Consider the following 55,499-nt stretch of genomic DNA (forward strand, 5'->3'; position numbering starts at 1 on the left):
CCGTTCGTCGTCGGACCACCGCCGACAATCGCCGGGCGCGGGTGTCGACCCCGGTTGTACAGCCTCAGGCCGACGACCGGTCTGCGGACACGTGGTTACGATCGCGGCATGTCCGCTTCACCGCCCCTGCTCAAACGGATACCGCCGGGCCTATGGGCGGCGCTGGCGTGGTTCACGGCGGCGGTGGAGCCCATCGTCCAGTACGTCCTGATGCCGCCGCGGCACCGTTACTCGCTCGACTATCCCCGTGACGGCCTGGACTCCTTCACGGCCAAGGCACTGCTCGCCTGCGCCTTTGTGATGGTCCTGGCCGGCAGCGCACTGCTGCGCCGCAGGACGCTGCCGGCCTACGGCCTGCTGGTGGCCGGCACGGTCGTCTCAACGCTGGCCTGGCGCCAGGACGAGATCCCGCCCCTGCAGTTCCTGGGAGTGGATGTCGCCCTCTGCTACGTCGCGGCCACCCGGCCCCGGCGCGACTCGCTCGCCGCAGCCGCCGGGGCGCTCGGGGTGCTCGCCGGTTGTTTCGTCCTCAGAGAGGTCACGGGGTACGGCTCGGGCACCGCCCCGGAGCCGTACGTGTCCCTGACCGTGGTCATCGCCTGGCTCATCGGCAACTCGGTGGCCCAGGCCCGCGTCCACACCGAGGAACTGCACGCCCAGGCCGCCGCCCAGGCCGTCACCGCCGAGCGGCTGCGCATCGCCCGCGAGATGCACGACACGGTCGCCCACAGCATCGGCATCATCGCCCTACAGGCCGGCGCCGCCGCCCGGGTCATGGAAACCCAGCCGGCCCGGGCCCGCGAGGCCATGCTCACCGTGGAGAGAACGGGCCGTGAGACGCTGTCCGGGCTGCGGCGGATGCTCGGCGCGCTGCGCGAGGCCGACCAGGACGGGCGGCGAACGCCTCCGCACCCGACCACCGGCCTGGCGGACGTGGCACGGCTCGCCGCGACGACCACGGCCGCCGGTGTCCGCGTGGAGGTGCACTGGGAGGGCAGGCACCGTCCGCTGCCTCCGGACATCGACCTGGCGGCCTTCCGGATCGTCCAGGAGTCGGTGACCAATGTCGTACGGCACTCGGGTGCCGGCTCCTGCCGCGTGAGCATCGGCCACCGCGAGGACGCGCTCGTCATCGAGGTCCGCGACCACGGAAGGGGCGGCGGCACCGGCACGGACACCGGATACGGGCTGGCCGGTATGCGCGAGCGGGTCGCACTCCTGCACGGCGACTTCACCGCAGGCCCGCAGCCCCAGGGCGGCTTCCTGGTCACGGCCCGGCTCCCCCTGCCGGAAGCGGCGGCGCCTGAGCCGGAAGCGAAGGCCGGGGCCCGATGACCGTCCGCGTCGTACTCGCCGACGACCAGCCCCTCGTCCGCGCCGCCCTGCAGATGGTCATCACCGACGCCGCCGACGTGGAGGTCGTGGGCGAGGCCGGCAACGGCGCCGAAGCGGTCCGGCTGACCGAGGAACTCGCCCCCGACGTCGTGGTGATGGACCTCCGGATGCCCGGCATGGACGGTATCGAGGCCACCCGGCGGATCACCACGGGCACCGGCGCCACGCGCGTCGTCGTCCTGACGACCTTCGATGACGACGACCACGTCTACGGGGCGCTGCGCGCCGGGGCGTCCGGCTTCCTCGTCAAGGACATGGCCCTGGAGGACATCCTCGCCGCGGTGCGGATCGTCGCCGCCGGGGACGCCCTGCTCGCCCCCGGCGTCACCCGCCGGCTCATCAAGGACTTCGCCGGCCGCCCCGCACCGGCGCCGGCGCGACGGGCCCGGCTCGACGCCGTCACCGACCGGGAACGCGAGGTGCTGACCCTGGTCGGCAGGGGTCTGTCCAACGCCGAGATCGCCGGGGAGCTGTGCATCAGCGTCGCCACCGCCAAGACCTACCTGACCCGGCTGCTCGCCAAGCTCGATGCCCGCGACCGGGTACAACTGGTGATCATCGCCTACGAGACGGGCCTGGTGGCACCGCCCCAGTGAGCCGTCACCGCACCACGCGCCCGCCGGTGGCCACGTGCAGAAGACTTCGCCCGTCCCTGGTCGTGGCGGGCCGCCCCTGACGCCGTCGGCCACGCGCGGGCCGGCGGGTGGGACGGGTCAGGTTCCCGTTCGGCACCGGTCCGGCATGGGGAAGGGGTCGGCGGCCAGTTCCCAGGCTCGTTGCAGCGGGCGGGGGTCCGTCCAGCAGCCCAGGTCGACGTGGGCGTTGATGAAGCCGTGCAGTTCCAGGAAGGCGCTCTGGGCGGCGAGCACGGCCAGGTGCTCGCCGGTCAGGTCGGGGGCGAAGTCGGTGCGCGGCCGGTGGACGTAGGCGGGGTCGCCGGTCTCCGCGGCCATGACCTGGGCCACCTCGGCGCCTCCCGCCCGGGTCCAGCGCGCCGCGCGCAGCAGTGCCGCCAGGTGGCGGGCCACCAGTTCGGGCTGGTCGGCCAGCAGGGCGGCGTGCACCGTGAGGGCGCGCGGCGTCCCGTTGTTGACGCGGATGAACGGGTCCGGGTGGTCGCCGAGTGCGGCGACCTCGACCGCCCGCAGCGCGCGCCGCACCGCGAGTCCTGCGGTCCCCCTGACCCAGATCGCGTCGACCGTTCCGTCGGCGAGCGCGGCGGCGGCCGGTCCGTGGTCATCGACGCCGGGTTCGTCCTCCACGCCGAGCCCGTCGCCGGTACGGTCCGGGAGCGTCCGTACGCGCACGTCGTCCAGGCCGAGTCCGGCCAGGCGCAGTGCGCGGTCGAAGCCGCGCAGGGCCGTCACGCCCGCCAGGCCCGCCCGGCGTCCCGGTGAGCCGGGCACGCCGACGGTGCGGCCGGCGAGGTCGGCCGGGCCGCCGATGCCCGAGTCCGGGCGGGCCAGCACGGCCTGGTACTCGTCCGCCCAGGAGATCGCCACCAGCCGGGTGGGGGCGCCGTGCGCGCGGGCCCGCAGAGCTGGAACGTTCCCGCTCTCCTGGATCAGTCCCGCCGTCCCCGGTCCGGGGTGGCCGCCCGGACCCCACGGCACCGGATCCCGCGGCGTGGGGACCGGCGGTCCGTCCGGGCCGAACTCCGCCGCGAGGAAGCCCGCCCGTGCGGCGACGGCCGTCACGGTGGGCGCCGGACAGCAGGCGTACCGGCCCATCACGGCCGCTCCGGACCGAGATGATCGCGCTCCTCCATCACCCGTTCCCTTCGCTCGGGACCTGCGCGGCCAGCACGGCACATCAGAGAGGAAAACAGACCAGAAAAGTAGATTATTACCGGATTCATGCCATGTCGTCCACCGGCCGCGGGCATCACACGGCCCGCTGTGCGGAAGGCTACGCCCAGGACCGCCGACTCCGCAGCGGACTGGTGAGATCGCCTCATAATACCTATATTATAGGTAGGTTTTGCCTAAAAATGGAGGTGGGCATGGCGTTGCCCGACGTCCTGGTCATCGGCGCGCCCAAGGCGGGCACGACGGCGTTGCACAGCGGGCTGGCCCGGCATCCGCGGCTGTTCATGTCGCCGGTCAAGGAGCCCAAGTTCTTCCTGACGGACGGGCCGCCGCCCACCCGGGGCGGTCCCGGCGACGCGCAGACCTACCGGGAGCACGTCTGGCGGCGGGCCGACTACGAAGCCCTCTTCGACGGCGCTCCCCCGGGCGCGCTGTGCGGCGAGAGCACCCCCTTCTACCTGCATGACCTTGAGGCGCAGCTCAGGATCCGGCGGCTGATCCCCGACGTCCGGCTGATCGCGGTGCTGCGGGACCCGGTGGAGCGCGCCCACTCCAACTGGGCGCACCTGTGGTCGGCGGGGCTGGAGCCGATCGGCGACGTGGTCGAGGCGTGCGCCGCCGAGGAGCAGCGGGTGCGGGCCGGGTGGGCGGCCTTCTGGCGCTACACCGGCCTGGGCAGGTACGGGGAACAACTCCAGCACCTGTTCAAGCTGTTCCCCCGCGAGCAGGTGCTCCTGCTGCGCTACCGAGAGGTGCGCGACACCCCCCGCGCCACGCTCGACCGGATCTGCGCATTCCTCGGCGTGGAGACCGGACTGATCAGCACGATCCCGGCGGAGAACGTGACCCGGCACGTCTCCGACTCCCCCGCCAACCGGGCGTTGCAGGTGCTGCTGCGCGGCGGGGCCTCACTCGGCAGGTACATGCCGGAGGCCGTCCGGCAGACGGCGCGGCGCCCCTTCCTGTCCCTGCTCCAGCGGGATCCGCGCCTGCGCCGGCCGCCCGCCCCTGAGCAACGCGAACGGCTGCTGCCCTACTTCGAGGACGACATCGCGCTGTTTCAGGAGCTCACCGGCTGGGACTGCGCCGACTGGCTCAAGGTCGGGTGAAACTCGGTGCGCAGCTCGTGCGCCCCGTCGGCGCGGGTCACCTCGTAGTAGACCCGCCAGCCCTCCCCCGGCACCCGTACCGCGTCGAGGTAGCGCAGGCCGCCACCGGCATGGGGGGAGGCCCCCAAGGGCTCCTCCCCCTGCGGGACCAGCACCGAGTATCCCTGCCCCACGGCCACACCGGTGCGCTCCTCGTAGTTCTCGGCGGCGCTGGCCCGCCCGTCGTAGAAGGCGACGGTGCGCCCCTCGTGCGGGATCACGGTCGAGACCCGGACGCCCCGGGCGTCCCAGCGTCCCGGGCGTCCGGTCAGCACGGTGCCCTGCCAGACCCACTCCAGCCCGTTGGCGCTGGTGGCGTAGTCGGTGACCATCTGGTCGGCCTCGTCGGGGTCGGCCAGCGGGTGGCAGGAGGCCCACAGGTGCCACTTGTCCCCGTCGTGGCGGATCACCGGGTCCTTCACCCCCACGAGCCGGCTGCCGGGCAGCACGACGTTGCTGCGCACCGGGTCGAACGCCGCGGGGTCGGCGGCCTCCAGCACCTCCACCCGCCAGTGCTTGGTACCGGGCGTGGCGCAGCTGACGTACAGCCGGAAGGCCCCGTCCTCGGTCACCACCAGCGCGGGGCGCTCCAGCGACTCGGCCGACATCCGGTCCTTGTCGATGACCGCGAGGGTCTCGAACCGCTCGCCGTCCTGGGACCGGGCCACCACCACCGCGTACCCGCGGCCCGCCCCGATCGGCCGGCGCAGCCGGTAGGCCAGGTAGGTCGTCCCGTCCACCAGGCAGGCGCTCGGCGCGCCCGCCCAGTACCCCGGCGCGTCCTGCGGCGGCGCGACGACGAGCCGGGAGCGCTCCGGCCGCGGCGGAGGAAACGGCAGACCGGGATCTCTATCAACCATGCATGAATACTAAAGAATTTTGCCGACGGCCGCCGCCCCGGTCAGGGGGTCTGCGGGTGGAAGTCGCCGAAGCGGCCCCGGTGGTAGAGCAGGGGGTCGCCGGGATCGCGGACCTCGACACCGGTCACCCGGCCGACGACCAGCACGTGGTCGCCGATGTCGATGGTGGTGTGCGGGGTGCACAGCAGGTGCGCGCACACGCCCTCCAGCAGCGGGGTGCCGTCGGCGGCCGGGCGCCAGCGGGTGGGGGCGGCGAAGCGGTCGACGCCGCGCAGCGCGAAGCGGGTCGCGAGGTCAGCTTGGCCGGACGACAGGATGTTCACCGCGAACCGCTGTGCCGCGCGCAGCGACGGCCAGGTGGTGGAGGTGTGGGCCACGTAGAACGACACCAGCGGCGGGGCCAGGCTCACCGAGGAGAAGGAGGTCGCGGTGAGCCCGGCCGGGGCGCCGCCGGAGGTCGCGGTGACCACCACGACCCCGGCGGCGTGCAGCGCCAGCGCGCGGCGGAACCGGTCCTCGTCGATCACCTGGTCGGGCAGCAGTTCGGTCATCACCACACGTCCTTTCGCGGAACCGCCGGCAGTCGGAAACGGGACGCCGCGGGGCCGCCGCCGCGTCGGAGGCGGCCCCGCGGCGGGTCAGGAGTACCAGGTGGGTTCGGGCAGCTTGTCCTGCAGCAGGTAGACCCCGATCTCACGGCGCTTGTAGGCCACCGGGTCGTGCAGGGTGTGGGTGCGGACGTTGCGCCAGAAGCGGTCCAGTCCCTCGCGGGAGGTCGTGGACCGGGCGCCCGTGGCCTCGAAGATCCGGCCGGCCACCTCCAGGGCGACCTCGGTGGCCTGGACCTTGGCCGCCGCCACCCGCACCTCGTGCTCGCCGCGCAGCCGCTCGGTGACCTCGTCGGGGTGCTCGTGGAACCACAGCCCCTCCTCGGCGACCTGGTCGGCCAGCGCCTCGGCGGACCACAGCGCGGCGCTGAGGTCGCCGTAGATGTCGATGATGTACGGCTCGTCGACCGCGCGCTCGTGGCCGCCGTGCAGCCACGGCCGCGTGCGGCTGCGGGTGTAGGCGATGGCGGTCTCCAGCGCCCCCCGGGCGATGCCCAGGTAGAAGTTGACGAACACCAGCTGGATCGTCGGGACGTTGAGGGTGTTGTAGACGCGCGGCTGGAACTCCTTGTCGACGTACCCGGCGGCATCGCGCCACGGCACCCGCACGTCGGAGATGGTGACGCTGCCGCTCTCGGTGAGCCGCTGGCCGATGTTGTCCCAGTCGTCGTGGAAGGTCAGGCCCGGGTCGCCGGACGGGACGATGGCGAAAACGTGCTTGTCGGTGCCCTCCAGGACCCCTTCGAGCACGGTCACGTCCGAGACCTTGCTGCCGGTGGAGAACGACTTGCGGCCGTTGAAGACGAGCGTGTCGCCCTCGTCGCGGATCACCACGTCGTCGTCGCGGGGGTTGACGGCGCCGCCGAAGAACCACCTGTTGCGGGCGGCCTCGGCCTCGACGTGCTCCCACTGCTCGCGGGTGCCGACCAGGCGGGCCGCCCAGTTCCACAGGTAGTGGTAGCCGAGCAGCTGGCCGATGGAGCCGTCGGCCTTGGCGACCTCGCGGACCACCCGGTAGGCGGTCGGCCAGTTCTGCCCGCCGCCGCCGTGCTCGGCCGGGCCGAGCAGGGTGACCAGCCCGGAGTCCTTGAGCAGCCGGACCTCGGCGTACGGGGTGGCGGCGGCCCTGTCACGTTCCACGGCGTCCGAGGCCAGGATGGCGGCCACCTCGCCGGCGCGGGCGATCCACTCTTCGGGGGTGCGGGGCGTCTCGCGGGTGGACCAGTCCGGCCCGCTGATCTCTGCGGTGGTCATGGCTCTCCTCATGAGGGTCTGTGCGGGGTGCTCGCCGTGCCGGACGGGCACGGTGGGCGGGAGGCGTCCGGCCGTTCGTTTCGAGGCGGAACGCCGGAGGTCAGGCGGCGCCGGCGAGGACCTCGGCCTCCAGTTCGCGGACGATGGGCAGCACACGGGTGCCGAAGTACTCCACGTCCTCCAGGTAGTGCAGGAAGCCGAGCAGCAGCAGGTGCACGCCGCGCTTCTTGTACTCGACGATGCGCCGGGCGACCTGCTCGGGGGTGCCGACGAGCCCGGTGCGGAAGCCGTCGTTGTACTGGACGAGGTCGGTGAACTCCGAGTCCTGCCACATGCCCTTGCCGTCGGCGGTGGACTGCCCGGCCTGCTTGACGGCGGCGCCGAAGCCGTCGACGGCCTCCCGGTCGGCCTTGGCGACGATCTCGCGGAGCACCTCGCGGGCCTCGGCCTCGGTGTCGCGGGCGACCACGAAGCCGTTGAGCCCGAAGCGCACCCGGCGGCCGTGCGTGGCCGCGACGGAGGAGACCTCGGCGATCTGCTCGGTGACGCCGTCGAAGTCCTTGCCGTTCATGAAGTACCAGTCCGACACGCGACCGGCCATCTGGCGGGCGGCGGTGGAGTTGCCGCCCTGGAAGATCTCCGGGTGCGGGCTCTGCAGCGGCTTGGGCTTGAGGGTGAAGTCGCGGACCCGGTAGAAGTCGCCGGCGAGTTCGGCGTGGTCGGTGGTCCAGATGGCCTTGAGGGCACGGATGAACTCCTCGGATCGGCGGTAGCGCTCGTCGTGCTCCAGCCAGGGCTCGCCGAGGGCGGTGAACTCGCCCTTGAACCAGCCGCTGACCACGTTCACCGCGAACCGGCCGCCCGACAGGTGGTCGGCGGTGGCGCCGAGCTTGGCGAGCACGCCGGGGTGCCACAGGCCGGGGTGGACGGCGGCGATCACCTTGAGCCGCCGGGTGGCCAGCAGCAGCGCGAGGCTGAAGCTCGTGGACTCGTGCTGTTTGTCGGCCCCGTAGCTGGCCATGTACCGCACCTGGGTGAGGGCGTAGTCGAAGCCGTTGTCCTCGGCGAGCACGGCCAGCCGACGGTTGTAGTCGTAGCTCCAGTCGGTGCGCTGCTCGATCTCGCTGACCACCAGGCCGCCGCTGACGTTGGGCACCCAGTAGGCGAACTTCAGGGGTTCGGCCGCCGGGTCGGGCGTTTCGGACATGGGCGTGCACTCCACATCGTCGAAGAGGGCGTCGTCGGACAGGGCCGGACGCGTCCGCCCCATGCGGGGCGCGACGCGGGTCCGGGACGGTGCGGGCGCGGGGTCGCCGGGCGGTTCCCGGGTGGCGCGCCGTGAACGGAGGCGGGTCGTTCAGCGGGGACGGCGACAGCGGCTCGCCGCGACCCGGACGAGGTCGACGTGCCGGCGGCGGGTGAGCAGGGGCTGAACTCGCACATCACGATGCAAACACGCCCTCCGCACACTGTCAATATTTCCTATAGGATTACTAGAGAATTGTGCCCGTGACGCCATGCCGCGCCCGCCCCTCCCCGGTCAGATCACGCCGTGCCGGGGCGGCGGCGTGCCGTTGAGCGTGTAGCGGCCGATGTGCTGGACCTTCCAGCGGACCGGGTCGTGCAGGGTGTGGGTGCGCGCGTTGCGCCAGTGCCGGTGGAGGTTGAGGCCCTCCAGGCTGGAGCGGGTGCCCGACACCTCGAACAGCGCGCTGGAGATCTCCACACAGGCCCGGTCGGCGACCGCCTTGGCGGTGGCGACCGCGATCGACGCGGCGGCGGTGGCCTCCTCGGTGAGCGTGTGCCGGGCGACCTCCACCGCCCGGCCCGCCTCGGCCAGCAGCGCCCGCGCCGACCGCTCGGCGATCGCCAGCTCGCCGAACCGCTGGACGAGCAGCGGGTCCTCGGCCGCCGTCGAGACTCCGCTCTCGAACCAGGGACGGGACTTGGTCCGCACGAACTCGGCCGCCTCACGCAGCGCGCCGCCCGCGATGCCCACGTCGATGGCCGTGTGCAGCAGTTGCGCGTACGAGCCGTGGATCTGCGGGCCGGTGAAGGTCAGGTGGTGCGGCACGACCCGCTCGGCGGGGACCCAGACGTCCTGGAGCCGTACCGTGCCGCTGGCGGTGGTGCGCTGGCCCATGCCCGACCAGTCGTCGACGACCTTCAGCCCGGGGGCGCCCCTCGGCACGTAGGCGACGTGCAGCCGGTCGCCCTCGCCCGGCACGTCGAGCTGGGCGAGCACCGGCACCCAGTGCGCGAACAGCGCGCCGGTGCAGTAGTGCTTCTCGCCGGTCAGCCGGTAGCCGCCGCCGTTGCCGTCGGGAACGAGCCGGGTCCGGTAGTCCTGGACGTGCCTGGTGCCCGCCTCCGACTGCGCGTTGCCGAAGCGCCGGCCCGCCAGTGCCTCGCCGAAGAAGTACTCGCGCTGGCGCGCGTCCCCCTGCTGGGCCAGGACGCGCAGGTAGACGACATGGCTCTGCGGAATCTGTGCGATGTTGGGGTCGGCCTCGGCCAGCAGCCGGTAGACCTCCGCGAGGGTGTCGGCGCGCACGTCGGCCCCGCCGTACTCGCGGGGCACGGTGATCGCCAGCAGCCCGCTGTCGGACAGCCGGTCGAGCTGGGGACGGGGCAGCAGCCGCCGCGCGTCGCGTTCGGCGGCGCCGGGCGCGAACTCGGCGGCCAGCCGCGCGGCGGTCTCGACCGCCTCCTCGTCGGTACGGATCACATGCGCCCGGCCGGCGGCCGGGGGCGCCACGGCTTCGTCGAAGGTGGTCATCTCGCTCCCTGGGGGACGAAGCAATATTCAGATTAATCCTACTGTTTTAATAGGCTATTTGCCCAGACCGCGGTACCCGGCGCCCGGATGGTCCTCGCGCAGCCGCCGCACCCCGGTGCCCAGCAGGTTCTCGCGCAAGGTGCTTCCCGCGTACTCCTCCGGCACCCGCCCGCGCCGCCGCAGCTCCGGGACGACCAGGTCGACGAAGTCCACGAAGGTGCCCGGAGTCACGGCGTAGGCGAGGTTGAAGCCGTCGATCCCGGTCTCCTCGACCCAGGACTCCAACTCGTCGGCCACGGTGGCGGGCGAGCCGGCGACGACCGGGCCGATGCCGCCGACCGCCAGGTACTCGGCGATGTCGCGGGGCGTCCAGCGGCGGTCCGGATCGATCGTGGTGAAGATCTCCAGCGCGGAGTGGACGGCGTCCGTCCGCACGTACTCCAGCGGCTCGTCGGGGTCGTACTCCGACAGGTCCAGTCCGCTCCATCCGCCGTACAGGGCCATCGCGCCCTCGTAGGAGGAGTGCCGCAGGTAGTCGTCGTACTTGGCGCGGGCCTCGGCGTCGGTGGGGGCGGTGATCGCGGTGAACAGGATGAAGATCTTCACGCTGTCCGGGTCGCGGCCCTCCCGCGCGGCCCTGCCGCGGATGTCCGCGACGCGCCTGCGCAGCCCCTCCTTGGTAACGGCGTTGATGAACACGCCCTCGGCGTGCCGGGCCGCGAACGCGCGCCCGGGAGCCGACGCGCCCGCCTGGTAGATGACCGGGGTGCGCTGCGGTGAGGGCTCGCTGAGGAAGGCGCCCGGCACCTGGAAGTACCGGCCCTTGTGGCCGATGTCGTGGACCTTGGCCGGGTCGGTGTAGACGCCGCGCTGCACGTCGCGCACGACGGCGTCCTCCTCCCACGAGCCCTCCCACAGCTTGTAGCAGACCTCCAGGAACTCCTCCGCCACCGCGTAACGGTCGTCGTGGTCGAGCTGGCGTTCCAGGCCCAGGTTCCTCGCCGCGCTGTCCAGGTACGAGGTGACGACGTTCCAGGCGATCCGGCCCTTGGTCAGATGGTCGAGCGTGGTGAACTTGCGGGCCAGGGCGTACGGCTGCTCGTAGGTCAGCGAGACCGTGACACCGAAGCCCAGGTGCCGCGTGGCCGCCGCCATCGCCGACACGACCAGCAGCGGATCGGTCAGCGGGATCTGCGTCGACTGCCGCAGCGCCGGGTCGCGGGAGCCGGTGTAGACGTCGTAGGCGCCCAGCACGTCGGCCAGGAACAGCGAGTCGAAACGGCCGCGCTCCAGCAGCCGCGCCAGCTCGATCCAGTAGTCCAGGTCGGTGTACCGGTACGCCTGGTCGTCGGGATGCCGCCACAGTCCGGGCGCCTGGTGGCCGACGCAGCTCATGTCGAAGGCGTTGAGGAAGATCCGTTTGGGGGGCGTGCTCACGGGCGCTCCTTGCGATGGAAAGGGGTCATTTCACGGCGCCGGCGGACAGCCCGGCCACCAGCCGGCGCTGGGCCAGCAGGGCCAGCACGTAGACGGGGGCGACGCCGACGATCGAGGCCACCGCCTGCCGGCCGAACTGAATGTTGCGGTCGCCCTGGAACAGCGACAGCGCGACGGGAAGGGTCTGCACCGAGGTCTCCTGGGCGAAGCTCAGCGCGAACAGCAGCTCGTTGTAGCCCAGGAAGAAGCAGATCAGCCCGGACGCCACGATGCCGGGGGCGATCAGCGGAGCGATCACGTGCCGCAGCACGCCCCAGCCGCCCAGCCCGTCCAGCCAGGCCGCCTCCTCGATCTCCTGCGGCACCCGGCGCACGAAGCCGTCCAGCAGCCACACCGCGACCGGCACGTTCGCCAGCCCGGTGACCAGCACCAGCCCCGCCAGCGTGTTGTTCAGCCCCGTGGTGCGCAGCAGGTAGAACAGCGGCAGCACGGCCACCACCGGCGGGGCGCAGTAGGAGGCCAGCACCAGCGACAGCAGCCGCTCGCCGCTGCGCCGGGCACGGGCGGTGTAGTGCGCCGCCGGCACCGCGATCGCCAGGGTGAGCGCCACCGCCCCCGCCGCCACGACCCACGAGTTGGCCAGATGGCGGGGCAGGTCGATCGCGCCGAACGTGTCGGGCCAGTTGCGCCAGAACACCTCGCTGGGCAGCAGCCCCCCGTTCAGCACGTCATCGCGGGAACGCAGCGACAGCGACACGATGTAGACCAGCGGCACCGCCATGAGGACCGCGACCGGCGCCAGCAGCGCGGTGAGCAGGCGGCGGCTCACCGCTCGGCCCGCACGGCCCGGCGCCGCACCAGGGCGACGATCGTGGCGACCGCGCCCACCATCACCGAGAACACCAGGGTCTCGGCGGCGGCCGTGCCCACCTGGAAGCTCTCCAGCGCCGTCCGCTGGATCTCGTAGGTGGAGGTGTTGGTGGCGGCGCCCGGACCGCCGGCGGTCACCACGTACACGATGTCGAACACCTTGAACCCTCCGACCAGCCGCAGCAGGAACACCGCCAGCAGCGCGGGACGCAGGTAGGGCAGCACCACCGAGACCAGCAGCCGCCAGTGGCCCGCCCCGTCCAGTACCGCCGCCTCGCGCAGCTCCTCCGGCACGCCCAGCAGCGCCGCGTACACCAGCAGCACCACGAACGGCGTCCACTGCCAGGTGTCGATCACGACCAGCGTCCAGAACGCGCCCCGCTCGTCGCCCAGCGGGTTGACCGCCGGAAGGCCGACCAAGGCGAGCGTCCCGTTGACCGCGCCGCCGACCGGGGCCAGCAGCAGCTTCCACGCGACGCCCACCATGACCGGTGGGGTGACCAGCGGCAGCAACAGCAGCCCGCCGAGCAGGCCCAGCCGCCGGGCCCGCGCCGCCAGCGCCAGCGCCAGCCCCGTCCCGATCACCAGTTGCCCGGCCGCCGCCAGCACCGCGAACAGCGTGGAGCGCCACAGCGACCCGGTGAAGATCTCGTTGTCCAGGGCGTTGCGGAAGTTGTCCGACCCCACCCAGGACTGCAGCGGCCGCGCCAGCGTCGACTCGGTCAGCGCCAGCCCGACCAGGTACACCAGCGGATACCCGGAGAAGACCAGCAGGGCGGCGGTCACCGGGGCGGCCTGCCACCGCGAGACCCGCGGCAACCGGGCGCGCCGCACCGCCCGTCGCCGCGTCAGCCCCGCCGGCCGGGTGATCGCGCCCTCAGCCAAGCTCCTTCTCCCAGGCGCTGTGGACCTTCTCCAGCGTCTGCCGCGCCTGCTGCTTGCCCTGGAAGGCCAGTGCCAGCTCGTCCACCAGCACTTGCAGCAGCTCGGGAGCCTTGGGGCCGTTCGGCCACACCAGCGGCGAGCCCGACAGTCCCTCGGCCACCACATCGGCGGCCCGGCCGAAGGACTTCTTGAACACCGGCGCGCTGAGCGTGCTGGTGCGGATCGGGTCCGAGCCGCTGGTCGGATCGGCGATCTGCGCCTCGTTCTGCTTCTTGCTCGCGGCGAACTTCACGAACGCGGCGGCAGCCTCCTTCCGCTTGGACAGCGTGGAGACGCCGAGCGCGAACCCGGCGTCCAGCGAGGTCGCGGGCTTGGTGTTGGAGCCGCCCACCGGCAGCGTCACCACGTCCCACTTGTCGACGACCTGGGAGTGCTCGGGGTCCTGCGCCTTCACCGAGTGGTCGGTCCAGAACTCCAGTTGCGCCGCCTTGCCGGACAGGAACGCCGGAAGCGCCTGGTCGAAGCCGGTCTGCAGCGGGGTGGGCAGCGCGTGCGGGGCGGCGTCCAGCACCGACTGCAGCGCGGCGACCGCCTCGTCCGAGGCCAGCACGGGCTTGCCCGCCTCGTCCAGGAACCGCCCGCCGAAGCCGACCAGCCGGTTGGCGAAGGTGCAGCCCAGGATGATGGGCACCTGCTGGCCCTCGATGATCACGCCGTAGTGCTCGCCCCGGCTGTCCTTGGTGATCTTCTCGGCGGCGGCGTTGGAGTCCTCCCAGGTCCTGGGCGCCTCCAGTGTGTACCGCTCGAACAGCTCGGTGTTGTAGTAGAGGATGTGGGTGTCACCGTCGAACGGCAGTCCCCACCGCTTGCCCTCGTACAGGGTGTACGGGTCGTAGATCGACGGCAGCAGGTCGCCGGTGTCGATGTCGGGGTTGGCCTTGATGTAGGCGGTCAGGTCCTCCAGCACGCCGCCGGCCGCCAGGGTGCCCAGCCCGACGTACCAGTACATGATCACATCGAACTGGCCCGCCCCGGACTGCACGTCCAGCACCGACTTGGCCAGCAGCTTGTCGTAGGCGACCGGGGTGATCTGCAGGTCGGCTCCGGTCTCGGCCTTGAACGACTTGCGCAGGATCTCGAAGGCCCCGGCGTTGGGCTGGTTGACCAGGACCTTGAGGGTGACTCCGTCCAGGTCGGGCCGGCCCGTCGGGTCGAGGGCCTCACCGGCCTCGCCGCCGCAGGCCGCCAGCAGCGGGCCGGCGGCGGCGAGCGCGCCGAGGCCGAGGGCGCCGCGCAGCACCGTGCGGCGGGAGGTGCCGGGCCGGAACAGGGGTTGGGACATCACGCGTCCGTTCTTCTTGGGTCTCGGGCGGTCAGGTGTAGAGGGTGAAGGGCGGGAACTCGCCGGTCAGGAAGTGCGCGCCGACCTCGCGCTGCTTGTAGGCCACGGGATCGTGCAGGGTGTGGGTGCGGGCGTTGCGCCAGAACCGGTCCAGGGCCAGCGCCGCCCTCGTGGACCGCGCCCCGGTGACCTCGAAGATCCGCGAGGCGACGGTCAGCGACGCCTCGGTCGCGGCGACCTTGGCGGTGGCGACCAGCACGGCCAGTTCCCCACGCCGCTCCTCGGTGAGGTCCTCGCGGCCGGGTCCGTGCAGCGCGGGCTCGATCTCCTCGATCGCCTGGTCGGCCAGCGCCCGCGCGGCCCGCAGCCGGGCCACCAGCTCGCCGTAGGTGGCCAGCACGTACGGGTCGTCCACGGCGCGTTCGACACCGCTGAGCAGCCACGGGCGGGTGGTCGTGCGGGTGTAGTCGCGGGCGGAGGCCAGCGCCCCCTCCGCGATCCCCAGGTAGAACTGCACGAACACGAGCTGGATCGCCGGGGTCACCAGCGTCACCCACGGGGAGGGGTTCTCCAGCGACCCGATGACGTCTTCGGCCGCGACCGGCACGGCGGCGAAGGAGACGCTCCCGCTGGCCGACAGCCGTTGCCCGATGTTGTCCCAGTCGTCCGGCCGGGTCACCCCGGGGTGCAGGGGGTTGGCGATGACGACGAGCGGTTCGCCCGTGTCCGCCCTGGTGGCGCCGACCGCCAGCCGGTCGCCGACCCGGGCCCCGGTGGCGAACGTCTTCGTCCCGTTCAGCTCGAAGCCTCCCGTGGGGCGCGGCGTCAGCGTCAGGTCGGGGTCGCGGGGGTTGAACGCCCCGCCCCACAGCCAGCGCGCGGCGGCGGCCTGCCGCTCGACCCGCTCCTGCAACTGGGGCGAGCCGAAGAAGTGCAGGTTCCACGACAGCAGGTAGTGGTAGCCCAGCAGTTGCCCGATGCCGCCGTCGGCGGCGGCGATCTCCCTGGTCACCTGGTAGGCGGTGCGCCAGGTGGCGCCGCCGCCCCCGCGCTCGGCGGGGATCAGCAGGGTGAGCAGACCGGCCGTGCGCAGGTACTCGATCTCCTCGAACGGGGGCCGGCCGGCCCGGTCCCGCTCGGCGGCGTCCTCGGCCAGTTCGGCGGCGACCTCGCGGGCCAGCACGAGCCAGCCGTCGTGGTCGCGCGGCTGCGCCTTGGCCTCAGGGGCGGTGTCGGTGAATGCGGTGGTCAAGGGTCCTCTCCCGGTGAACGCGCTCAGACGATGCCGTTGGGGGGCGGCGCCACGCCGTTCAGCGCGTGGTCGCCGAGGTGTTGAAGCTTCCAGCGGCGGGGGTCGTGCAGGGTGTGGGTGCGGGCGTTCCGCCAGTGGCGGTCCAAGTTGTAACGTTCCAGTGACGCGCGGGCACCGACCACGCCGAGCACTTCGCTGGACACCGTCAGCGCGGCGATGTCCCCCTGGGCCCGCGCGGCGGCCACCGCCAGCGAGGCCTCCGCCACCGGGTCCTCCGCCGTCAGGCTCCCGAACCCTCCGGACCCTCCCGGCCCGCTCCTTGGGGCGGCGGCCGGGTCGCCGGCCCCCGCGGCGGGTTCCGGATCGCCGCTGGAACGTTCCGGTCCGGCGGGACTCGGGTGCCCCAGCGCGGCGTCGAGCGCCTGGCCCGCGCGGACGAGCAGCGCCTCGGCGGCGCGGACCAGCAGCGCCAACTCGCCGAACTTCTGGATCACCAGGGGTTCGCGGGCGAGCCGGTCGACCCCCGCCTCGGGCCACGGGCGGGCCGAGGCGCGGACGAACGAGGCGCCCTCGGCCAGGGCTCCCCCGGCGATGCCCACGTCGATGGCCGCGTGCATGTACTGGCCGAAGGCGCCGAAGACCTCCGGGCGCTCGAAGGTGCGGTAGTGCGGTACGACGCGGTCGGCGGGGACGCGCACGTCGTTCAGGTGAACGGTGCCGCTGCCGGTGGTGCGCTGGCCGAAGCCCGACCAGTCGTCCACCACCTCCAGCCCCGGCGCGTCCCGCGGGATGAACACCGCGTGGACGCGGCCCTCCTCGTCGGTCGCGTACACCGGGATCCAATGCGCGAAGGGGGAGCCGGTCGCGTACGACTTCGTCCCGCTGACGGTGTAGTCGCCGTCGGGCCGACGGGTCAGCCGCGTCCTGAACTCGAAGGCGTTGGCGGCGCCCGCCTCGGCCAGCGCGTTGCCGAAGCGCCGGCCCTTGAGCAGTTCGGCGTAGAAGAACGCGCGCTGCTCGCCGGTGCCGTTCTCGGCCAGCACTCGCACGAAGAAGAAGTGGTTCTGCGGGATCTGGCCGATGCTGGGGTCGGCGGCCGACAGCAGCCGGAAGACCTCCCCCAGCGTGACGGCGCCGACCCCGGCGCCGCCGTGCTCGCGCGGCACCGTGATGCCCAGCAGCCCGGACTCCGACAGCTCGGCCAGTTCGGTGACCGGCGGCGTGCGGTCGGCGTCCCGGCGGGCCGCGCCCACCGCCAGCCGCGCCGCCAGTTCCCGCGCGACCTCGACCGCCTCGGTGTCGTCACGGATCAGATGCGCCATGGACGGCCGAACCTCCAGAACGAGAGTTGTTGACAGCAGGAATCTGAAATGACCGGGAACGGCGGACCGGGCGGCCCCCACCCCAGGGCCCCGCGTCGTGCCGGTCCGCCGCTCCCGGTGTCACGGGCCGGCCAGGCCGAGCGCGGCCTTGCCGACGATCTCGTGGACGGCCGCACACTCGCCGAACCGGCTCAGCAGGTCGTCGGTGAGCAGGGATGACTCCTGGGCGACCGTCATGGCACGCATCTCCTCGGCGGCGTCGGCGCGCACGCCGACAAAGCGGGTGAGCGCGGAGGTCACCCGTTGTCGGCAGCGCGCCGGTCGGTGTGCAGGCCCCGAACCGGCTCGGCCGGGGTCCGGGGAGGGCTCGCAGTGGGGAACGAAGCGTCGGCGGGCGTCGGCGCGGGGGCGACCGCAAGGGCGCCGCGGCAGGCGGTCAGCGCGGACACAGGGCGCTGGCCACGCGGCAAAAGTCCACGTGGCCTCGGCAGGTCAGGCGCATGGTCGGCAGCACGGAATGAGCGTAGGCACGCGACCCGCAAGAAGTCAACCTTTTTAGTAGGAAAACCATGCAATATGGCGGATCCAGGCCAAGACACCCAGGGCATTGCACACAGGGAAACAGCGGTCTACTGTGCGAAACACTGTTTCCTTTCCACCGACTCTGCCGGTGGACCGGCCCCACGCTGCCCCGCACCACCGAGCCCAAGGAGACGACAGTGAAGGTCAACCTCAGACCACGGCCCCGCCAGGCCGTGGCCGCGGTCACCGCGGCGATCGGCATGCTCATCGCGGCCATGGCCGTGGCCGCCCCGGCGGCGCAGGCCGCCACGGCGTGCTCCGGCTACTCCTCTGCCACCACCGCCTGCGTCAAGGACTCCACGACCATCGGGGGGACCTCCTACACCACCACCTGGTACCTGCCCAACGGCACCGCGTCGGCGCTGATGCTGGTCCAGCACGGGTTCAGCCGCAACTGCTCGCACCTGCGCAACAGCAGCAGGGCGATCGCCGAGAAGGGCGTCATGGTGTTCTGCGTGGACGCCGACATGACCGGCGGCAACGCGGCGCTGGGCGGCCGGCTCGGCGACCAGCTCGCCGCCCGTGCGATCACCCCGCCCAACGGCAGGGCGCTGCCGGCGAACTACATCGTCGGCGGCCACTCGGCCGGCGGCCACTTCGCGAGCGTCGTCGGCGCCCGCCTGGCCGCCGCCGGCTACCCGAACCTCAAGGGCGCGATTCTGTTCGACGGGGTGGCCTCCGACGGCTTCACCGCCAACCTGCAGGCCGTCTCCGCCGGCGGCACCCGGCCGGTGCTGGAGATCGCGGCGCGGCCGAGCGTGATCAACCTGTTCAACAACTCCTTCGGCGCGCTGGCCTCGCTCGGGGCGGACTTCGTCGGCATCCAGTTGGTGTGGACCAAGTACACCCTGGGCGTCCCCTCCGGCGGCAGTTGCCACATCGACGTCGAGGGCGAGAACACCGACGCGATCGGCGTCCTCGGCTCCGGCTGCTCCCCCAGCTCCCAGCAGACCGCCTGGCTGCGCGACTTCACCTCGACCTGGGCCAAGGACATGGCGACCGGCTCCTACACCGCCTCCCACTACTGCGCGGACTCCGACGACCTGTCGACCTGCGGCAGCCGGGCCAACGTGGTGCTCGGCGGCGGCCTGCCGCTGGCGGCGGTCATCCCCAACTCCTGACCTGTTCTTCTGGGGGCGACCCCCAGACCCCCGACGGCGCCGCCGGACGACCCGGCGGCGCCGTTCGCGTCGGGCGGCCCGCCACATCGCCGGGGGCGTTGTCCGGGGCCGGGGCCGGTCAGTGCAGCCAGCGGGTACGGGCGGCGATCTCCTCCGGGGCGGCCCCCTCGAAGCGGGCGATCTCGCCGCGCCGGACGTCGACGACGGTGCCGGCCACCGGCTCGCCCAGCGCCTCGCGCAGCACCGGGTCGGATTCGAAGGCGGCCACCGCCTCCGCCAGCGACGACGGCAGCCGGGCCACGTGCCGGGCGGCGCGCTCGGCCTCGTCCAGCGAAGCCGGGTCAACGTTCACCGGGTCGGGCAGCCGGGCGCCGCCGGCCAGCCCGTCCCGGCCCGCCGCCAGCAGCACCGTCAGCAGCAGGTAGGGGTCGGCGGCGGCGTCGAAGCACTTGACCTCGAAGTTGGCCGCCCGCGAGCGTTGCCCGGCCGGCCCGGTCACGAAGCGCAGCGCCGCCTCCCGGTTCTCCAGCCCCCAGCAGGCGAACGGGCCGGACCACTGCGAGGGGACCAGCCGCAGGTAGCTGGCGACCGTGGGGCAGCCCACGGCCAGCAGGGCGGGCAGCCGCGCCAGGACGCCGGCGGCGAACGCCTCCGCCTCGGCGCGCATCCCGTAGGGCCCGGAGCCGCCGGCCATCAGGTCGGCTCCGTCCCGCCACAGGCTCAGATGTACGTGGAAGCCGTTGCCGACCCCGTCGGCGACCACCTTGGGCGAGAAGGACGCGCGCATCCCGTGCCGGATCGTCACGGCGCGGATCGTCTGGCGCACCAGCACCGAGGTGTCGGCCGCGCCGACCGGGTCCTCGGCCGCCACCGACACCTCGTACTGCCCGGCCGCGTACTCCGGGTGCAACTGCTCGACCTCGACGCCCGCCGCGGCCAGCGAGCCCAGCACGTCCAGCAGGTACTCCGGCAGTTCGACGATGCGCGTCATGCCGTACGCCGGGCCCCGGGCGGCCGGGACGAACTCCTCCCCCGGCCCCTGCGAGACCGCCCACTCGATCTCGAAGGCGGCCCGGGCGGCCAGCCCCTGGGCGGTCAGCCGGGCGGCCTGGCCCCGCAGCAGGGCGCGGGCGTCCTGCGGATGGGCGGCGCCGTCCTGGTCGTAGCGGTCGGCGGGCGCCCACGCCCAGCCCGCCGGGGCGCCTAGGATCGTCAGCCGGTCCAGGTCGGGGTGCAGCCGCAGATCGCCCACGGGGCTGCCGGCGTACCGGCCGGCGATGACGGTGTCGTCGGCCAGATAGGCGTCGAAGACCGGCGAGACGCCCACCCCCCAGGCGGCGGCGTGCTCCAGCCGGGTGACGGGCACCGTCTTGACGCGGGTGATGCCGGCGGTGTCCACCCAGGTCAGCGCCACCGCCACGATCTGGCGGGCGGCCAGTTCCCGGGCCGCCGCCCGCGCCCGGGCGGCGCTGTGGGCGCGTTCCTGTTCGTTCATCACGTTCCTCGCCGCAATGGTCACTGTGAGCAACATCGTAGGTCGCCCGGTGGACCCGCCCGCAGACCGGTCCCTTCCCCGTGATCCGGCGGGCCGGGCGGGTAGCGGCAGCACAGGACACGAGGAGGCGACCGTGGACGTGCAATCGCTGCCGTTGATCGACCATCACTGTCACGGGCTGGTGCGCGAGGACCTCGACCGGGCCGGTTTCGAGGGCCGGCTCACCGAGGGCGACGGGGGCGGGCCGCTGGGCGGGACGTTGTTCGACTCCCATATCGGGCTGGCCGTGCGCCGCTGGTGCGCGCCGGTACTCGGCCTGCCCGCCCACGCCCCACCCGACGACTACCTGGAGCGCCGCGCGGACCTGGGCGCCGACGAGGTGAACCGGCGGCTGCTGCGCGCCGCCGGGCTGGAGGCCCTGTGCGTCGACACCGGAGTCTCCGGGCCGCTGCTGTCACCGGCCGAGCTGGGCGAGGCGGCGAACGCGCGGGCGCACGAGGTGGTGCGGTTGGAGCAAGTCGCCGAGCAGGTCGCGGCGGCGGGCGGCACCGCCGTCGGGTTCGCCGACGCCTTCCGGGCCCGGCTGGACGAGCGCGCCCGCGACGCGGTCGGGTTCAAGTCGATCGCCGCCTACCGGACGGGGCTGGCGTTGCCGGGCGACCGCCCGGACGAGGCCGAGGTGACGGCGGCGGCCGGGCGCCTGCTGGGGTCGGCGGGGCCACCCCGGGTGGCCGACGAGACGCTGCACGCCTTCCTGGTGTGGTGTGCGGCCGAGTACGGGCGGCCGATCCAGTTCCACGTCGGGTACGGCGACAACGACCTGCGCCTGGACCGGGCGGACCCGCTGCTGCTCACCGACCTGCTGCGGGCGCTGGCCTCGACCGGCGCCCCGGTGATGCTGCTGCACAACTACCCGTTCCACCGGGAGGCCGGCTATCTCGCGCAGGTCTTTCCCAACGTGTTCGTCGACGTCAGCCTGGCGGTGCACAGCGTGGGCCGGCGGGCCGGGGCGGTGATCTGCGAGGCCCTGGAACTGGTCCCGTTCGGCAAGTTCCTGTACGCCTCCGACGCCTACCTGCTGCCCGAGCTGTACCACCTGTCCGCCGTCCTGTTCCGCTGCGCCCTGGGCGGGCTGCTGGACGACGGCGTGGCCGACGGGTCCTGGACGGCCGACGACGCCGCCCGCATCGCCCGCCTGATCACCACGGAGAACGCCCGCCGCGTCTACCGCCTGCCCGCCCCCGCGGACTCGTGACGAGTCCGTAGCCACCCCAGGACACGTGGGCGCCCTCCAGAGACGTCCCCGCCCCGGTCCGAGGTCCCGGGGGGCCGCGGTCTCCGCCGGGCCGTTGCAGGGGACATCGAGGGGCACCGTGCCGGCAGGCGACGGGCCGCCGCCGGGGTTCGGCGGCGGCCCGTGCGCGCGGGGCGTCGGCGGGGTCGGTCAGCCGGTCGCGTAGAGGGTCTGGTCGAAGACGCCGGAGCCGGCCGTCTTCTCGCCCCTGACGATGCCGGCGCCGTTGGCCGTGCCGGTGGCCGGGCAGATGGCGCCGCTGCCGGACAGCCTGTCGAGCGAGGCGTTGTTCATCTTGCCCTGGGCCTCGGCGACCGAGGGGTTGGGCCGGTTGGGGTTATCGGGGTTGTACAGGTCGAAGGTGAGCGAGGAGACCGTCGACCCGAAGCCGTAGTAGCAGGTGGCCGAGATGCCGAAGACGGTGAGGTTGGCGCGGATCCGCAGGTCGGGGTCGGTGAAGGTCAGGGTGCCGTCCCGGCCGCCGGGGATCGGGGCGTAGTCCACGGTCGCGTCGGTGTAGGGCAGGTTCTGGAAGGTGATGTTGGCCGAGCCGCCGACGTTGCTGCTGCAGCCGGTGACGGTGGCGCTGTTCAGGCTGCCGGTACTGCTGGAGGTCAGCGTCCCGTTGAGGACGGCGGTGCTGCACTGCGCGGTGACGTTGACGCCGAGGATCCTGGCGTTGACGCTCAGCGGGCCGAGGTTGTCGAACCTGATGGCGCCCGAGTAGGGGAGCTCGGCGGGGCCACCGCGCCGGATGGTGGCGGGGGCGGCGGAGGCGCTGGTGGCCACCAGGCCCAGCACGGTGGCCGCGGCGAGAACGGGGGTGGCGAATCTCGCGAGGACGTGCATCGACTGCTCCTGTCGATCGGCGGGGTGGGAGGCGCCGACGTGCGGACAGCGGAGTGATCACCGGCCGGCCCCAGGGTGTCGCCGTCGGCCCGGTCACCGCCGCCGGCCTGGCCGACCGCCAGCAGTAACCGCTTACTGATTACTAACCCGATCCCGATCGAAGGTCAATCGTCCATTTATGACCTGGTTTGGCCATGAATGAGCCATAGATGCCTATATGAGAAATATCGGATGATTGGGGGTTCGGGCGCGGGCCGTCGAGTCGAGGCCCGGTAAGGAGGAGCAGTGGACGGGCCGGGCCCGTTCAGTGCGTGAAGTCCACGGTCAACGTCGCTGTGAGCCCTCGCGGGCTTTGCACGGTGGCGGAGTGCATCTTGCCAGAAGGAGAGAAACACTGTTTCCTTAGGCGAAACACAGTGACGAGCTGGATCCGAAAGGTGGCGGTATGCCGGTGCATGCGGGCGGTGCCGCGCTCACGATGGCCGACGGGGTGCGCGTCTTCGCGACGGCCGCACCCGACACGGTGGCCGTGATCGACGGCGGGCGGCGGCTGACCTATCGCGGGCTGGACGATCGGGCCGACCGGCTCGCCAACGCGCTGCTGGCCGCCGGACTGCGGCCGGGCGAGCGGGTCGCGGTGCTGCTGGGCAACCGGATGGAGTATCCGGAGATCATCTGCGGGGTGGCACGGGCCGGGCTGGTGCTGGTGCCGCTGGGCACTCGCGCCACGCCCGCCGAGGCCGCGCACGTCCTCGGCCACTCCGACAGCCGGGCGGTGATCCTGGACGGACGGCTGTCGGGCGCGGTCGCCGACGCGGTGGCCGACCTGGGCGTCCGCACCGTACTGTCCATCGGGCCCGCCGAACTGGGACCGCCGTACGAGTCGGCGCTGGCCACCGCGCCGGCCGCCGCCCCGCGCGTGGACCTCGACGAGCGCGAGCCCTTCGCCGTCTACTACACCTCCGGGACGACCGGCAGGCCCAAGGGCGTGCTCAGCAGCCACCGGTCCCGCGCCCTGATGTGCTACCTGTCCGCGCTGGAGTGGGGGCTGGGCACCGGCCGCACCAGCATCGCCGTCGCCCCGATGTACCACGGCGCCGGCATGGTCTTCTCGGGTACGCCCCCATCCTCACCGGCGGCACGGTCAGCATGCTGCGCTCCTGGGACCCCGAGGAGATGGCGGCGACGGTCGCCCGCGACCGCGCCCAGTCGGCGTTCCTGGTCCCCACCCATGCCCACGCGCTGCGCGCGCTCGGCGAGGACGCCCTGCGCAGGCACGACCTGTCCAGCCTGGACACCCTCTACTTCAACGCGGCGCCGTTCCCGAGCCCGCTCAAGGAATGGGTGCTGGACGCCTTCCCCCGCGTCGGAGTGCACGAGCTGTACGGGTCGACCGAGGCCGGGATCATCACCAACTGCCGGCCTGCCGACGCCCGGCGCAAGGCCGGCTCGGTGGGCCCGCCCTGGCATCTGACCGAGATCCGGGTGGTCGGCGACGACGGCGAGCCGGTCGCCCCGGGCGAGCGCGGCGAGCTGTTCAGCCGCTCGCCGTTCCTGATGAACGGCTACCTGAACGACGACGAGGCCACCCGGGCCTGCACCACCCCCGATGGGTTCGTGACCTCCGGCGACATCGTGGTGCGCGACGAGGACGGCTTCGTCAGCATCGTCGACCGCAAGAAGGACATGATCATCTCCGGCGGAGTGAACGTCGCGCCCCGCGAGGTGGAGGAGGTCGTCGCTGCCTTCCCCGGCGTCGCCGAGGTCGCCGTGGTGGGCGCCCCGTCCGAACGGTGGGGCGAGCAGGTCACCGCCTTCGTCGTCGCGCTGCCCGGCCACCGCGTCGCCCCCGACGCGCTCGACGCGCACTGCCGGCAGCGGCTGTCGGGCCCCAAGCTCCCCCGCTCCTTCGTCTTCGTCGAAGCGCTGCCCCGCAACGCCTCCGGCAAGGTCCTCAAGCGCGAGCTGCGCTGATCCGTCCGAGGCTCCGAACCGGCAGGAGAACGGGCGCCCGTCGCACTACCCTTCCCTGGCGTTCCGTTCATGGATACGCTGTTTCCATGATGAGATCCCGGGGACCGGCGCTGGCGACGGGACTGGCGGCCGGGCTGATGCTCACCGGGGGCGCCGCCTCCGCCTCCCCCCAGCCCGCTCCCAGCAGCGCGCCATCCCCCACGGCCGCCGCCACCGAGGACAGCCTGGCCAGGGTCTGCGCCTACGGGCAGATGGCCACGGCCGGGCTGGGGCCGTGGGGGCCCGAACGGCCCCAGCTGCCCATCGACAACGTCGTCCACCGGGACATGGAGTCGTTCGTGGCCGCCAAGCCCCAGGTCCGGCCACTGCGGACGCACCAGTTCGTCAGCCGGGACGCCGACGGGCGCGCCGTCCAAATCCGGTGCAAGGGCAAGTCCGCCGACCACATCAACACCGTCCACGGCGACGGGACGGCCTCCGGTGAAGGCGCCTGCGGCGCCATCAACCGCACCACCCTGCGGTCGGTCGGCGCCTCGCTCAGCGCGCCCGAACGGGCCAGCGCCGTCCACGACCCGGCGGAGGTGGTCGTGGACGAGGACACGCAGACCCTCACCGGCGGCGAGTGGACCCAGGAGTTCTCCTCGACCGCCGTCGAGGACGGGGTGCTCCACCTGCGGGCGTACGCGCTGGTGGTCGAGTGGCTGGACCCCCGCTGGCAGAACCTGCCCGAGGCGTTCCGCGGCGTCCACTACTGCACCCTGATCGCTCCCGGCCACCTGCGCCGCGTCCTGCTCGGGGAGGTCCCGGCGTGACCGGCGACCTGGACGCGGACTACGCGGCGGCCGGCTTCGGCGGCTCGCTGCCGTTCGGCTCCCGCCCGGCCGTGGTCGCCATCGACATCGCCCGTGCCTACCTCGACCCCGGCTCCCCGCTGTACGCGGGCGTCGAGGACGCCGTGGCGGCGGCGGCCCGGCTGGTCTCCGCCGCCCGCGACCGAGGCGTCCCGGTGCTGTTCACCCGTGTCGAATACGGCCCGGACGGCCGTGACGGCGGGCTGTTCTACCGGAAGGTGGCGGCGCTGCGCTGCTTCGACGCGGGCAACCCGCTCGGGGACTTCCCGGACGAGCCCCGCCCCCGGCCGGACGAGACCGTGGTCGTCAAGCAGTACGCCAGTGCCTTCTTCGGCACCAGCCTCGCCGCCACCCTGACGGCCACGCGCGTCGACACCCTGCTGTTGTGCGGGCTGTCCACCAGCGGCTGCGTGCGCGCCAGCGCCGTCGACGCCGTCCAGCACGGCTTCGTGCCCATCGTGGTCCGTGACGCCTGCGGCGACCGGGACCCGCGCCCGCACGAGGCGAACCTGTTCGACCTGCAGGCCAAGTACGCCGAGGTCGTCTCCCTGGAGGCCGCCCTGGCCTACCTGTCCGGCCTGCCCTGATGCGTTCGCCGGAAGGCTCGCCGGAAAGGTGAAGGCCCCCGCGGTACCAGCCGGTACTGCGGGGGCCTGTTCGTCACTTCACGTACTGGACGGTGACGCTGCTGTCGACGGCGTCGCCGACGCCCCACAGCCACACGCCGGACCAGACGTCGCCCAGGATCGTCCGCAGGTACATGGCGCTCCAGCGCGCGGACGCCTTGATACTGGTCTCCTGGGTCACCGTCTGCGGCGAGGGGTCGGGGAGTGCCCCCGCCGGAGCCTGCGTGTCGGTGATGCCGTAGTGGTTGGCCCCGGTGACCGACACGAGCATCTTCGGAGGCGTCTGGATGGCGTTGTAGGTGCCCTCGGCGGCGGCGGGCGTCGCCCTGCCGTCCGCGGTCCCCTGGATGAGCGCGACCGGGACGGTGTTGGCCACCGGCGGGTTGACCGACCCGCCGGGCGGGAGGTTGTTGGTGCCGTAGAAGGCCCCGCCCTTCAGCTCGGCGGGCTTGGTGGTGGGCGTATCGCAGAACGGGGCGACGCAGGCCCCGGTGGTCAGGGTGAGCCCCGCCGCGCCGCCGAAGGAATGGCCGAGCAGGACCAGCGAGCCGGTGTCGATCTTGCCCTTGAGCGGCGACCCGGTGCGGGCGTCCTCCTGCTTCATCCAGGTGACGGTCCAGGCCGCCTGGGCTTCCTCCGCGTACAGGCCGGGCTGTCCGAAGATGACGCGCTGGTGGTTGGGCACCACCACGACGAAGCCGTAGCCGGCGACGGCGCGGGCGTACGCGGCATAGTTGGACTTGTCGACGTTGGCGCCCTGAAGCAGCAGCGCGACCGGCAGGTCGGCCTTGATGTCGCCGGGCGCCGGCGCGTAGACGTCGGCCGCGTCGCCGTTCACGGTGGTCGCGAACTCGATGGGCGCGTCGGCGGCGGCCGGGGCGGCGGGGAGGGCGACGGCGGCGAGCGCGACGGCGGCGGCGAGCGCCGTACCGGCCTTACGGGTTCTCATGAACGCCCTTTCTGTCGGCGCGGGAGGATGAGGAGGGCGGCGGCTCCGGCCATCACGAGGGCCGAGGCCACCAGGGCATAGGTGGGCACACCGTCGGGGCTGCCGGTGTTCGGGAGGTTCTCGTCGCCTCCGCCTCCACCTCCGCCGCCTCCGTTGTCCCCGTCGCCGCCGTCGTCTCCGCCGTCATCGCCCCCGTCGTCGCCGCCTCCCCCGGTGAAGGTGAGCGGGATCTCGGCGGTGTTGGCGGCCATGTTGGCGCCGACCGCGGTGACGGCGAGGACGCAGGCGCCCGCCTTGGAGGCGCAGTCGACGCCACCGGCCTTGGCGCTGAGCTTGACCTCGGCGTCCTTGGACCCGCCCTTGGTCACGAAGTTGCCGTCACCGTCGGAGGTGCCCAGCAGCGAACCCCCGCTGTCCTGCGAGGCGCAGTCGTTCGGGCCCCCCGCGTCGGGCTTGCACTGCCCGAGCGTCACGAAGCCCTCGTTGGGGCTCAGGCCGGTCACCTGGACGGTGATGGTGTCCCCCGCCTTCAGACCGGTGGTCTTGCTGGCGGTGATCTTCGGCGCGGCCAGCGCCGGCGGGGCGAGCGCCAGCACGCAGGCTCCGGTGAGCGCGGCGATGGCACCAGCGCGGTGCCGGACTGTGGTCATGATGTGCTCCTTGGGTGTTGGCTGCGGCGTTGCGCGGCGGCGACAGCGGCACCGGCGAGGACGAGGACGCCCAGGGTGGCGGCCCAGAGCGGGGTCGAGGGGCCGCCCGTGTCGGGGCCCGCGGCGGCCTGTGGCGCGGCGGCCGCCGGGGTGGCGCCGCCCTTGAACTGCGACCCCTTGAAGCCGACGCGGACGATCGCGGTGTTGGCGTTGACGATGGCGGGCGGGTTGGTGGTGGGCAGCGGCGCGGCGCCGATGACGCACTGGCGGGTCATGCAGTCGATGCCGTTGAACTTCGAGCGGGCCTTGAGCCGGACCGTGGGGAAGGCGCCGTGCGCGTCGATGTTGACGAAGGTGGCGCCGCCGCCCAGGTCGCAGTCCTTGAGCCCGTTGGTGTACCCCTCCCGGCACAGCCCGACGGCCACCGACTTCAGGCCCGGCCGGAAGCCGGTGCCGGTGACGGTGATCTCCTCTCCCTCGGCCAGGTCGGCGACCCGGCTGATCCGCAGTGCGGGCGCGGCGGCCCGGTCGGCGGGCACGGCCGGCGCCGTGAGCGGGGACAGGGCCAGGGCGGCGAGCACGATCGTGATCATCGGGCGGGGCCTCCTGCGCTGTGGGCCCCCGGCAGCAGCCGGTGGACCTCGTCGGGTTCGGGCCGGGCGAGTTCGGCGACGACGCGGCCCCGGCCGAGGACGTAGGCGCGGTCGGCGACCGTGAGGGCGGCCGGGACCTCCGGCTCGCAGAGCACGACGGCGGTGCCCGTGGCGGCCAGCCGCCGCAGCACGGTGCGGGCGGCGTCGGCGTACGGGCCGGCGACGAGGCCGTCCACCAGCAGGAGCCTGGGCCTGGTGAGCAGCGCCTCGGCGAGCGCCAGCAGCCCCCGTTCGGGTCCGGTCAGTTTCCCGGCGGGCTCGTCGCCGTGCCCGCGCAGCGCCGGGAAGACCTCCAGGACGCCGCGGACGGCGGCCCCGGGGTCGGCGTGGCCGAGCGAGCGGGCGTGACCGGCCAGCCCTTCGGCGATCGTCTGCTCGTCCGGGATGCGCGGGTCGGGGCCCACCAGGTGGCACAGTCCCAGCCCGGTCCGCTGCCCGGCCGGGAAGGCGGTCAGGTCGGCGCCACCGAGCAGCGCCTTCCCCCGGGCCGGGGCGTGCCCGGCCAGCGCGGCCAGCAGCGTTCGGGAGCCCGGTCCGAACAGCGCGACGCACTCGCCCGCCGCCACCCGCAGCGCGACCTTCCGCAGCGGCGCCGGCCCTCGCCGCACCGACAGGGCACGGACCTCCAGGAAGGCGGGTTCGGCGGCCGGCAGCTGAGGGCCCCGGACGCGCAGCGCCAGCAGCGCGCCGAGCACCGGCGGGACGGCCGTCAGCGTCAGCGCGGAACCTTCGGCGAGGACCCCGCGCAGGCCGGCGGCGCAGCCGACCCCGGCCAGCCCGCCGAACACGGCGGCCACGGCGGTGAGCCCGGCGGCGGCCGGTCGGCGGTCGTCCGGCAGCGGGTGCAGCACAGCGCTGTCGAGCGCGGCGGCGGCCAGGCAGCCGGCGGCCGTCGCCACCGCGAACCCGGCCGCGAGCAGGGCCGGCCCGGGTGCGGTCGCCATCAGCATCGGCGCCGCGGCGGCGGCCAGCAGCAGCCACGGCGCGGTCTGCACGGTGCGGGCCGCCCTCCGTCCGGCCGCGACCAGCGCGACGGCCGGCAGCAGCGCCCATGCCAGGTGCTGAACCGGTTCCTCGCCGACCAGGTTCCAGCGGAAGGTCAGCAGGTGCAGGCCGCCCATGACCGGTGCGCCGATGGCCCAGCCGACCAGCGTGTAGACGGGCAGCGCGGCCCGCACGTCCCGTGCCCGCGCCGCGTCCCGCACCTTCGCCGTCTCGGCGTGGGCACCGTCCGGGACGACGATGGCGGTGACGGCCAGGACGGCGGCCACCACGCCCGCGAAGACCAGTGCCGTGCCGGGGGCGGCGGACCAGGCCGTCGCGAGCCAGGCGGCGGCGGCCGTCCCGGCGAGCGCGGCGGCCTGCCACCAGGCGGGGGCTCCGGGCGTCCGGGCGGCCTGTGCCCTGGGCACGGTGAGCAGCGGGCCCGCCAGAGCGCCGGCCACCATCACGGCGGTCGCGAAGACCGGGGCGGCGGGCACCAGGCCCGCCAGGGCGACGGCGAGCGCGGCGAGCGCACCGGTGACCGCGACGAGCCCGGACGGGGGCAGCCGCCGGGCCAGCCACAGCGCGGGCGCCAGCCCGGCGCACGCGAGCGCGAGGCCGGTGAGCGCCATGTAGGTCACCACTTCGCCGGGAACCTTTACGACGCCGCCGAGGGCGTCGGCGAGCAGCAGCACGGTGGCTCCGGCCAGCGGCCCGGCGGCGGCCGTGCCGAGCAGGCCCGCCCTGGTGACGGCACGCGACGGCGTCATCGGTCCTCTCCCCGGGGCAGGGCGAGGAACCGGTCCAGCGCCTCGATGTCGACGGGTTCCATGGCGCCGCCGCGCCGGCCCTCCAGGTAGCCGATCAGTTCGTCCCGGTCGACCACGTACGCGCCGGACGGCGAGCTCGCCACGGAGTCGAGGTAGGCGATCAGGTCGGCGACCTCGACCGCGTCGGAGGAGCGCGGGGCCACCCGGTGGTGCGCCGGTCCGGCACCGGCGGCGGAGGTGGCCCCGCGCGCTGAGGAGGCCGCCGTGCGGCGGCGACGGCGGCGGGCCGCCCAGCGGCCCAGTGCCAGCCGGATGCCGAACAGCAGCAGCAGCGCGGCGAGCAGGTTCACGCCGAGCAGCCCCCACGGGTAGGTGCTGAAGGCGGTCTCGAACGGGACGGAGCCCGCGTATCGGCCGCCGACCACGAAGCGGCCGAAGGAGGCCGGGGGAAGCTCCACCGGGATGCGGTAGGTGGCGGTCTGGCCGGGCTGAAGGATGCCGGTCCGGGGGGCGTCCAGCGGGGTGTCGGGGGTGTCGCCGGCGCCCCAGCCGGCCACCAGCGGGGCGTTCTCGATGGGTTCGGGGCCGGAGTTGCGGATCTGGAGCACCAGGGTGCGCCGGGGTCTGCCGCCGAACAGTTCGCCGCGTTCCCCGCCACCGACGACCTCCAGTCCGACCACGTCGGCACGGACCGGTACGACGTCCTTGATGACGGGTTCGACGCGGTGTCCCTGCACGGTGAACGGTGTGACGACGGTGACGGGCTCGCCCGCCCCTCCCGGCAGCGTGCTCACCCGGATGACGCACGGGCATGCGGCGGGCGGTGCGCCCACGGTGAGGCCCGCCTCGAACGCCCCGGTGGGGGCGACCATGGCGGTGACGCCGTGTTCGGTGTCGCAGTCGGCCGAGCCGTGCACCGCGTTGGCGCCGCACACCTGGATCTGCACGGTCGTCCCCGGCGTCCAGGCGCTGCCGCGCACCCGCGCGGACGTGCCCGCCGCGGCCTGGCCGGGCTCGACGCTCACACCCGGCCTCGGCCCGGCGGCGGCCTGGGCGGGGGTGATCGTGCAGGCGGCGAGCAGCGCCGCGACGGCCACGAGCCTCATCCGAGGGCCTCCGTGTCGTCGGAGACCAGGCCGGCCCGTTCCCGCCAGCGCCGCACCAGTCGGGGCAGCACCGACCACAGCACGAAGACGGTGCCGAGGAGGGTGAGCAGCGCCGCCCAGGGCACCGCGTTGAACTGGCTCTGGGCGCGGGCCCTGATCCCTCCGTCGGCGGTCAGTTCGACCCGGACGGTGACCGCGTCCAGCGGCGGGGTGCCGTTCCACGGCAGTGTGATCTCGGTGCGCTGGCCGGGCAGGATCTCCGGCAGGCGCCGGTCGGGCCACTGCTTGATGCGGCGGCCGAACGCCCCGGTCGCCCACACCCGCGCGGTCGGCGTGATCCGCTGGTTACCGGTGTTGACGACGCTGTAGCGGATCGTCCCCCGCCCCTGCCGCAGGAAGGGCATCAGCGGTTCGGTCCGGGTGACGGTCAGGTTCTCGGGCCGCAGGCCGGGATTGAGGGGGCCGGTGACGCGCAGGTAGACGCGTGCGCCCACGGCCCGCCGCACCCCGACGCGGGCGCCGCCGGACTCCTGGACGCTCTCGATGGTGGTGTTCAGCGCGACGATGCCGCCGATGTGCTCGCCGGGGGTGGCGTCGGCGGGGACCTTCAGGGTGAAGGGGACCTCCCTGGCGGTCCGTGCCGGGACCTTCAGCGTCCCGGCCTTCAGGGCGATCCAGGCGCCGACGTCCCGGCGCGGCTCGTCGACGGTGCGCAGCGCGAACCCGGCGTCGCGGGGGGTGTTGTAGGCGTCGGCCCCGTAGAGCTGGAAGGTGATGGGCTCGCCGGTCAGGTTGGTGATCCGCACGGCGTCCTTGACGGTCGCGCCGGGCGGCGCCTCGATCGCGAAGTGGGGCCGGGCGGCCAGGGCCTTGCTGCGGTTGGCCGGCCCCACCGACCAGGACCCGTTGCCGGTCGCGGGAGCGGGCTCGCCGGCGGCCGCGTCCTCGGCCCCGGCGGCCCCGGGCACGGCGGCCAGGGCCGCCGCCGCGGCGACGGCGGCGATCCGATGGCTGGGTCTCATGGGTCACCTCGGGACGGCCGGGCGGCGATCGTCGCCGCGGTCCGGCCGTGGGTTCGAGAGGGTGCGGGTCAGGCGGCCAAAGGGGAGGGCCGCCTGACCCGCTCTTGGGGGCTGGGGGGTCGTCCGGGTGCGGGTCGGGCGGTCGGAGGAGAGATCACCCGACCCGCACCGGGGGCCGAGTGGTTCCCCCCAGGCGAACGGTCGTCAGGACAGGGTGAGGGTGAGGATGGCGGTGTACTGGCCGGCCCCGGTCGCCGGGGGGACCTTCAGGTTGAGCGCGGCGCCGGCGGTGTAGGTGCCGCCGACGATCTGGCCGGCCCCGTCGGGGGCGCTGCAGAGCGTGGCCGCGGTGGTGTCGTCGAGCGGCCCCGCGCTGCCGGGGGTGACGGCGCTGGCCCCGGGCCCGGCGGTGCACGCCGGGGTCCACGACAGGTTGCCCGCGGAGATCTTGGTGCCGGCGGCGGAGCTGAAGTCGGTCAGCGTGCCGGTGAGCGACCAGCCGGTGCTGCCGCCCCGCGCGTCGACCACCTCGACCTGCCGCAGGTCGCCGGTGGCGGTCTGCTCGGTGCCGTTCAGCGTGATCGGGGTCAGGTCGACCTCCCCGGGCTGCTGGGACATGGTGAGCGGGCCGCCGTTGACGGTGAGGTTGATCTTCTGCTCGCCGCACTGGCCGACGGGCTTGTCGGCGCACTGGCCGGTGGGCGGCGGCGTCTTCTCGGTGACGGTCAGCGCCACGCTCTTGCTGACCGCGCCCTGGGTGACCACGATGGTACGGGCCCCCGGCGCCGCCTCCTCGGCGATGGTCGCCGAGCCGGTGAGCTTGCCGTCGGCGCCCACCGAGGCGGACACGTCGGTCAGGTCCTCGGCCTTGCACTCGGTGCCGTTGGAGTCGCACAGGGCGACGTCGACGGCGCCCGGTTCCCAGCCCGCGCCGGTGAGGGTGATGGCGCCGCCCTGGTGGATCGTGCCCGGAGCGACCGAGACCCCGGGGCCGCCCGTCGCGACGTCGATCGCGGCGAGCGGGCCGGGGGCGCTCTTGGGCGTGCAGGCGATGGTCGCCTGTGCGCCGGCGTCGGCGAGGATGGACAGCGCCGCCGGGGCGAGCTTCACCTCGCCGGGGGTGGTCAGAGTGAGCTTGCCGGTGGCCTTGCCGATCGGCACCGCGCCGTAGGCCGGGATCGGGCCGACCCGCTCGGGCACCGCGATCGACACCGAGCCGGACTGCGCCCCGGAGACCGTGAGCGAGCCGGAGGTCGTCCACTTGTTGACCGGTAGCGGAGCGACCCCGGGCAGGTCGGAGAAGTCGGCCTCGACGGTCACCTCGTCGCCGACCTTGGCCGAGGCGGGCGCGGTCACCGTGACGGTGGCGTTGTAGTCGAACTTGGTGCCGAAGATCTGGCATTGGTAGGCGACCTGGCCCGTGCCGGCGTGCGCGGGGGTCGCGGCCGCCAGCGGGACCGTCACGGCCCCCGCCGCGGTGAGGGCCGCCGCCGCGCCCCTCAGTGCCGTGCGTGTGCGTCTCATCGTGTGCTGCTCCTTTCTGCCGACCGCTCCGCCTGGACGGCGGGGCGGGAGGGCCGGGCAGCCGGCTGCCGCACCACCAGTCCGCCATGCGAACCAGCGCCCTGGGCCATATCGCGCTCCCCTTGTTTCGTAGAGGGAAACAGGGTTTCGCAACGTGCCCATAGCGAAACCGCTGCACGCGGGCGATGTCAAGGGTCGGGCGCAGCCGGAAACAGAATCGTTTCATCCAAGGGATCGCCGTTTCCCTTCTGAGGGGTTACGGTTCCCGATCATGCGCACGGTGCTGCGGGGCCTGGCCGAACTCACGGTGACCGCCGGCCTCATCCTCGCCCTGTTCGTCGGCTACCTGGCCTGGGGCACCGGGGAGTACACCCGGAGGCAGCAGGGCGACCTGCGCGACGACCTCGAACGACAGTGGAGCGCGGACCGGGTCCGCCGGCTGGCCGACGTCCAGCCGGCCGGCTCCGGCACAGCGCCCGCCCCGGCCGCCGGGCAGGCGCTGGCGATCCTGCGCGTTCCCCGGTTCGGCGCGTCCTACCGGTACGCGGTGGTCGAGGGCGTGAGCGTGGCGGACCTGCGCAAGGGGCCGGGCCACTATCCCGGGACGGCCGGGCCGGGCGAGATCGGCAACATGGTGATCGCCGGCCACCGGACCACCTACGGCGGGCCGTTCGAGCGCAACGACGAGCTGGCGCGCGGGGACGAGATCCTCGTCGACACCGCTACCACGACCTACGTCTACCGGGTCACCGGCCGGACCGTGGTGCGCCCCAGCGGGATCGAGGTGACCGCCCCCGTGCCGGGCCGGCCGGGGCGCAAGCCCCGCAAGGCGATGCTGACCCTCACCACCTGCCATCCGAAGTTCTCCGCCGCCTACCGGCTGGTGGTCTTCGCCGAACTGGCCGGGCGCCGCGCACGCGCGGCCGGGGTCTGATCCGCATGTTACGGTTCCCCACAACGAAACAGCGTTTCCCTAGGGAGGGCAGTTGTGGGACCGCATGCGCACGGCTGGTGGATCCTGCTGCACCTGGTGCTCTTCGTCTTCTGGCTGGGCGGCGACCTGGGCGTCTTCTACTCCAGCCGGTACGTCCTCAAGCCCGACCTGGCCCCGGCGGCGCGCGCCGCCACGCTCGGCGTGATGAGCGGGCTCGACCTCGGCCCCAAGATCTGCCTGGTGCTGTTCCTGCCGAGCGGGGTGACGCTGATGGCGCTGGAGCCGCACGGGGCCGAGCTGTTCGGCGCCCCCGCCTTCGGCTGGTGGCAGGTCTCGCTGGTGTGGCTGTTCGCGCTGGCCTGGCTGGCGGCGACGGTCGCCGACCACCGTACGCACGGTCGCTTTCCCTGGGTGCGCCGTGCCGACTGGGCGGTGCGGATCGGGCTGATCGCCGTCCTCGGCACGGTGGCGGCCTACACGATGCTCGCCGACCGCCCGTTCGGCGTCACCACCGACCCGCGCTGGCTGGGCGCCAAAGTCGCCCTCTACACCGCCGCCATTGCCTGCGGCCTGGGCATCAGGCTCACGCTGCGGCCCTTCGGCCCGGCCTTCGGCGCACTGATGAGCGGCGGCTCCACCCCCGAGGTGGAGCGCGCCCTCAAACGCTCGGTGGACGGCTGCCTGCCCTACGTCTACGGCATCTGGGCCGCCGTCCTGAGCGCCGCGGCCCTCGGCGTCCTCAAGCCGGGCGCCGACCTGTGACCCGTGGCCGTCCCGCTAGCCGGTGTGGCCGAGCTGGGCGGAGATGCGGACCGCGGACTCCACCACCAGGGGCGCGCACTCGTTCAGGCGCGGCTTGAAGCGGGTCAGCGGGCCGGCGACGCTCAACCCCGCGATGACCCGCCCGTCATGGTCGAAGATCGGCGCGGCGACGGAGGCCGCGCCCTCCTGGCGCTCGCCCAGGGAGGTGGCGTAGCCGCGCCTGCGGATCGCCGCCAGCTCCTTACGCAGCCTGCCCTCGTCGACGAGGGTCTTGTCGGTGAGCGCCTCCAGGGGGTGGCGGCGCAGGTAGCCGTCCACCTCGATGTCGTCGAGGAAGGCCAGGATCACCTTGGAGGAGCTGCCGGCGTGCAGCGGGTACGGGATGCCGAGGCTGACCTCCATGCGCAGCTCGTTGGGCGGCACGACCTGGTCGACGTAGAGCCGGGTGTCGCCCCGCCGTATCGACAGCGTGGCCGTCTCGCCCGTCTGCTGGGCGAGGCGGCGCAGCTCGGGGGCGGCCATCGCGCGCAGGTCCATCCGCGCCAGGTAGGCCCGGCCGAGCGCGATCGCGGCATGGCCGAGGGCGTAGCGGCGGGTCACCGGGTCGACGGTGATGAGTTCGCGGCTGCGCAGCGCGGTCAGGATGCGGTGTACCGCCGCCTTGGTCAGCCCCAGCTCGGTGGCGATCTCGGTGACCCCCAGGTCGGGCCGGGTACTGCGGCCGAACAACAGCAGCACGTCCATCGCGCGCTCCACGGCCGCGATCGAGCGGCTCTGCCCCTCCCCCTCCTCGGTGGCGGCGGCCTTGCTGGGGTTCGTCGCACTGCGCGACACGGCGGTTCCTTCCCACGGACGGGCGGTCAGCCGCAGTCTAAGGCATGGCGTTTCGCTTGGGGAAACGGTTGACGGACCCGGGGCGTTGACACCCATCAACACCGCTCGTTACCGTGAATGAGACGGTGTTTCCTTAAGCGAAACGAAGGGCACGGTGCCGTGGCGGTCGACGCGCAGACCTTTCGGGCGGTGCTGGGGCAGTGGCCGACCGGGGTCGCGGTGGTCACCACCACCGCCGGGGGCCGCTGGCACGGCATGACCGCAAGTTCCTTCAGCAGCGTCAGCCTCGACCCCCCGCTGGTGCTGGTCTGCCTGGCCCGGCACATCTACACCCACGAGCTGGTCGAGCGCAGCGGGGTCTTCGCCGTCAGCTTCCTCGGCAAGGACCAGGCGCCGATCGGGCACCGCTTCGCCGGGCGCGAGCCGGGCGATCGGTTCGCCGAGCATCCCTGGACCGCCGCGCCCACCGGCGCCCCGGTGCTGGACGCGGCGCTGGCGTGGCTGGACTGCCGGGTCGCGCACGCCTACCCGGGCGGCGACCACACCATCTTCGTGGGCGAGGTGCTGACCGCGCGGATCCCGCGCCGCACCGCGCCGCTGTTGTTCCACTCCCGCGCCTGGGGCCAGCTCGCCGACCCGCTGCCCGACGAGGTGACCATCGCCGACACCGGGCTGGCCGCCGCCCTGCACCGCAGGCTCCGGGCCGGCGGCACCGCCCCCGCCCGGGTCACCCAGGCCGGCGTCGCCCGTCTGCTGGAGGCGGTCCGCGCCGCCGGGGTCCGCATCCGCACACCGCTGCCCGCGCCGCCCGGCAACGGGACCCGCCCGGCCGTGTCGGTGCTGGTCGAGGACGCGACACGCCTGGCGGCGGTGCCCCGGGAGGCCCCCGTCGTGGCCGAGGTCGTGCACGGGCCGGACGCACCGGACCTGGTCGCGGCGGCGCGCGAACGCGGGCTGCCCGTGGTGGGGCGGGTCCCCGATGCGTTCTCCCCCGAGCGGCAGACGGCCGTGTTGGCGGCCGTCGACCGGCTGGTCGAGGCGGGCTGTGCCGAGATCGCCTTGGACGAGGGCCCGGACGCCGCCTCGCCGCTGCGGGTCCGCAACCTGCTGCAGGACGCGGTGGCCCGCACCCGGCCGGTGCCGCTGCGGGTGCGGCTGCGCGAGGCCCACGGGCTGGGCCTGGTGAACGCGCTGACCGCGATGAAGAGCGGAGTGCGGCACTTCGACGTGACGCTGGGCGGCGTCGACGGGGGCCTGTGCGCCGAGGACGTGCTGTTCCTGGCCGCCAGGCTCGACGTCGCCACCCCGATCGACCGGGCCGCCCTGGTGACGGCCGCCACCGACCTGGAGGCGATCTGGGGCTCGGCCCTGCCGGGCCGCACCTACCGGATCGCCTCCTGAAGCACCTGAAGGGAAGCCACGGGAATGACACTGACCGGCGAACGGCTCGTCGAGAACATGACCGACGCCGAGCGCGAGCGGGCCAAGCGCGTGGAGTCGGTACTGCCGAACCTGCGCGAGGCCGCCGCACACGCCGACACCACCGCCGAGTTCCCCATCGAGCACGTGGCGCTGCTGCGCGAGGCCGGGCTGCTCGGCCTGGTGGTGCCCACCGAGCACGGCGGCCTCGGCGGCGGGCTGCGCGACCTGGCCGCGGCCACCTACGCGATGGGCACCGCCTGCCCGTCCACCGCGCTGTCGTTCTTCTTCCACAACACCAGCGCCTCGCGCGGGCTGCTGCCGCTGGAGGCGATCGAGGCGGGGCTGTTCACCGGTGACGAGGTCGGGCCGGTGCGGGCGTTCGCCGAGAAGGTGCTGCGCAGGATGGCCGGCGGAACCTGGATGGCCAACTTCGCCAGCGAGGAGGTCAAGAGCTCCGGCGCCAACATCGCGATCGCCACCACCGCCGCCCCGGCCGAGGGCGGCTGGCTGCTCAACGGGGTCAAGTCGTTCGGCTGCGCCACCGGCGTCGCCGACACCTACCTGGTGACCGCCCGGGTGGAGGGCACCGAGGGCGCCGACGGGCTGGCGCTGTTCCTGGTGCCGCGCGACGCCGAGGGGGTCGTCTCGCGCGACCCGTGGAACGGGTTCGGGATGCGGGCCTCCAACAACCACGGGGTGACGCTGACCGACGTGTTCATCCCCGCCGACGAGGCGCTCACCGTGCCCGGCTCGTTCGTGCGGATGCTGAAGATGAGCCGGGGCAGCTTCGTGGGCAACCAGTTGGCCATCTCGGCGACCTACCTGGGCGCCGCGCAGAACGTCTACGACTTCGCCCTGACGCGCCTGACCCGCAAGACCTTCGCCGACTCCGGCCGCCCCATTGCCTCCTCCCCCATGCACCAGGTGATCATCGGGGATATGACCGAACGACTGGAGACCGCCTACCTGTGGATCCGCCGGCAACTGGAGCTGGAGACCTCCGAGCCGCCGCTGCTGCCCAAGGCCGAGGTCTACCGGCAGTGGCGGATCGCCAAGGGCGACATCACCGAGGCGTGCTTCCAGGTGGCGCTGGGCGCGTTCAAGGCGTGCGGCACCTCGGCCGCCACGATGGACGGGGTGATCGGCCGGGCGCTGCGCGACCTGGCGATGGGCCTGGTGATGACGTTCCCGGCCGAGCGGGGCAGGCTGGAGGCCGCCCAGATCATCACCCAGGACCGGGAGAACGAGCTTTTCGCGAGCGTGCCCCGGTGACCCCGCGCGACCTGGTGGCCGGGGAGTGGGCCGACTCGTCCGCCGAGCTCGACCTCGTCCTGGAGGACCCCGCCACCGGCGAGCCGCTCGGCCCGGCCCGGGCCACCGACGGGCAACGCCTGGAGCGCGCGCTGGCGGCTGCCGAGGCCGCCGCCGACGGCTGGGCCGCCCGCCCGGCCGGCGAGCGCGCCGAACTGCTGGAGGCGGTCGCCGCCGCCCTCGAACCGGCCGTCGACCGGATCGTCGCGCTGGAGGCCGCGGCGACCGGCGTGCCGATCCGGCAGGCGGCCCCGCTCGGCATGATCGTGACCGGGTCGTTCCGGCTGGCCGCCGCCGGGCTGCGCGAGGGCGGGCTGGAGCAGGCCATGACCCGCGAGGACGGCCGCGCGGTGGAGGTGCGGCGGCTGCCGTGGGGGCCGGCCCTGTGCCTGGTTCCGTGGAACGCGCCCGCCCCGATGGCCGCGCACAAGGTGGCCAACGCGCTGGCCGCCGGCTGCCCCGCACTGCTCAAGCCCAGCGAGTTCGCCCCGTTCGGCGCCCAGCGGTTCGCCGAGGTCGTGGCGCAGGCGCTGGCGGAGCGGGGCGTGCCCGGCGGGGTCTTCCAGCTCGTCCACGGCGACGGCGCGACCGGCGCCCGGTTGACCGGCGACCCCCGGATCCGGGCGGTGTCGTTCACCGGCGGCGCGGCGGGCGGCCGGTCGGTGGCCGCCGCCTGCGCCGCCGGGATCAAGCCGGTGCAGCTTGAACTGGGCGGCAACAACCCGCTGGTGGTCATGCCGGACGCCGATCCACAGCGCGCCGCGCGGGCCGCCGTCGACCTGCTCACCACGCTGAACGGCCAGTGGTGCCGGGCGCTGGGCCGCCTCATCGTGCCCGCCGGCGCCCAGGACGCGCTGCTGGAGGCGATCGGGGAACGGCTGGCGGCGCTGCGCGCGGGCCCGCCGCTGGAGGAGGACACCGACCTCGGGCCACTGGTGCACTCACGGCACCGCGACCTGGTCGCCGCCCGGCGCGACGCGCTCGGCGGCCGGCTCGTCTCTACCACCAAAGTGCCCGACCAGGGCAACTACCTGGCCCCCGCACTGGTCGTCGGGGTGGCCCCGGCCGACGCCACCGAGGAGATCTTCGGGCCGGTCGCCACCGTCCACCCCTACCGGACGACGGAGGAGGCGGTGGCGCTGGCCAACGGCACGTCCTACGGGCTCGAAGGGTACGTGGTCGGCGCCGACGAGGACGCCGCCCTGGCGGTGGCCCGCCGGATCAGGGCCGGGGAGGTCAAGGTCAACGGTTCGAGCGTGATGAGCCTGCACCTGTTCGCCCCGCGCCCGGCGTGGGGGGCGTCCGGGCTGGGCGAGGAGGGCACGGCCGAGACGCTGCGCTTCTTCACCAACCCGCGGGTCGTGGGCGTGGAGGGCGGCTTCGCTCTGCACTCGCGGGAGACGCCTTGACGCGGGTGCTGGTGGCGGGGGCGGGCCCGGTGGGGCTGACGGCGGCGCTGGCGCTGGCCCGGCGCGGCGTCCCGGCGACGGTCCTGGAGGCCGGGCCCGCGCTGGCCGCCGAGTCGCGGGCCTCGACCTTCCACCCGCCTTCCCTGGAGATGCTGGACGCCCTCGGGGTGCTGGAGGAGCTGATGGCGCGGGGGTTGATCTCGCGGACGTTCCAGTACCGGGAGCGGCGCGGCGGGATCATCGCCGAACTCGACCTGTCGGTGCTGTCCGGTGACACCCCCTACCCGTTCCGCGTCCAATGCGAGCAGAGCAAGCTCACCCCGATCCTGCGCGCCCACCTGGAGGCGGCCGGCGGCGAGGTCCGGTTCGGCGCACAGGTCCGCCAGGTGCTGCCGCGCGCGGACGGGGTCGAGGTGGTGACCTCCGCCGGGGAACGGGCGGACGCCGACTGGCTGATCGGCGCGGACGGCGCGGGCTCGGCGGTGCGGCACGGCCTGGGGGTGGGGTTCGAGGGGATCACCTACCCCGAACGGTTCCTGGTCGCCTCCACCCGCACCGACCTGGAGGCGCTGCTGCCCGGGATCGCGGCGGTGAACTACGTCTTCGACCCCGACGAGTGGCTGGTGCTGCTGCGCACCCCCGACCACTGGCGGGTGCTGTTCCCCACTCCGGAGGGGACGGCCGACGACCACGAGCTGGCCCGGCTGCCCGAGCGGCTGCGCGGCGTCGCCGACACCGACTGGGACGTGGCGCACGCCAGCCTGTACCGCGTCCACCAGCGGGTGGCCGAACGGTTCCGCAGCGGTCGGGTGCTGCTGGCCGGGGACGCCGCGCACGTCAACAACCCGCTCGGCGGGATGGGCATGAACAGCGGCATCCATGACGCCGTCCTGCTGGCCGGCGCCCTCGCCGACGTGCTGGACGGCGGCCCCGAGACCGCCCTGGACGCCGTGGTGCGGGCCCGCCGCGACACGGCGCTGTCGTTCGTGCAGTCGATGACCCACGCCAACTGGGAACGGCTGCGCGCCGCCGACCCGGCCGCCTATCACGACGAACTGCGGGCCCTGGCCGCAGACCCCGCCGAGTCCCGCCGGTACCTGCTGCGCACCTCGATGATCGCCTCACTGCGGGACGTGGCCTGATGGCGGCGCCGCCCCAGGGACCGGCCCCCGAACGCCCGCAAAGCCACATCGTGCGGGAGAACCCCGCACGGATCGGTGAGATCGTGGGGCGGGTCCCGGTGGCGGACGCGGCTCGGGTGGACCGGGTCGTCCGGGACGCCGAGGCCGGGCAGCGGGACTGGCGGGAGGTTCCGGCCGAGGAGCGGGCCGACGTGCTGCGCCGGGCGGCCGACGCCATGGACGCCCTGCCGGGCATCGCGGCGCTGCTGGCCCGGGAGAGCGGCAAGCCGCTGGGCGACTGCGCGGGCGAGCTGCGGTTCGCCGCCGCCTACCTGCGCTGGGCGGCCTCGCAGGCGCCCGCCGTGTACGCCGACCGGGAGGTGGACGATGCGGCCGGGCGGCTGGTGCTGCGCCGTCGCCCGTACGGGGTGGTCGCGGCGGTCACGCCGTGGAACGCGCCGGTCATCCTGACCCTGTTGAAGGTGGGCCCGGCGCTGGCCGCCGGCAACACGGTCGTGGTGAAGCCGTCGCCGCTGGCTCCGCTGGCGGTGACACGGGTGCTGGAGCTGTTCCCGCCGGGGCTGGTGCAGGTGGTGCATGGCGGCGCCGAGACGGGCCGTGCGCTGGTCGGCCATCCCGCCGTGCACCGGGTGGCGTTCACCGGCGGCGCCGAGGCCGCCCGCGACATCGGGGCCACCGCCGCCAGGGTCATCACCCCCACGGTGATGGAGCTGGGCGGCAACGACCCGGTGGTGCTGCTGGACGACGCCGACCTGTCGGACGAGGCGATGGACCGGCTGGTGATGGCGTCCTTCGCCACCGCCGGCCAGGTCTGCATGGCCGCCAAGCGGCTGTACGCGCCCAGGTCGCGGCTCGCCGAGGTCCGGGACGCCTATCTGGCGGCGGCCGACCGCACCCTGGTGCTGGGTGATCCGCTGGAGGAGGGGACGACGGTCGGTCCGGTGATCTCCGCGGGCGCGGCGGCCCGGGTGCGGGCGCTGGTGGCGGACGCGGTGCAGCGGGGCGGCACGGCCATCGGGCTGGGGGCGGTGCGCGTGGACGTCGAGCGGGGCCACTTCGTGCGGCCGACCCTGGTCATGGGGGTGGCCGACGACGCCCCGGTGGTGGCCGAGGAGCAGTTCGGCCCGGTGGTGCCGCTGTTGCCCTACGACGACGAGGACGAGGCGGTGGCCCGCGCCAACACGGGTGAGCTGGGCCTGGGCGCCTCGGTCTGGTCGGCCGACGAGGAGCGGGCGTTCGCGTTCGCCCGCCGTTTCGAGGCGGGCTTCACCTTCGTCAACACCCACAACCGCACGGGGATGGCGCTGCGCGCACCGTTCGGCGGGGTCAAGCGCAGCGGCCACGGCCGCGAGTACGGCGCCGAGGGCCTGCTGGAGTACGTGCAGACCTGCGCCGTCCACGCCCCGGCCGCCTTCCGCCCGGGCGGCGCCGGGATGGGCGCGGGCGCCTATCCCCTCTGAGTCCCTGCTTAGGTGCTGCCGGTGCAGGTCGTCTGCTACGCGGTGGCCACTGCCGGGTTCTCCGTCGCCACCCCCGGCCTGACGGCGGCCAACGCCGACGTCGTCAGCGCCGACGCCGCCCGGGCTCTGGGCGGGACGGCCGCCGGGGGCTGATCCCGCACAAAGGCGACGGCCGCGCCCGTTCGGGCGCGGCCGTTCCGTTACGGGTCAGCTCTCGTGGTCGACGACCGCGCGGGCGGCCAGCCGCGGCCTCAGCCACCCGGCCACCTCCAGGTGGGCGGGGTGCCCCTGGTAGGCGCGCAGTTCCTCCACCGAGTCGTGGGTGGTGGTCATGCACAGGTCATAGGAGACGTCGGTGTGCAGCAGGTCCAGTCCGACGGTCATGGACGTGATCTGCTCAACCGTGCCGACCAGCCCTTCCAACCGTTCCTTGGCCTCGGGGGCGTCGGCGGGATCGGTGAACTTCATCAGCACGACATGGGTGAGCATTGCGGGGCCTCCCAGCCTCGGTTAACACGAAGTTTCTTCACGGTGGCTCTGGCGGGCACGGGACCGCGATTGTAGAGTTTGGAAACAGCGTTTCGCTAGAGGAACCAGGAGGCCCGATGGCTCCGGTCCGGGTTGCCGCCGTCCAGTTCGCGATCGGCCGGGACGTGTCCGCCAACCTCGCCACCTGCCTGCGGATGATCGACAAGGCGGCGGCCGAGGGTGCCGACATCATCGTGTTGCCGGAGTTTTGCAACCACTTGTCCTGGTATGAAGATCGGGTAACCGCCGAGCGGCTGGCCTGCACCATCGACGGCCCCTTCCTGTCGGCGATCGCCGACCGGGCCGCCGGGCACCGGGCGCACGTCAAGGTCAACGTCACCCTGCTCGGCGACGACGGGCGGACCACCGTCGGCAACCTGCTCTACGGCCCCGGCGGCGAACTGCTCGGCCGCTCCGACAAGCTCACCCTGATGGGCGCCGAGGGCGACCACCTCGACCCCGGCACCGCCGCCGGCCCGGTCATCGACACCCCGCACGGCAGGCTCGGCATGTACGCCTGCATGGAGGGCGTCACCAGCGACGTCCCCCGCGACCTGGCGGTGCGCGGCGCGCAGGTGATGCTCAACAGCCTCAACTCCTTCGCCACCGACGAGGCCGGCCTGCACATCCCGGTGCGGGCCGCCGAGAACCGCGTGTGGGTGGTGGCGGCCAACAAGGTCGGCCCGCTGCTCCCCATAGAGCTGCTGCCGGCCATCAGCGAGCGGCTCGGCGTGCCGCCCCACTGGCTGGACGGCGCGGGCGAGAGCCAGATCGTCGCCCCGGACGGGACCGTGGCGGCCAAGGCGCCCCGCACCGGCGAGGCGGTCGTCGTCGCCGACATCGACCCCGCCCTGGCCGACGACAAGACCCGGCCGGACGGCACCGACGTGTTCGCCGCCCGCAGGCCGGGCCTGTACACGCCGATCGTCCGCCCCCCGAGGCCGCGGGCCGCCGCGCCCGGCGCCGAGACGCTGACCGCCGCCGTCGTCCGTTCCCCCGACCTGGTCGCCCGGGCCGCGCGGGCGGGCGCCGAGCTGATCGTCCTGCCGGAGCTGGCGTTCGGCGTCGAGACGGACGCCGCCGGCGTCACCGCCGCGCTGGCCGAGGCGGTCCGTGGCACCGCCGCGCACGTGGTGACCAGCGCGCGCGACGGCCGCGGCCACGCCGCCCTGCTGGTGAACGCCGGCGGCCCGGTGGGCCGCCAGCCGCAGTTGCACGCCAGCGCCCGGCACGCCGCCTGGGCCGCCGAGTACGGCGACGGGCTGGAGGTCTTCGCCCTCCCCTGGGGACGGCTCGCGCTCGTCGTCGGCGACGACGCGCTCTACCCCGAGACCTTCCGGCTGGCCGCCATCGCCGAGGCCGACGTCGTCGCGGTGCCGTTCACCCCGCAGGAGCCGTGGGAGACCGCGCTCGGCCTGCCCGAGCGGGCCGCCGAGAACCGGCTGAACGTCGTCGCCGCGGGGCCCGACGACGGGCTGATCCTGGCGCTGCCCGCCGACTTCACCCTGTGGACCCCCTGGCAAGGCCCCTTCCAGGGCCGCATCAGCCATCCCCTGGTCACCCGGGCCGTCGAGCCCGTCACGACGGCGGCCGTCCACCCCGCCCAGGCCGTCAACCGGCTTGTCTCCAAGAACACCGACCTGGTCGGCGGACGTCCCGCGCACGCGGTCGCCGCGCTGGCCGCCGACGCACCGAGCGGAGCGCACCGTTGAAGGAAACCCTGCAGCACGTCGAGCAGATGCTGGACCAGTCCCCCGTCATCGACGTGACGGAGACCTTCCACCGGTTCGAGTCGATCCTGGCCGGGCTCAAGGAGAAGATCGACGCCCGGTTCGAGCTGACCCGCGACCCGTCCACCGAGCCGCTGGAGTCCTACGGGACCTATCCGGACGGGCCGGGCGGGCGGCTGGCCGCCTACAGCGGGCCGGAGGTCGACTGGATGGTGCACTCCTGGCTCGGCAATCCGAAGGCCAGCTTCGCCAACCTGCACCTGACGGTGTGGCTCGGCCCGCACATCCGGGTGCCGCACCTGGGCATCGCGATGCTGGTCTGGCCGGAGGGCTGGTTCTACGTGGACTCCATCCCCCGCACCAACCTGCTCGTGGACGGCGAGTACTACGACAAGTACTACGAGCCGCTCAACGACGGATGGCTGGCGTTCCGGGAGGAGAACCCGGAGTTCGAGTGGTTCACCAGCCGGGCCGGGTTCATCCGGACCAGTCTGTCGCCCACCGCGCACTGCTATTCCTTCCCCCGCGCCGAGAAGAACATCGACCTGGTGGGCCGGGTGCTGGACGAGCACGTGGACCGGTGGCTGGGCTGGGTGGCCGAGGCCGAGCCCGTCCCCGAGGACGAGCGGGCCGCGCTCGCCGCCACCGACCTGGCCATCCGCCGCAACATCGCCGAACGCGACCCCGCCAACGTGATGGGCGTCCGCTACTTCGGCCAGGAGACCACCGACCGTCTCGTCCGCGCTCTATGGGGCGGCGACCGAGAGCTGCCCCGCCCATGACCGGACCCGTGACCGTCCGATCGCTGTGGTGGTCGGCGCAGACCGGCGGCCCGCCGCCCTTCGGCACCGCCCATCTGAAGGTCTACTATCCGGCCCGCGCCGAGGGTACCGACGCCGAACGGCTGACCGGGGTGTTCCCGCCCGACCCGCAGGGCGCGCCGTACCCGGTGGTCGTGTTCTGCTCCGGCGTGAACGTCGAGCAGTCGGTCTACCGGCCGCTGGCGGCCGACATCGCCGCCGCCGGTTTCGTCGTGGTGACGTTCGACCGGGTGGCCGAGCTGTTCGGCGGCCAGGTCGGGCTCACCCCGGGCGTGGACCTGGACGCGGCCCGCCCCGACGCCTACGGCACCCGTCCCACCTGCCCCGCCATCGGCGCCGTGCTGGACGCCCTCGGCGACATCGACCTGCTCAAGGGGATGCTCGATCTCGACCGGATCGCGCTCGGCGGGCACTCGGCGGGCGGGACGGTGGTGCTGCAGTCGGCCAGGTTCTTCCCGGGCGTGCGGGCCTGCTTCGCCTACGGCACCCACACCATGGTCGCCACCATGCTGGGCTGGCCGCCCGGCACGGTGCTGCCCGCCCAGGTCCGGTGCCCGGTGCTGCTGGGCGTCGGCACCCGGGACGGCGTCATCGCGGGCAGCTCGGACCGCTACGGCCAGAGTGCGCCCGCCGACCCGGTGACCCGCACCTTCACCGAGGCGCTGACGGACCCCGGCGATCTGCTCGCCGTGCTCAAGGGCGCCAACCACTTCGCCGTCGCGGACCCGGTCGACCCGACCGCGGCCCGCGCCTTCCTGGACCTGGACACCGAAACCGACCCCGCCGCCAGCCGCCGTGCCTACACGGACCTGGTCGTCGCGTTCCTGCGCGCCCATCTGCGCGACGAGGACGTCACGCCGTCCGCGGACCCGGCGCTCGTCGACCTGCGGCGCCGATAGGAGCCCGCCATGCTCAAGAACTTCTGGTACGCGGTGGAGTTCGCGCACGCCGTCACCCGAGCTCCCAAGAAGGTCACCTGTCTCGGCCAGGACTTCGTCCTGTACCGCAAGCGCGACGGGAGCGTGGTCTGCCTGTCGGACCTGTGCGTGCACCGCGGGGCGGCGCTGTCGGCGGGCACGCTCGTCGAGGACCGGATCGCCTGCCCGTACCACGGCTGGGAGTACGGGCCCGACGGCGCCTGCACGAAGATCCCGGCCAACCCGGAGGGGCGCGGCATCCCCAAGAAGGCCAGGGTCGACTCCTATCCCGTCCTGGAGAAGTACGGCATGGTCTGGGCGTTCCTCGGCGACCTGCCCGAGGAGGAGCGCCCGCCCATCCCGCACTTCCCCGAGCACGAGGACCCCGCCTTCCGGGCCGTGTACGTCGAGATGGTCATCGACGCCAACTACGAGCGGACCTTCGAGAACGTGGTGGACGCCGCGCACACCCCCTTCGTGCACGGCACCCGGTTCGGCAACCCGGACAAGCCGCAGATCCCCGACTACGAGATCACCCAGGACGAGTGGTCGGCGGCGGCCGACATCCTGCTCAGCCCGCCGCCGGCCAAGGGGCTGTGGAAGCGGCTGTACAAGGAGCGGCCCGAGGAGGTCATGGTCACCAACGGCTGGTACCTGCCGAACATCGTCAAGCTGCACGTGCGGCTGCCGTTCGGGGACATGATCCTCTATGACCACAACGTCCCGCTGGACCGGCACCGGACCCTGGTCAAGATCGTCGGCTACCGCAACTTCTTCACCGGCAAATGGGCCGACCCCGACGCCCGTAAGCGCATCCGCAGCATCCTGTTGCAGGACAAGCCGGTGGTCGAGAGCCAGCGCCCCGAACTGCTGCCCTACGACCTGCCCGACGAACTGCACCTGCGCAGCGACTCCCTCCAGGTCGCCTACCGGCGGCGGCGACAGCAGCTGATGGCCGAGGGCTGGTGGGTCGGCGACGACGAGACGGCCGCCGGCGGCCCGCGCGGGAGCGCCACCGTCATCCCCTCGCCCGCCCGCCGGGAAAACCCCGAACTGGCCCGGGCCTGGCAGCACAAGGCGCGGGGCGGGGACCCCGTACCCGTCAAGCGCGCCATCGACGACACCGGCCCCGCCGAGAGCACCGTGGACGACACCGGCTCCGCCGGGAAGACCACCGGCGGCGCCGACTCTGCCAAGAGCGCCACGGGCGGCACCGAACCTGCCGGAAAGACCACCGGCGCCGATCCGGCCGGGAAGACCGCCGGCGGCGGCCCCGCCGAGAGCGCCGCCAGGGATGCCGTTCTGGCCGAGAAGACCACCACCGAAGGAGGGCCCGAGTGAGCGTGTCGCTGCCCAAGGCGCTGAGCGACCGGACGCTGGCCGCGCTGAACGAGGTCGAGGAGCTGACGACCGTCCGCGAACGGGACCTGACCAGCCCGATGTCGCCGGCCCCGGTCGGCGCGCTGAAGGTCTTGCGCGGCGAGCGGATCGCCAAGGTCGTCTACATCGGGCTGACCGTCGAGGCGATCGGCATGGACAGCCACATGATCTTCGCCTTCACCGGCGCGGACTCGGCCGTCCCGCACTTCACCCTCGACTCGGTCATGGCCGGCGGCTATCTCGCCTACCACATCGACCTGGTACCGCGCGCCGAGCTGGCCTCACACCTGGAGTACACCAACACCGCGTTCCACCCGCTGACCCCGGTGTTCGAGGAGATCCGCGAGCGGTTCGGCCCGTCCACCGCCTCGATCGGCCCCCGCCAGTACGCCATGATGTCGCCCTGGATGCTGGTCAACCGGGCCACTGAGGAGCAGTTCCAGCAGCTCGACGGATATCTGGACCGCTACTTCGAGCACTGGCGCGGCCTGGTCGACAAGGGTCTGCCCGACGACGTCCTGGCCACCCTCGCCGACACCGACCTGGCCGACCGGGATGCCCGCAACCGGGCGAATCTGTTCAACCCCGAGGTCGACCCGGTGTGGGGCAACGTGGCCCGGCTGCTCGGCGACGAGCAGACCGACGCGCTGCGCGCCGAGCTGCTGACCAACGACCTGCCGGCCGGGGAGGCGTCCGATGGCTGAACCGAGCGAGTGGCAGACCCGGATCGCCGGCGAGTGGCACGGCCGCCCGTCGCTGTTCGACGCGACCGGGACGTGGCAGGGCTATGAGGACATCCGCCGCTCCTCGGTCTTCGAGGACGGCGCCACCACCTACTACATGGACGGCGGGCTGGAGGGCGGCGGCCCGTTGGCCGGGCGGTTCCGGTTGGGCGCCCCGTTCGCGTTCGGGGTGGTCGACTCCGATCGCGACCGGATCTACACCGGGCCCGACTTCCACGGCACCGGCCAGCCCTACGGCGGGTTCGTCGACGCCCACTACTACGGGCCGGGCTGGCAGGTCGACCTCAACACCTGGAACCACGTGCTGCCCGACGGCGAGACCCAGGTGTACTCGTCCACGCTCTACCAGGGCTGGGCGGTGGTGGGCTGCTTCAACGGCGTCTACAAACGCACCACCGACTACGACGCCAGCCCCGAGACCAGGGCCGCGATCGAGGAGTTCCTGGCGGGTGAGACCCGGCACGGCCCGGTCCCCTACATCCTGCCCACCAAGCAGCGCGGCGCCTACTCGGGCACGTGCGAGCTGTGGGGCGCCGACCAGAAACTGATCGGCGACGTCACCGTGTCGATCGAACTGGAGCCCGTCAATCTGCTGCGCACCCGCCAGCACGTCACCTGGACCGGCGCGATCGAGCGGCGTTACACGGTGGAGGCCCGCCGGGACGGGTTCCGCCACTTCTACGAGGGGCCGGACGCCTGGGGCAACGCCCAGTCCTTCGGCCGGGCCAACTACCCCGTCCTGCACTTCACCGACGTGTGGAAGGCCAAGGGCCGGGAGTTCATGATCGACGCCAGGCCCGGCATGACGGCGGGTGAGACGTTGACCGTGGTCTACGAGCTGTTCGAGGGCAACGTCCTCAACTGCGTCCTGCACGGCGTACTGACCTGGGAGGCGTCATGACCGCGGTGGTCGTCACGGGCGGCACCCGGGGCATCGGGCTCGGGCTGGCCAGGGAGTTCGTGGCCAGGGATGTCAAGGTCGCGATCTGCGGACGGTCGCAGGAGTCGGTCGACAAGGCGCTGGGCGAGCTGGGCGAGGGCGTGGTCGGGGCGGTCTGTGACATGGCCGACCGGGCCCAGGTGCAGGCGCTGTGGGACACGGCCGTCGAGGCGTTCGGGCGGATCGATCACTGGATCAACAACGCCGGGGTCTCCACCGCCCGCAGGCCCCTGACCGAGGTGCCGCCCGAGCAGCTCGAAACGGTGGTGGCCGCCAACCTGCTCGGCGTGCTGCACGGCAGCGCGGTCGCGGTGGCGGGCATGACCGCCCAGGGCGGCGGGACGGTCTGGAACATGGCCGGCCTGGGCAGCGACGGGCGCACCGTGCCCGGGCTGATCGCCTACGGGGCGACCAAGCGGGGCTCGGACTACCTGACCACCGGCCTGGCCAAGGAGGTCAAGGGCGGCCCGGTCAAGGTGGCGCACCTGTCCCCCGGCATGGTCGTCACCGACCTGCTGATCCAGGACTACTCCCCCGAGGAGCTGGAGAAGGCCAAGAAGGTCTTCAACATCCTGGCCGACCGGGTGGAGACGGTGACGCCCTGGCTGGCCGCCAAGGTCCTGGCCGGGACGAAGAACGGCGGCACGGTCGCCTGGCTGACCACTCCCAAGATCGCGGGACGGTTCGCCACCGCCGCCTTCCGCAAACGCGACCTGTTCTCCGGCACATGAGCGGCTACGACTACCCGGTCGCCCTGGCTCTGGAGGACTACGTCCCGGTGCTGCTGACCGGGGCGGGGCTGGCGCTGCTGGTGCCGTACGCCCGCCGGTTCGGCACCGCGCCGGTCGTGGCCCTCGGCGCGGTGCTGGCCACCGCCGGCGGGCTGTCCAAGGCCACCTGGAAGCTGGTCGTCGCGTTGGACGGCCCGGATCTGCACTGGCTGAACAGCGCGCTGTTCCCGCTGCTGTGCACCGCGTTCCTGCTGCTGCTGTACGCCTTCCACCGGCCGCGGGACGCCCGGCGGCGGGCCGCGCTGACGGCCGGGCTGGCCGTGCTGTTCGCGCTGGGGCAGGGGGCCTGCGTCGCGGTGGGCGACACCTGGCCGGCGATGGCCCTGATGATCGTCGCGGTGAGCGTGCTGACCGTGCGGTTCGTCATGCTGGCCCGGGCGGCCGGCGATGTCCCGGCCGTGGTGCTGTTCTCGCTGTGGCAGATCGGCCAGTACCTGCTGGGCCCGATGGCCGCACGGGCCGACCAGAGCGTGACCCTGCAGTGGGTCGAGCAGAGCTGCAACACCGTCGCCCAGGGCGCGTTCGCGGTGGCGACCTGGCGGCTGGCCCACGCGCCCGGCGCACCGATATCAGCTTCGACACCGGCTTCGACCAGGGAGGTCCCGGCGGCATGACCGACGCACTCGGCTGGCGGCGCAAGTTCGGGGTGATCGCGCCGTCCACCAACACCATCGTGGAACCGGACTTCTACCGGATGGGCGTCCCCGGGGTGACGTCCCACTTCTCTCGCATCCACATCCGCGACCAGAACATGGACGGCGACGAGGGTATGCAGCGGCTGCTAGAGCAGATCCGCGCCGAGATCGGCGCGGCCTGCGAGCGGGTGCTGACCTGCGAGCCCGACTACATGGTGATGGGCATGTCCGCCGAGACGTTCTGGGGCGGCGTGGCGGGCAACAAGGAGTTCGTCCGGCAGATCCACGACATCACCGGCCTGCGGGTGGCCACGGGGGCGGAGGCGTGCGAGCGGGCGCTCAAGCTGTACGGGGCCCGGCGCATCGGCGTCGTCACCCCCTACCAGCCGATCGGCGACGAGAACGTGGTGCGGTTCTTCGGCGAGCTGGGCTTCGAGGTCGACCGGATCATCGGCCTGAAGTGCCCGACGGCGGTGTCGATCGCGCACGTCACCGAGGACGAGCTGCGCTCGGCGCTGCGCGAGCTGGCCGCCGGCGAGGTGGACGCCCTCGTCCAGTGCGGCACCAACCTGTCGATGGTGGGCCTGGCCGACGAGGCCGAGCGCTGGCTCGGCCTGCCGGTCATCGCGATCAACGCCGCCACCTGGTGGATGGCGCTGCGCGACAACGGCATTGAGGACAAGGTCCACGGCGCCGGCAGCCTGCTGCGCGAACACTGACCGCACGTGACGCAGGGCCCGGCAGGCCCACCGCACCCCGGGCGGTGGGCCCCAGAGCCCTTTTGACCTGGAGAGACGCGCGCTCCCCCGGTGCCTGGCGCGGTGACGTCGAGGACGGCGGGCGGGTGGGGTCAGATGGTGCCGGAGGCGGTCAGGGCCTCGATCTCCTCGGGGGTCAGGCCGAGCAGGCCGCGGTAGATCTCGTCGTTGTGCTCGCCCAGTTCGGGGCCGAGGGAGCGGACGGTGCCGGGGGTGTTCGACAGTTTGGGGACGACGTTCTGCATCGGGAAGTCGCCGAACTCGGGGTGGGCGAGGCGGATGATCGCCTCCCGCGCCCTGAAGTGCGGGTCGTCCAGCATGTCCTTGGCCCGGTAGGTCAGCCCGGCCGGGATGCCGTTGGCGTGCAGGGTCTCCAGCAGCGGCGCCGACTCCTGCCCGGCCGTCCATTCGGCGATCAGCTCGTCCAGCTCCTCGGCGTTGGCGCCGCGCGCGCCGTGGGTGGCGTAGCGCTCGTCGGCGGCCAGTTCGGGACGTCCCATCACCTCGGCCAGCCGGGTCCAGATGGTGTCCCGGTTGGCGGCGATGAGGACGGGGCCGTCCTTGGTGGGGTAGACGTTGCTGGGCGCGACGTTCGGCAACACCGACCCGGTGCGCTCGCGCTGGTAGCCGGCCAGTTCCCATTCGGGGAGCAGCGACTCCATCATCGCCAGCACCGCTTCGTACAGCGCCGAGTCGACGACCTGGCCGCGCCCGGTGCGGCTGCGGGCGTGCAGCGCGACCAGGGTGCCGAGGGCGGCGAAGGTGCCCGCCAGCTCGTCGCCGAGGGAGATCCCGGCCCGCGACGGCGGCCGGTCCGGGTCGCCGGTCACGTAGCGGATGCCGCCCATCGCCTCGCCGATGGAGCCGAATCCGGCGCGGGGCGCGTACGGCCCGGACTGGCCGTAGCCGGTGACGCGGGTGACGACCAGCCCGGGGTTGTCGGCCCAGAGGGTCTCGGGGTCCAGGCCCCACCGTTCGAGGGTGCCGGGGCGGAAGTTCTCCACCAGCACGTCGGCCTCGGCGATGATCCGGCGGGCCAGCCGCTGGCCCTCCTCGGTGCGCAGGTTCAGCGTCACCGACTTCTTGTTGCGCGCCAGGATCGGCCACCACAGCGACTTGCCGTGCGGCTTCTCCCGCCCCCAGTCGCGCATCGGGTCGCCGGTGCCGGGGGGCTCGAACTTGACGACCTCGGCGCCGAAGTCGCCGAGCAACTGGCCGCAGAACGGCCCGGCCAGCAACTGGCCCATCTCGACCACGCGCAGGTCCGACAGGGGGAGTTCGGTCATGTTCGGTCCTCGTTGTGCCGCAGGTGTGCGGACAGGCGGCGGGCCGCGCCCGGCTCGCAGTAGCGCGACACCCTAGATTGCATGCAATCTAGACACTAGTCTAGAAAATAGCGCTATATCAAGCAGATTGGACAGAATGTTGCATACAACAGTGGTCGAGGTCGGGCCCCGGGACGGGCTGCAGAACGAGTCGGTGATCCTGCCCGCCGCCGACAAGGTGGAGCTGATCCGCCGCAGCGTCGAGGCCGGTGTCCGCCGCATCGAGGCCGTGTCCTTCGTCAACCCCAAGCGGGTGCCGCAGATGGCCGACGCCGAGGAGGTGATGGCGGCCGTACCGCGCACGCCCGAGGTCTCCTACATCGGCCTGGTCCTCAACCGGCGCGGGCTCGACCGCGCCCTGGCCGCCGCCGTCGACGAGGTCAACGTCGTCGTGGTGGCCACCGACACCTTCTGCGTCCGCAACCAGGGCTGCACCACCGACGAGGCGCTGGCCGCCTGGGACGACATCGCCCGCGCCGCCGCGGACGCCGGGGTCCCGGCGAGCATGACGATCGCCGCCGCCTTCGGCTGCCCGTTCGAGGGGACCACCCCACCGTCCCGGGTCGCCGAGATCGCCCGCCGCGCGCACGCCGCCGGGGCCGCCGAGATAGCGCTGGCCGACACGATCGGCGTCGGGGTCCCGCGCCAGGTCCGCGAGCTGACCCGGCTGGTGCGCCGGGCCGCTCCGGGCACCCCGCTGCGCTTCCACTTCCACAACACCCGCAACACCGGGTACGCCAACGCCCTCGCCGCCGTCGAGGAGGGCGTGCACGTGCTGGACGCCAGCACCGGCGGGTTCGGCGGCTGCCCGTTCGCCCCCGCCGCCACCGGCAACATCGCCACCGAGGACCTGCTGTACGCCCTGCACCACAGCGGCCTGACCACCGGCGTCTCCCTGGAGGCGGTCGCCGCCACCGGCGCCTGGCTCGGCGAGCGCCTCGGCAAGCCCGCCCCCGCCCTCCTCGGCCGCGCCGGCGACTTTTGAGCCCCGCTCGACGAACTCGCCGAGCTTGACGTCGTGACGCCTCGGCCCGCGTTCGGACCGCGACGATGTCAAGATCGGCGAGATGCGGCGGGCGAGGGCGGGCGGGTTGTCCGCAATCGGCCATCAAGGGGGGCGGGACGCACGGGGGCGCAGTAGATTCCATGATCGTTGTTGGATGGCCCAACCAGCGCACAGCAAGGAGCCCCCGTGACCGACAACCTCGACCAAAACGCCGGGAACACCCCGGTGGTCGACCAGACCGTGCCGCAGACCGCGCGCATCTGGAACTACTGGCTGGGCGGTAAGGACAACTACGAGGTCGACCGCAAGGTCGGCGACGACATCCTCCAGATCATCCCGGACATGGCCGTCATGGCGCGCGCCACCCGGCAGTTCCTCATCCGGGCCGTCCGTTACCTCTCCGGCGAGGCCGGGGTGCGCCAGTTCCTCGACATCGGCACCGGGCTGCCCACCGTGGACAACACCCACGAGGTCGCGCAGGCCGTCGCGCCCGAGGCCCGCATCGTCTACGTCGACAACGACCCGCTGGTGCTGGCCCACGCCCGCGCCCTGCTCACCAGCTCCCCCGAGGGCGCCACCACCTACATCGACGCCGACCTGCACGACCCCGGCAGGATCCTCGACGAGGCCAGGAAGACGCTCGACTTCGACCGGCCCATCGCGCTCATGCTGATGGGCATCCTGGGCCACATCACCGACTTCGCGCAGGCGCAGTCGATCGTGCGGCAACTGCTGGACGCCCTGCCCTCCGGCAGCTACCTGGCCCTCTACGACGCCACCAACGTCATCCGCAGCCCGGAGACCAACGAGGCCATCCGCATCTGGAACGAGTCCGCCAAGCCCCCCTACGTCCTGCGCTCCCCCGACGACCTGGCCCGCTTCTTCGACGGCCTGGACCTCGTCGAACCCGGCATCGTCTCCTGCCCCCGCTGGCGCCCCGCCCCCGGCCTCCCCGGCGAACCGGACGAGATGGACGAATTCTGCGGCGTCGGCCGCAAACCCTGACCCCTCCGCAGGGATGAGTGGTCCGCCCCACCGACCGAGTCGCTCGGGGCGGTCACCTGTCCGGGTTCACCTCGTCGAAAGCACCGATCCACCTTGCCGGCGGAGCACACATTCCGGGGCCAGGAGACCGGGCATGGGTGGTGGCTCAGTCGGCGGGGCGGAGCAAAGCCGCCTCATGCAGTTGTCGCCATGCACAGTGGACGTCTTCGGCGGAGAAGAGACGTCGTTTGCGCTCG

General features: G+C 73.3%; 54 protein-coding genes and 1 pseudogene (1 of these 55 only partly in view). 28 read left to right on the forward strand and 27 right to left on the reverse strand.

The features are described from left to right. The first annotated feature begins 108 nt into the window (after window positions 1-108). On the forward strand, window positions 109-1,335 hold the full coding sequence (locus tag C4U03_RS16490) for a sensor histidine kinase (RefSeq protein WP_103938668.1): 1,227 nt from the start codon (window positions 109-111) through the stop codon (window positions 1,333-1,335). Beyond that, window positions 1,332-1,991, forward strand: a complete 660-nt coding sequence (locus C4U03_RS16495; RefSeq protein ID WP_103938669.1) for a response regulator — start codon at window positions 1,332-1,334, stop codon at window positions 1,989-1,991. Before C4U03_RS16490 ends, C4U03_RS16495 begins: the two co-directional genes overlap by 4 nt. Before the next feature lie 117 nt (window positions 1,992-2,108). On the opposite strand, the gene C4U03_RS16500 is transcribed toward C4U03_RS16495, so the two are convergent. Then, window positions 2,109-3,125 (reverse strand): ABC transporter substrate-binding protein, encoded by a 1,017-nt coding sequence (locus C4U03_RS16500; protein WP_103938670.1) that lies wholly within the window; start codon window positions 3,123-3,125, stop codon window positions 2,109-2,111. A gap of 272 nt (window positions 3,126-3,397) precedes the next feature. Between C4U03_RS16500 and C4U03_RS16505 the strand changes: the two genes are divergently transcribed. Then, entirely contained in the window at window positions 3,398-4,312 is a 915-nt protein-coding gene (locus C4U03_RS16505) for a sulfotransferase family protein (protein ID WP_103938671.1), read from the forward strand. On the opposite strand, the gene C4U03_RS16510 is transcribed toward C4U03_RS16505, so the two are convergent. The 13 genes from C4U03_RS16510 to C4U03_RS16565 form a co-directional block, all read right to left on the reverse strand. Continuing rightward, a complete protein-coding gene (locus tag C4U03_RS16510) occupies window positions 4,264-5,211 on the reverse strand; it encodes a glycoside hydrolase family protein (RefSeq protein ID WP_103938672.1) in 948 nt (315 codons plus the stop codon). The two genes, C4U03_RS16505 and C4U03_RS16510, sit on opposite strands and share 49 nt — an antisense overlap. A 41-nt stretch (window positions 5,212-5,252) precedes the next feature. Continuing rightward, window positions 5,253-5,762, reverse strand: coding sequence for a flavin reductase family protein (locus tag C4U03_RS16515; protein WP_103938673.1), 510 nt, complete (start codon window positions 5,760-5,762; stop codon window positions 5,253-5,255). A gap of 87 nt (window positions 5,763-5,849) precedes the next feature. Continuing rightward, window positions 5,850-7,073: an acyl-CoA dehydrogenase family protein gene (locus tag C4U03_RS16520; RefSeq protein WP_103938674.1), complete on the reverse strand. Its 1,224-nt coding sequence runs from the start codon at window positions 7,071-7,073 to the stop codon at window positions 5,850-5,852. 100 nt (window positions 7,074-7,173) lie between these two features. Next, window positions 7,174-8,280, reverse strand: coding sequence for a dimethylsulfone monooxygenase SfnG (sfnG, locus tag C4U03_RS16525; RefSeq protein WP_103938845.1), 1,107 nt, complete (start codon window positions 8,278-8,280; stop codon window positions 7,174-7,176). A 150-nt stretch (window positions 8,281-8,430) separates the two neighbouring features. Continuing rightward, complete coding sequence (locus C4U03_RS42975; RefSeq protein WP_407701434.1) at window positions 8,431-8,592, reverse strand: putative leader peptide; 162 nt, start codon at window positions 8,590-8,592, stop codon at window positions 8,431-8,433. A 21-nt stretch (window positions 8,593-8,613) separates the two neighbouring features. Further along, window positions 8,614-9,852, reverse strand: a complete 1,239-nt coding sequence (locus C4U03_RS16530; protein ID WP_103938675.1) for an SfnB family sulfur acquisition oxidoreductase — start codon at window positions 9,850-9,852, stop codon at window positions 8,614-8,616. Window positions 9,853-9,906: 54 nt separating this feature from the next. Continuing rightward, the gene (locus C4U03_RS16535) at window positions 9,907-11,289 is read right to left on the reverse strand and encodes an LLM class flavin-dependent oxidoreductase (protein ID WP_235017911.1); all 1,383 of its coding nucleotides are present in this window, start codon (window positions 11,287-11,289) and stop codon (window positions 9,907-9,909) included. Between the two features lie 25 nt (window positions 11,290-11,314). Beyond that, the gene (locus tag C4U03_RS16540) at window positions 11,315-12,118 is read right to left on the reverse strand and encodes a carbohydrate ABC transporter permease (protein ID WP_200827272.1); all 804 of its coding nucleotides are present in this window, start codon (window positions 12,116-12,118) and stop codon (window positions 11,315-11,317) included. After that, the gene (locus tag C4U03_RS16545; protein ID WP_200827273.1) at window positions 12,115-13,044 is read right to left on the reverse strand and encodes a carbohydrate ABC transporter permease; all 930 of its coding nucleotides are present in this window, start codon (window positions 13,042-13,044) and stop codon (window positions 12,115-12,117) included. The genes C4U03_RS16540 and C4U03_RS16545 overlap by 4 nt, the downstream gene beginning before the upstream one ends. Next, the gene (locus C4U03_RS16550; RefSeq protein WP_103938676.1) at window positions 13,037-14,386 is read right to left on the reverse strand and encodes an extracellular solute-binding protein; all 1,350 of its coding nucleotides are present in this window, start codon (window positions 14,384-14,386) and stop codon (window positions 13,037-13,039) included. Before C4U03_RS16550 ends, C4U03_RS16545 begins: the two co-directional genes overlap by 8 nt. 31 nt (window positions 14,387-14,417) lie before the next feature. Beyond that, window positions 14,418-15,638, reverse strand: a complete 1,221-nt coding sequence (locus C4U03_RS16555) for an acyl-CoA dehydrogenase family protein (protein WP_103938677.1) — start codon at window positions 15,636-15,638, stop codon at window positions 14,418-14,420. 23 nt (window positions 15,639-15,661) lie between these two features. Continuing rightward, a complete protein-coding gene (locus C4U03_RS16560; protein WP_103938678.1) occupies window positions 15,662-16,960 on the reverse strand; it encodes an acyl-CoA dehydrogenase family protein in 1,299 nt (432 codons plus the stop codon). 120 nt (window positions 16,961-17,080) lie between these two features. Beyond that, a complete protein-coding gene (locus C4U03_RS16565; protein ID WP_103938679.1) occupies window positions 17,081-17,260 on the reverse strand; it encodes a hypothetical protein in 180 nt (59 codons plus the stop codon). Between the two features lie 419 nt (window positions 17,261-17,679). On the opposite strand from C4U03_RS16565, the gene C4U03_RS16570 reads away from it, so the two are divergent. Further along, window positions 17,680-18,663: an alpha/beta hydrolase family protein gene (locus C4U03_RS16570; protein ID WP_103938680.1), complete on the forward strand. Its 984-nt coding sequence runs from the start codon at window positions 17,680-17,682 to the stop codon at window positions 18,661-18,663. Window positions 18,664-18,781: 118 nt separating this feature from the next. Here C4U03_RS16570 and C4U03_RS16575 read toward each other — a convergent pair whose 3' ends face one another. Continuing rightward, window positions 18,782-20,158: a type I glutamate--ammonia ligase gene (locus tag C4U03_RS16575; RefSeq protein ID WP_103938681.1), complete on the reverse strand. Its 1,377-nt coding sequence runs from the start codon at window positions 20,156-20,158 to the stop codon at window positions 18,782-18,784. Window positions 20,159-20,291: 133 nt separating this feature from the next. Here C4U03_RS16575 and C4U03_RS16580 point away from each other — a divergent pair, with 133 nt between their 5' ends. Next, complete coding sequence (locus C4U03_RS16580; protein WP_235017912.1) at window positions 20,292-21,413, forward strand: amidohydrolase family protein; 1,122 nt, start codon at window positions 20,292-20,294, stop codon at window positions 21,411-21,413. A gap of 189 nt (window positions 21,414-21,602) precedes the next feature. Here the strand turns inward: C4U03_RS16580 and C4U03_RS16585 are convergent, their stop codons facing one another. After that, entirely contained in the window at window positions 21,603-22,301 is a 699-nt protein-coding gene (locus C4U03_RS16585; RefSeq protein WP_103938682.1) for a hypothetical protein, read from the reverse strand. A 478-nt stretch (window positions 22,302-22,779) separates the two neighbouring features. Between C4U03_RS16585 and C4U03_RS42980 the strand changes: the two are divergent. The 4 genes and pseudogenes from C4U03_RS42980 to C4U03_RS16600 form a co-directional block, all read left to right on the forward strand. After that, window positions 22,780-23,813 (forward strand): annotated as a pseudogene (locus C4U03_RS42980) (class I adenylate-forming enzyme family protein); the annotation flags it as partial. A gap of 174 nt (window positions 23,814-23,987) precedes the next feature. After that, a complete protein-coding gene (locus C4U03_RS42985) occupies window positions 23,988-24,275 on the forward strand; it encodes an AMP-binding enzyme (protein WP_235017929.1) in 288 nt (95 codons plus the stop codon). 86 nt (window positions 24,276-24,361) lie between these two features. Next, window positions 24,362-25,087, forward strand: a complete 726-nt coding sequence (locus tag C4U03_RS16595) for a hypothetical protein (protein ID WP_103938683.1) — start codon at window positions 24,362-24,364, stop codon at window positions 25,085-25,087. Further along, the gene (locus C4U03_RS16600; protein WP_103938684.1) at window positions 25,084-25,713 is read left to right on the forward strand and encodes an isochorismatase family protein; all 630 of its coding nucleotides are present in this window, start codon (window positions 25,084-25,086) and stop codon (window positions 25,711-25,713) included. Before C4U03_RS16595 ends, C4U03_RS16600 begins: the two co-directional genes overlap by 4 nt. Window positions 25,714-25,786: 73 nt before the next feature. Here the strand turns inward: C4U03_RS16600 and C4U03_RS16605 are convergent, their stop codons facing one another. The 7 genes from C4U03_RS16605 to C4U03_RS16630 all read right to left on the reverse strand — a co-directional run bounded on the left by C4U03_RS16605 (window position 25,787) and on the right by C4U03_RS16630 (window position 33,410). Then, entirely contained in the window at window positions 25,787-26,701 is a 915-nt protein-coding gene (locus tag C4U03_RS16605) for an alpha/beta hydrolase family protein (RefSeq protein WP_103938685.1), read from the reverse strand. Then, complete coding sequence (locus C4U03_RS16610) at window positions 26,698-27,351, reverse strand: neocarzinostatin apoprotein domain-containing protein (RefSeq protein WP_103938686.1); 654 nt, start codon at window positions 27,349-27,351, stop codon at window positions 26,698-26,700. The genes C4U03_RS16605 and C4U03_RS16610 overlap by 4 nt, the downstream gene beginning before the upstream one ends. Next, window positions 27,348-27,944 (reverse strand): neocarzinostatin apoprotein domain-containing protein, encoded by a 597-nt coding sequence (locus C4U03_RS39965; RefSeq protein WP_146087416.1) that lies wholly within the window; start codon window positions 27,942-27,944, stop codon window positions 27,348-27,350. Before C4U03_RS39965 ends, C4U03_RS16610 begins: the two co-directional genes overlap by 4 nt. After that, the gene (locus tag C4U03_RS39970) at window positions 27,941-29,758 is read right to left on the reverse strand and encodes a P-loop NTPase family protein (protein WP_146087417.1); all 1,818 of its coding nucleotides are present in this window, start codon (window positions 29,756-29,758) and stop codon (window positions 27,941-27,943) included. The genes C4U03_RS39965 and C4U03_RS39970 overlap by 4 nt, the downstream gene beginning before the upstream one ends. Continuing rightward, the gene (locus C4U03_RS16620; protein WP_103938687.1) at window positions 29,755-30,864 is read right to left on the reverse strand and encodes a hypothetical protein; all 1,110 of its coding nucleotides are present in this window, start codon (window positions 30,862-30,864) and stop codon (window positions 29,755-29,757) included. The genes C4U03_RS39970 and C4U03_RS16620 overlap by 4 nt, the downstream gene beginning before the upstream one ends. Beyond that, window positions 30,861-31,886, reverse strand: a complete 1,026-nt coding sequence (locus C4U03_RS16625) for a WxL protein peptidoglycan domain-containing protein (protein WP_103938688.1) — start codon at window positions 31,884-31,886, stop codon at window positions 30,861-30,863. The genes C4U03_RS16620 and C4U03_RS16625 overlap by 4 nt, the downstream gene beginning before the upstream one ends. Before the next feature lie 204 nt (window positions 31,887-32,090). Next, window positions 32,091-33,410, reverse strand: a complete 1,320-nt coding sequence (locus C4U03_RS16630; protein ID WP_103938689.1) for a WxL domain-containing protein — start codon at window positions 33,408-33,410, stop codon at window positions 32,091-32,093. 271 nt (window positions 33,411-33,681) lie between these two features. Between C4U03_RS16630 and C4U03_RS16635 the strand changes: the two genes are divergently transcribed. Both C4U03_RS16635 and C4U03_RS16640 read left to right on the forward strand, forming a co-directional pair. Then, the gene (locus C4U03_RS16635) at window positions 33,682-34,344 is read left to right on the forward strand and encodes a class E sortase (protein ID WP_103938690.1); all 663 of its coding nucleotides are present in this window, start codon (window positions 33,682-33,684) and stop codon (window positions 34,342-34,344) included. Window positions 34,345-34,398: 54 nt separating this feature from the next. Further along, complete coding sequence (locus C4U03_RS16640) at window positions 34,399-35,106, forward strand: hypothetical protein (RefSeq protein WP_103938691.1); 708 nt, start codon at window positions 34,399-34,401, stop codon at window positions 35,104-35,106. Window positions 35,107-35,121: 15 nt separating this feature from the next. On the opposite strand, the gene C4U03_RS16645 is transcribed toward C4U03_RS16640, so the two are convergent. Next, window positions 35,122-35,940, reverse strand: coding sequence for an IclR family transcriptional regulator (locus tag C4U03_RS16645; protein WP_235017913.1), 819 nt, complete (start codon window positions 35,938-35,940; stop codon window positions 35,122-35,124). Between the two features lie 159 nt (window positions 35,941-36,099). Between C4U03_RS16645 and C4U03_RS16650 the strand changes: the two genes are divergently transcribed. The 6 genes from C4U03_RS16650 to C4U03_RS42510 are packed head-to-tail and all read left to right on the forward strand — an operon-like array spanning window position 36,100 to window position 42,837. Beyond that, the gene (locus C4U03_RS16650; protein ID WP_160147018.1) at window positions 36,100-37,341 is read left to right on the forward strand and encodes a flavin reductase; all 1,242 of its coding nucleotides are present in this window, start codon (window positions 36,100-36,102) and stop codon (window positions 37,339-37,341) included. A gap of 24 nt (window positions 37,342-37,365) precedes the next feature. Beyond that, entirely contained in the window at window positions 37,366-38,634 is a 1,269-nt protein-coding gene (locus C4U03_RS16655) for an acyl-CoA dehydrogenase family protein (RefSeq protein WP_103938694.1), read from the forward strand. After that, entirely contained in the window at window positions 38,631-40,082 is a 1,452-nt protein-coding gene (locus C4U03_RS16660) for an aldehyde dehydrogenase family protein (RefSeq protein WP_103938695.1), read from the forward strand. The genes C4U03_RS16655 and C4U03_RS16660 overlap by 4 nt, the downstream gene beginning before the upstream one ends. Window positions 40,083-40,087: 5 nt before the next feature. After that, window positions 40,088-41,224: an FAD-dependent oxidoreductase gene (locus C4U03_RS16665; RefSeq protein WP_235017930.1), complete on the forward strand. Its 1,137-nt coding sequence runs from the start codon at window positions 40,088-40,090 to the stop codon at window positions 41,222-41,224. Continuing rightward, complete coding sequence (locus tag C4U03_RS16670; RefSeq protein ID WP_103938697.1) at window positions 41,224-42,684, forward strand: aldehyde dehydrogenase family protein; 1,461 nt, start codon at window positions 41,224-41,226, stop codon at window positions 42,682-42,684. Before C4U03_RS16665 ends, C4U03_RS16670 begins: the two co-directional genes overlap by 1 nt. 21 nt (window positions 42,685-42,705) lie before the next feature. Continuing rightward, complete coding sequence (locus C4U03_RS42510; protein ID WP_268817509.1) at window positions 42,706-42,837, forward strand: hypothetical protein; 132 nt, start codon at window positions 42,706-42,708, stop codon at window positions 42,835-42,837. 54 nt (window positions 42,838-42,891) lie between these two features. Here the strand turns inward: C4U03_RS42510 and C4U03_RS16675 are convergent, their stop codons facing one another. Then, the gene (locus C4U03_RS16675; protein ID WP_103938698.1) at window positions 42,892-43,173 is read right to left on the reverse strand and encodes a Dabb family protein; all 282 of its coding nucleotides are present in this window, start codon (window positions 43,171-43,173) and stop codon (window positions 42,892-42,894) included. Window positions 43,174-43,289: 116 nt separating this feature from the next. Here C4U03_RS16675 and C4U03_RS16680 point away from each other — a divergent pair, with 116 nt between their 5' ends. Genes C4U03_RS16680 through C4U03_RS16720 form a run of 9 tightly spaced genes read left to right on the forward strand, consistent with a single transcriptional unit; the run spans window position 43,290 to window position 51,888 of the window. Further along, window positions 43,290-44,924 carry a carbon-nitrogen hydrolase family protein gene (locus tag C4U03_RS16680; protein ID WP_103938699.1) on the forward strand — a complete coding sequence of 545 codons (1,635 nt, stop codon included), beginning with the start codon at window positions 43,290-43,292 and terminating at the stop codon, window positions 44,922-44,924. Further along, on the forward strand, window positions 44,921-45,724 hold the full coding sequence (locus tag C4U03_RS16685) for an oxidoreductase (RefSeq protein WP_103938700.1): 804 nt from the start codon (window positions 44,921-44,923) through the stop codon (window positions 45,722-45,724). Before C4U03_RS16680 ends, C4U03_RS16685 begins: the two co-directional genes overlap by 4 nt. Further along, on the forward strand, window positions 45,721-46,662 hold the full coding sequence (locus C4U03_RS16690) for an alpha/beta hydrolase family protein (RefSeq protein ID WP_200827276.1): 942 nt from the start codon (window positions 45,721-45,723) through the stop codon (window positions 46,660-46,662). Before C4U03_RS16685 ends, C4U03_RS16690 begins: the two co-directional genes overlap by 4 nt. Window positions 46,663-46,671: 9 nt before the next feature. Next, window positions 46,672-48,021, forward strand: a complete 1,350-nt coding sequence (locus tag C4U03_RS16695) for a Rieske 2Fe-2S domain-containing protein (protein WP_103938702.1) — start codon at window positions 46,672-46,674, stop codon at window positions 48,019-48,021. Further along, window positions 48,018-48,764, forward strand: a complete 747-nt coding sequence (locus C4U03_RS16700) for a hypothetical protein (RefSeq protein WP_235017914.1) — start codon at window positions 48,018-48,020, stop codon at window positions 48,762-48,764. Before C4U03_RS16695 ends, C4U03_RS16700 begins: the two co-directional genes overlap by 4 nt. Next, window positions 48,757-49,704 carry a hypothetical protein gene (locus C4U03_RS16705; RefSeq protein ID WP_103938703.1) on the forward strand — a complete coding sequence of 316 codons (948 nt, stop codon included), beginning with the start codon at window positions 48,757-48,759 and terminating at the stop codon, window positions 49,702-49,704. The genes C4U03_RS16700 and C4U03_RS16705 overlap by 8 nt, the downstream gene beginning before the upstream one ends. After that, window positions 49,701-50,474, forward strand: coding sequence for an SDR family oxidoreductase (locus C4U03_RS16710; protein WP_103938704.1), 774 nt, complete (start codon window positions 49,701-49,703; stop codon window positions 50,472-50,474). The genes C4U03_RS16705 and C4U03_RS16710 overlap by 4 nt, the downstream gene beginning before the upstream one ends. Continuing rightward, window positions 50,471-51,148 (forward strand): hypothetical protein, encoded by a 678-nt coding sequence (locus C4U03_RS16715; protein WP_103938705.1) that lies wholly within the window; start codon window positions 50,471-50,473, stop codon window positions 51,146-51,148. The genes C4U03_RS16710 and C4U03_RS16715 overlap by 4 nt, the downstream gene beginning before the upstream one ends. Further along, window positions 51,145-51,888, forward strand: coding sequence for a maleate cis-trans isomerase family protein (locus tag C4U03_RS16720; RefSeq protein WP_103938706.1), 744 nt, complete (start codon window positions 51,145-51,147; stop codon window positions 51,886-51,888). The genes C4U03_RS16715 and C4U03_RS16720 overlap by 4 nt, the downstream gene beginning before the upstream one ends. A gap of 131 nt (window positions 51,889-52,019) precedes the next feature. On the opposite strand, the gene C4U03_RS16725 is transcribed toward C4U03_RS16720, so the two are convergent. Beyond that, complete coding sequence (locus tag C4U03_RS16725; protein ID WP_103938707.1) at window positions 52,020-53,213, reverse strand: CaiB/BaiF CoA transferase family protein; 1,194 nt, start codon at window positions 53,211-53,213, stop codon at window positions 52,020-52,022. 136 nt (window positions 53,214-53,349) lie between these two features. On the opposite strand from C4U03_RS16725, the gene C4U03_RS16730 reads away from it, so the two are divergent. Together C4U03_RS16730 and C4U03_RS16735 are read left to right on the forward strand one after the other, a co-directional pair. Further along, entirely contained in the window at window positions 53,350-54,237 is an 888-nt protein-coding gene (locus tag C4U03_RS16730) for a hydroxymethylglutaryl-CoA lyase (RefSeq protein ID WP_103938708.1), read from the forward strand. A 207-nt stretch (window positions 54,238-54,444) separates the two neighbouring features. Next, on the forward strand, window positions 54,445-55,263 hold the full coding sequence (locus C4U03_RS16735) for an SAM-dependent methyltransferase (protein ID WP_103938709.1): 819 nt from the start codon (window positions 54,445-54,447) through the stop codon (window positions 55,261-55,263). Between the two features lie 145 nt (window positions 55,264-55,408). Here the strand turns inward: C4U03_RS16735 and darG are convergent, their stop codons facing one another. Continuing rightward, window positions 55,409-55,499, reverse strand: the 3' portion of a protein-coding gene (gene darG, locus C4U03_RS16740) for a type II toxin-antitoxin system antitoxin DNA ADP-ribosyl glycohydrolase DarG (protein ID WP_160147019.1). The gene runs 962 nt beyond the window's last position; only the last 91 of its 1,053 coding nucleotides appear in the window; the start codon falls outside the window, past its right edge — the gene reads right to left on this strand; it ends in the stop codon at window positions 55,409-55,411.

It is taken from the genome of Thermomonospora echinospora (genome assembly GCF_900108175.1).
Lineage (GTDB): Bacteria > Actinomycetota > Actinomycetes > Streptosporangiales > Streptosporangiaceae > Thermomonospora > Thermomonospora echinospora.

Coding starts and splice junctions, on each gene's coding strand:
- C4U03_RS16490 (WP_103938668.1), top strand. CDS start 109: ATGTCCGCTTCACCGCCCCTGCTCAAACGGATACCGCCGGGCCTATGG.
- C4U03_RS16495 (WP_103938669.1), top strand. CDS start 1,332: ATGACCGTCCGCGTCGTACTCGCCGACGACCAGCCCCTCGTCCGCGCC.
- C4U03_RS16500 (WP_103938670.1), bottom strand. CDS start 3,125: ATGGGCCGGTACGCCTGCTGTCCGGCGCCCACCGTGACGGCCGTCGCC.
- C4U03_RS16505 (WP_103938671.1), top strand. CDS start 3,398: ATGGCGTTGCCCGACGTCCTGGTCATCGGCGCGCCCAAGGCGGGCACG.
- C4U03_RS16510 (WP_103938672.1), bottom strand. CDS start 5,211: ATGGTTGATAGAGATCCCGGTCTGCCGTTTCCTCCGCCGCGGCCGGAG.
- C4U03_RS16515 (WP_103938673.1), bottom strand. CDS start 5,762: ATGACCGAACTGCTGCCCGACCAGGTGATCGACGAGGACCGGTTCCGC.
- C4U03_RS16520 (WP_103938674.1), bottom strand. CDS start 7,073: ATGACCACCGCAGAGATCAGCGGGCCGGACTGGTCCACCCGCGAGACG.
- sfnG (WP_103938845.1), bottom strand. CDS start 8,280: ATGTCCGAAACGCCCGACCCGGCGGCCGAACCCCTGAAGTTCGCCTAC.
- C4U03_RS42975 (WP_407701434.1), bottom strand. CDS start 8,592: ATGGCGTCACGGGCACAATTCTCTAGTAATCCTATAGGAAATATTGAC.
- C4U03_RS16530 (WP_103938675.1), bottom strand. CDS start 9,852: ATGACCACCTTCGACGAAGCCGTGGCGCCCCCGGCCGCCGGCCGGGCG.
- C4U03_RS16550 (WP_103938676.1), bottom strand. CDS start 14,386: ATGTCCCAACCCCTGTTCCGGCCCGGCACCTCCCGCCGCACGGTGCTG.
- C4U03_RS16560 (WP_103938678.1), bottom strand. CDS start 16,960: ATGGCGCATCTGATCCGTGACGACACCGAGGCGGTCGAGGTCGCGCGG.
- C4U03_RS16575 (WP_103938681.1), bottom strand. CDS start 20,158: ATGAACGAACAGGAACGCGCCCACAGCGCCGCCCGGGCGCGGGCGGCG.
- C4U03_RS16585 (WP_103938682.1), bottom strand. CDS start 22,301: ATGCACGTCCTCGCGAGATTCGCCACCCCCGTTCTCGCCGCGGCCACC.
- C4U03_RS42985 (WP_235017929.1), top strand. CDS start 23,988: ATGATCATCTCCGGCGGAGTGAACGTCGCGCCCCGCGAGGTGGAGGAG.
- C4U03_RS16595 (WP_103938683.1), top strand. CDS start 24,362: ATGATGAGATCCCGGGGACCGGCGCTGGCGACGGGACTGGCGGCCGGG.
- C4U03_RS16605 (WP_103938685.1), bottom strand. CDS start 26,701: ATGAGAACCCGTAAGGCCGGTACGGCGCTCGCCGCCGCCGTCGCGCTC.
- C4U03_RS16610 (WP_103938686.1), bottom strand. CDS start 27,351: ATGACCACAGTCCGGCACCGCGCTGGTGCCATCGCCGCGCTCACCGGA.
- C4U03_RS39965 (WP_146087416.1), bottom strand. CDS start 27,944: ATGATCACGATCGTGCTCGCCGCCCTGGCCCTGTCCCCGCTCACGGCG.
- C4U03_RS39970 (WP_146087417.1), bottom strand. CDS start 29,758: ATGACGCCGTCGCGTGCCGTCACCAGGGCGGGCCTGCTCGGCACGGCC.
- C4U03_RS16620 (WP_103938687.1), bottom strand. CDS start 30,864: ATGAGGCTCGTGGCCGTCGCGGCGCTGCTCGCCGCCTGCACGATCACC.
- C4U03_RS16625 (WP_103938688.1), bottom strand. CDS start 31,886: ATGAGACCCAGCCATCGGATCGCCGCCGTCGCCGCGGCGGCGGCCCTG.
- C4U03_RS16630 (WP_103938689.1), bottom strand. CDS start 33,410: ATGAGACGCACACGCACGGCACTGAGGGGCGCGGCGGCGGCCCTCACC.
- C4U03_RS16635 (WP_103938690.1), top strand. CDS start 33,682: ATGCGCACGGTGCTGCGGGGCCTGGCCGAACTCACGGTGACCGCCGGC.
- C4U03_RS16655 (WP_103938694.1), top strand. CDS start 37,366: ATGACACTGACCGGCGAACGGCTCGTCGAGAACATGACCGACGCCGAG.
- C4U03_RS16670 (WP_103938697.1), top strand. CDS start 41,224: ATGGCGGCGCCGCCCCAGGGACCGGCCCCCGAACGCCCGCAAAGCCAC.
- C4U03_RS16675 (WP_103938698.1), bottom strand. CDS start 43,173: ATGCTCACCCATGTCGTGCTGATGAAGTTCACCGATCCCGCCGACGCC.
- C4U03_RS16680 (WP_103938699.1), top strand. CDS start 43,290: ATGGCTCCGGTCCGGGTTGCCGCCGTCCAGTTCGCGATCGGCCGGGAC.
- C4U03_RS16690 (WP_200827276.1), top strand. CDS start 45,721: ATGACCGGACCCGTGACCGTCCGATCGCTGTGGTGGTCGGCGCAGACC.
- C4U03_RS16695 (WP_103938702.1), top strand. CDS start 46,672: ATGCTCAAGAACTTCTGGTACGCGGTGGAGTTCGCGCACGCCGTCACC.
- C4U03_RS16705 (WP_103938703.1), top strand. CDS start 48,757: ATGGCTGAACCGAGCGAGTGGCAGACCCGGATCGCCGGCGAGTGGCAC.
- C4U03_RS16710 (WP_103938704.1), top strand. CDS start 49,701: ATGACCGCGGTGGTCGTCACGGGCGGCACCCGGGGCATCGGGCTCGGG.
- C4U03_RS16715 (WP_103938705.1), top strand. CDS start 50,471: ATGAGCGGCTACGACTACCCGGTCGCCCTGGCTCTGGAGGACTACGTC.
- C4U03_RS16720 (WP_103938706.1), top strand. CDS start 51,145: ATGACCGACGCACTCGGCTGGCGGCGCAAGTTCGGGGTGATCGCGCCG.
- C4U03_RS16725 (WP_103938707.1), bottom strand. CDS start 53,213: ATGACCGAACTCCCCCTGTCGGACCTGCGCGTGGTCGAGATGGGCCAG.
- C4U03_RS16730 (WP_103938708.1), top strand. CDS start 53,350: ATGTTGCATACAACAGTGGTCGAGGTCGGGCCCCGGGACGGGCTGCAG.